Below are 56602 nucleotides of genomic sequence, written 5' to 3' on the forward strand. Positions count from 1 at the left end.
CAGGGCGGTGAATACGCCTTCAACGGCAAGCGCACTCAGATCGGCCTGTGGAACGCTGAACTCAAGGACATCTACAGCCAGCAATACGTCAACTTGATCCACACCCAACCGCTGGGCGACTGGACATTCGGCGCCAATTTGGGGTTCTTCTACGGCAAGGATGACGGCAGCGCCCGGGCTGGTGAACTGGACAATAAGACCTGGTCGGGCCTGTTCTCGGCCAAATATGGCGGCAACACCTTCTACGTCGGCCTGCAAAAACTCACAGGCAGAAGCGCCTGGATGCGGGTCAACGGCACCAGCGGCGGCACCCTGGCCAATGACAGCTACAACGCCAGCTATGACAACGCGAAGGAAAAATCCTGGCAACTGCGCCACGACTACAACTTCGCCGCCCTTGGCGTACCAGGCCTGAGCCTGATGAACCGCTACATCAGCGGCGACAACGTACACACCGCAACCACCAGCGACGGCAAGGAATGGGGCCGCGAAAGCGAACTGGGCTACACCGTGCAGAGCGGCACGCTCAAAGACCTCAACCTCAAATGGCGCAACTCGACCATCCGCCGCGACTTCAGCAACAACGAGTTCGACGAGAACCGTTTGATCATCAGCTATCCGATCAGCCTGCTGTAAACACAGACCAAATGTGGGAGCGGGCTTGCTCGCTCCCACAAGGGGTTGTGGTGGACAGTTATTCCCGCGATTCAACCCCCAACTCATCCCACACCGATTCAGCCAGATGGAACGTCGCGTTGGCCGCAGGGATGCCGCAGTAGATCGCGCTCTGCATGATCACTTCCTTGATCTCGCCACGGGTCACGCCGTTGTTGGCGGCGGCGCGCAGGTGCAGTTTGAGTTCTTCGTTGCGGTTCATGCCGATCAGCATGGCGATGGTGATCAGGCTGCGGGTATGGCGCGGCAAGCCCGGGCGGGTCCAGATGTCGCCCCAGGCGTGGCGGGTGATCATCTCCTGGAACTCCGAGTTGAACTCGGTCAGCGCGTTCAGGCTGCGGTCGACATGGGCGTCGCCAAGTACCGCACGACGGACGTTCAGGCCCTCGTCGTAACGTTGTTTCTCGTCCACAAAAATCCCCTCAATGAGCTGACAAAAACGCCAGTACCCGGTCGCTGAACGCAGCGCCGGCCTGGACGTTGGACAGGTGCGCGGCGTAGAACTCGGCGTACTCGGCGCCACGCACTTGCTCCTGAATGAAATGCCCGCCGGACGGCGGAGTCACCGCGTCCTCGGTGCCGGCGATCACCAGCAGCGGCACCTGAATCGAGGACAACTGATCGCGGAAATCGGCGTCACGCACCGCCGCGCAATTGGCCGCGTAACCTTCAGGCGAAGTCGCCGCGAGCATGTCGGTGATCCGCTTCACCACTTCCGGATTAGCCTCGGAAAAATCTGCGGTAAACCAGCGCGCTATCGACGCATCGCGCAGGGCAACCATTGCCTCTGTGCCGTCACGCAGCACAGTTTCGATCCGTGGATTCCACACCGACGGATCGCCGATTTTCGCCGCGGTGTTGCATACGATCAGTTTATTCAAACGCTGACCGGCATTGATCCCCAGCCACTGACCGATCAACCCGCCCATGGACAGACCACAGAAATGCGCGCGCTCGATGTGCAAGGCATCCAGCAGCGCCAGCACGTCACGGCCCAGTTGCTCGATGCTGTACGGCCCCGGCGTCACCAACGACTGGCCGTGACCACGGGTGTCGAAACGCAGCACGCGAAAATGCTCGGTGAACGCCGGGATCTGCGCGTCCCACATGTGCAGGTCGGTACCCAGTGAGTTGGACAGCACCAGCACCGGCGCCTCGACAGGGCCATCGAGTTGCGGCCCTTGAATTTGGTAGTGCAGTTCGCCCTCGGCGAGTTGTACGAATGCCACAGCAGTCTCCTTCAAGAGGTCAACGCAAAATGTTCAGCCACCGCTCGCTCGACCCAGGTATGGGCCTGACCGAGGTAATGGGCGGGGTCCAGCAGACGATCGAGCTCAGCATCCGACAGCTCGGCGGTCACTTGCGGCTCGTCGCCGAGTACCGCGCGCAGATGTCGTTGCTCAGCCACTGCGCGCTTGCAGCATTGCTCCAGCAGATGGTGCGCGGTGTCGCGACCGACCCGTTGCGCCAGCACGATGCTCACGGCTTCGGCCAGCACCAGGCCCTGGGTCAGGTCGAGGTTGCGCGTCATTCGGTCGGCATCCACTTCCAGTCCGTCGGCCACCAACAGCGCTTGCTGCAAACTGCCTGACACCAAACAGCAGATCTCCGGCAGGGTTTCCCATTCGGCATGCCACAGGCCCAGGCTGCGTTCGTGCTCCTGCGGCATCGCACTGAACAAGGTCGAGAGCAAACCCGGCACTCGCGTCGCCGCGCCGATCAGCACCGCTGCGCCCACCGGGTTGCGTTTGTGCGGCATGGTCGAGGAACCGCCCTTGCCCGGCGCCGACGGCTCGAACACTTCGCCGGCCTCGGTCTGCATCAACAGGCTGATATCGCGGCCGAGTTTGCCGAGGCTGCCGGCGATCAATCCAAGCACCGCGCCGAACTCCACCAGACGATCACGCTGGGTGTGCCAGGGTTGATCCGGCAAGGTCAGTTGCAGTTCTACGGCCAAGGCTTCGGCAATCGGCATCGCCTGTTCGCCGAGGGCCGCGAGGGTGCCGGATGCGCCACCGAATTGCAGCACCAGCAGGCGCGGTTTGAGTTCCAGCAGACGCTGACGGCTGCGCGTCACCGCCCCCAACCAACCGGCGATCTTCATGCCGAGGGTGACGGGCGTCGCGTGTTGCAACCAGGTGCGCCCGGCCAACGGCGTGGCGACGTAACGCCAGGCCTGGGTAGCGAGGGTTTCCCCCAGCTGCATCAGATCAGCTTCGATCAATTCCAGCGCGCGGCGCAGTTGCAGCACCAGGCCGGTGTCCATTGCATCCTGGCTGGTCGCGCCCAGATGCACGTAACGCTCGGCTTCGGCATTGCTCTTGGCGATCTGCTTGCCCAATGCCTTGACCAGCGGAATCGCCGAGTTCCCTGCCGTGGCAATGGCCTCACCAAGCGCGGCGAAGTCGTAATGCTCGGCCCGACATGCCGCTTCGATAGACGCAACAGCCGTCTGCGGAATCAGGCCAACCCGCGCCTCGGCCCGGGCCAGTGCCGCTTCGAAATCAAGCATGGCCTGAACCCGGCCCTGATCGCAGAACACCTCACGCATGTCGCGTGCAGTGAAGTAGGCATCGAACAATTGATTGCCCGGTCGCTGGTTCATAAACAGTCCTTGCAGGCGAGGGCCGGTCAGGCCCCCGCGTAAAGATCAAAGGTCGTTTTGCAAATACTTCGCCTGTTTCGGCAGACGCAGGCTGAACAGGAACGCGACCGCCATCATCACCGTCACGTACCAATAGAACGAGTTTTCCATGCCCCCGGCTTTAAGGCTCAGCGCCACATACTCCGCCGAACCGCCGAAGATTGCATTGGCCACCGCATACGCCAGGCCGACGCCCAAGGCGCGTACCTCTGGCGGGAACATTTCGGCTTTCACCAGACCGCTGATCGAGGTGTAGAAACTCACGATCGCCAGCGCCAGGGTAATCAGGACAAAGGCCAGGAACGGACTGCTGACACTTTTCAGGCTCAACAGGATCGGTACGGTGAACAACGTCCCGAGGGCGCCGAACCAAAGCATCGAATTGCGCCGGCCGATCTTGTCGGCGAGCATGCCGAAGAACGGTTGCATGCACATATAAAGGAACAGCGCGCCGGTCATGATGTAGCTCGCGGTCTTGGCGTGCATGCCGGCGGTATTCACCAGGTACTTCTGCATGTATGTGGTGAATGTGTAGAAAATCAGCGAACCGCCGGCGGTGTAACCCAGCACGGTGATGAACGCAGCCTTGTGATCGCGGAACAGCGCACGGATGCTGCCGGCGTCCTTGTTTTCGCGCATTTCCTTGCTGGTGGTTTCCTTGAGCGCACGACGCAGGAACAACGAAATCAATGCCGCAGCCGCACCGACCACGAACGGAATTCGCCAGCCATAGGCACGCAATTCATCTTCGCTGAGGAACTGCTGCAGGACCACCACCAGCGACACCGCCAGCAGTTGCCCGCCAATCAGCGTGACGTACTGGAATGAGGCAAAGAAACCGCGCTGGCCTTTGAGCGCGACTTCACTCATGTAGGTCGCGGTGGTGCCGTACTCGCCGCCCACCGACAAGCCCTGCAGCAGGCGCGCGAACAACAGCATGATCGGCGCCCAGACCCCGATGCTGTCGTAGGTCGGCAGGCAGGCGATGAGCAACGAACCGAAGCACATCATCAGAATCGAGATCAACATCGAATTCTTGCGCCCGTGTTTGTCCGCCACCCGACCGAAGATCCACCCGCCAATTGGCCGCATCAGAAACCCGGCAGCGAATACGCCCGCCGTGTTCACCAGCTGCACCGTGGGGTTGTCGGAGGGGAAAAACGCCGGGGCGAAATAGATTGCGCAGAAGGCGTAGACGTAAAAGTCGAACCATTCAACCAGATTGCCGGACGAGGCGCCGACAATCGCAAAGATCCTTTTGTTGCGTTCTTCACTGGTGTAGAGAGCTGTGAGAGTTGTCATCGTTCTTCACTATTTTGGGGACCGTGAGAGTCTAGACACACTTTGCAACAATCCCGTTCCGCAAATGCATTAGCGACGCGAATCCCTGTGGGAGCGGGCTTGCTCGCGAAGAGGACGGCACAGTCAACATTGATGTCGCCTGACACACCGCTTTCGCGAGCAAGCCCGCTCCCACAGGTTTTGCGGCGCTCAATCAATAATCAAAAAACACCGTCTCCGCATCCGTCCCCTGCAAAATCACATTCCACTGATAAACACCCGCAGCATCCTGCTTCGCCAGCAAGGTACCGCGGCGTTCAGCAGGCACGCACTCCAGCAGCGGGTCCGCCACGTTGGCCGGTTCGCCGTCGAAGTAAATCCGCGTCAGCAAGTGCTTCACCAACCCGCGAGCAAACACCAGCACCACCAAATGGGGCGCCTGGGTCGTACCCTTCAAGCCTTCCACTGTGCCCGGTTTGATCGTGGTAAAGCGGAAGCGCCCTTCTGCATCCACCGGCACCCGGCCAAACCCTTCGAAGTTCGGGTCCAGGGGTTTGTCTTGATCGTCTTCGGGATGGTCGTACTTGCCTGCGGCGTTGGCCTGCCAGACTTCCAGCATCGCATCGTTGACGAAGTCGCCGTTGCCATCGACGACTTGCCCGGTGATCGCCACGCGCTCACCGAGAGTCTGTGCAACGGTCAGGTCTTCGCGGTTCAGCCAGGTCAGGCCGATGTGGTAATACGGCCCGACGGTGTGGGACGTGGTCGCGTTCAGCGTCATCTTATTTCTCCATCGGCGTGGCTTCGCGCCCGCGCAAGACGATGTCCCAGCGATAACCGAGGGCGTAGGAAGGGATGGTTTTTTCCAGGTCGAAACTGGCGATCAGGCGCTCTTTGGCACTCGTATCAGGCACGCAGTTGTAGATCGGGTCGTAAGCCAGCAACGGGTCGCCCGGGAAATACATCTGGGTCACCAGGCGCGTGAGAATACTCGGCCCGAACAGTGAGAAATGGATGTGCGCCGGGCGCCAGGCGTTGTGATGGTTACCCCATGGATAGGCGCCGGGCTTGATGGTCTGGAACTGATACCAGCCATCGGCGTCGGTCACGGTGCGACCGGTGCCGGTGAAGTTCGGGTCCAGCGGCGCGTCGTGCAGGTCGCGGGCATGGGCGTAGCGGCCGGCCGCGTTGGCCTGCCAGATCTCCACCAGAATTCCCGGCACCGGCAGACCGTTTTCATCCAGCACACGGCCGTGAATGATGATCCGTTCACCCAATGGCTCGCCCGAGTGCTGGGCGGTCAGGTCGTTGTCCTGCTCCTCGATGCGATCGGCGCCAATGGTCGGGCCGGTGATTTCCGACAGCGAATGAGGCAAAAACACCAACGGCTTGGACGGCGAGCGAAGGTTGGTGGATTGATAAGGAGGGTGCAGGTATTCCGGCTGAGTGCCCGCCTGTGGGCGACGGTAACCAGGTTTGTCAGTCATTGCGCTTTCCTCAGTTCTTATTAGTCGACGCTTTTAATTCACAGCCAGCGTGTCAGACCCGTTCGATCGCCAAGGCCAGCCCCTGGCCGACACCGACGCACATGGTCGCCAGACCTTTCTTGCCACCGGTTTTTTCCAGTTGATGCAGCGCGGTCAGTACCAAGCGTGCACCGCTCATGCCCAGCGGATGGCCCAAGGCAATGGCGCCACCGTTCGGGTTGACCTGGGCCGCGTCATCCGCCAGTCCCAGTTCACGCAGCACGGCCAAGCCCTGGCTGGCGAAGGCTTCGTTGAGTTCAATCACGTCGAAATCTCTGACCGCCAAGCCCAGGCGTTCGGTCAATTTGCGCACCGCTGGCACCGGGCCGATGCCCATCACCCTGGGTGCGACACCGGCACTCGACATGCCCAACACGCGAGCGCGGGCAGTCAGGCCATGTTTCTTCACCGCGTCGCCGGAGGCCAGAATCAACGCCGCCGCACCGTCGTTCACCCCGGAAGCATTGCCGGCGGTAACGGTTTTGTCCGGGCCATTGACCGGTTTGAGTTTGGCCAGGGTTTCCAATGTCGTGTCAGCGCGGGGATGTTCATCCTGCGTGATGACGCTTTCCCCCTTCTTGTGGGCAATGCGCACTTCGACGATTTCTTCGGCAAAAAAACCTGCAGCTTGCGCGGCCGCTGTGCGTTGCTGACTGCGCAGGGCGAAAGCATCCTGATCGGCGCGGGAAACCTGGTAATCATCGGCCACGTTATCGGCGGTCTGCGGCATCGCGTCCACGCCGTACTGGGCTTTCATCAACGGATTGATGAAACGCCAGCCGATGGTGGTGTCTTCCAGTTTCATGTTGCGCGAGAACGCCGCATCGGCCTTGCCCATCACGAACGGTGCGCGAGACATCGACTCGACGCCGCCGGCAATCGCCAACTCCATCTCGCCACTGGCGATGGCCCGGAACGCCGTGCCGATCGCATCCATGCCCGAAGCGCAAAGACGATTGAGGGTAACGCCGGGAATGGTTTCTGGCAGACCCGCCAGCAGCAACGCCATGCGTGCCACGTTGCGGTTGTCTTCGCCGGCCTGGTTGGCGCAACCGAGGAACACTTCGTCTACCGCGTTCCAGTCTACCGACGGGTTGCGCGCCATCAGCGCTTTGATCGGCACGGCGGCCAGATCATCGGCGCGAACCGCCGACAGGCCGCCGCCGAAACGGCCGATGGGGGTGCGGATGGCGTCACAGATATATACGTCACGCATCAGGCTTCTCCGGGTGCTTGGCCGTGGGCTGCAGCGGTGCGGGCTTCCAGATCGCGCAGCGCGGTCAGCTCGACATCGGTTGGCTCGGCGGTGTTTTCCACCTGATCGGCAAAACGAATCGACCAGCCGGTGGCCGCAATCACTTGCTCGCGGGTCACGCCAGGGTGCAGCGCGGTGACCACGAATTCATGAGTATCCGCTTCGGGTTCCATGATGCACAGGTCGGTAACAATGCCGACCGGACCGGCGCCTGGCAGACCCAGACGCTTGCGCGAATCACCGCCCTCGCCATGACCGACCGAGGTGATGAAGTCGAGTTTGTCGACAAAGGAGCGCGCCGACTGCTTGAGGATGATCAGCACGCTCTTGGCGGAACCGGCGATCTCCGGCGCGCCACCGGCGCCCGGCAGGCGAACTTTCGGCTGATGGTAATCGCCCACCACCGTGGTGTTGATGTTGCCGAAACGGTCGACTTGCGCGGCGCCGAGAAAACCGACGTCAATGCGTCCGCCCTGCAACCAGTAGCGAAAAATCTCACCGGTCGGGACGACGGTGTCGGCGGTCTCCGCCAGTTCACCGTCGCCGATCGACAGCGGCAATACACTCGGCTTGGCACCGATCGGACCCGATTCATAGATCAGGACGACGTCTGGCGAGGAAGTCAGACGTGCCAGGTTGGCGGCTTTCGACGGCAGGCCGATGCCGACGAAGCATACCGAACCGTTTTTCAGACGGCGGGCAGCGGCGACGGTCATCATTTCATTGGTGGTGTAAGTCATTACTTGGCCTCCGAAGCAGCGGCCAGCTTGGCCTGGAACTCACTGAAGTCAGCGCAACCATGGATGTACTCGTTGATCCACGCGGTGAAGGTTTCACGGTCGCGGGCAATCGGGTCCCAGGCCTGGTAGAAGCGGTTATCGCGCTCGGTGTAACCGTGGGCGTAGGACGGATGCGCACCACCCGGTACATGGCAGACCGCGCTCAAGGCCCAGGTCGGCAGCACGCAAGCGTTCATCGGTGCGTTGAGGTCGTCGACGATTTCTTCAACAGTGACGATGCAACGCTTGGCGGCCAGCGCCGCTTCTTTCTGCACGCCGAGAATGCCCCAGAGCAGCACATTGCCTTTGCGGTCGGCTTTCTGCGCGTGAATCACGGTGATGTCCGGGCGCACCGACGGCACCGCCGCCAGCACTTCGCCGGTGAACGGGCACGTGACGGTTTTGATCAGCGGGTTGACCTTTGGCAGGTCGGAGCCGGCGTAGGCACGCAGCACCGCGAACGGTAAGCCCGAAGCGCCCGCGACGTAGGCATTGGCCAGGTCGGCGTGGCTGTGCTCTTCGATTTCCAGCGCATGCGGCCACTGCCTTTCGACCGCGTCACGCAGACGGTGCAGCGAGCCCACGCCTGGGTTACCGCCCCAGGAGAAAATCAGCTTGCGAGCACAACCGGCACCGATCAACTGGTCGTAGATCAAGTCGGGCGTCATCCGCACCAGGGTCAGATCTTTCTTGCCCTGACGGATGATTTCGTGACCCGCCGCCGTAGGGATCAGGTGAGTAAAGCCTTCGAGCGCGACGGTATCGCCGTCGTTGACGAACTGCTTTACCGCGTCATGCAGCGAAAGGATTTCAGCCATGGGGCAGGCTCCCGTTTTGTTATGAACCGACAGTGGTAGAAAAAGGCGCGAGGTTCAGCACCGGAATGACTGAAGAGTAAGCCCCTGGAAAACGCCAAACAATCCGATAATCGACTGAGTGTTCGTTTATCGAACAGATTGTTGTCTCCCTACCGATCTCCTGCGCCGATCGTTCCCACGCTCCGCGTGGGAATGCAGCTCGGGACGCTCCGCGCCCCAGAAGCGGACGCGGAGCGTCCGTTGAGGCATTCCCACGCGGAGCGTGGGAACGATCACATCTCGGAAATTGCCCTCAGGTCGCATCCGCATGACTGACCATGCCCTTGATCACCACCGCCGTCGTCGCTAACGCGGCTGGAATTACCAGTGCCGTCAGCACCTGTTCGAAGTTCCAGCCCAGGCCCAGCAACGTTGCGCCCATCCACGCACCGAGGATCGCGCCGAAGCGGCCAATCCCGAGCATCCACGACACACCGGTCGCCCGCCCTTGAGTCGGATAAAACCGCGCCGCCAGCGACGGCATCGCCGATTGCGCGCCGTTGACGCACATCCCGGCCACCAGCACCAGGGTTGCCAGCAACGTGATGTTGCCCAGGCTCTGCCCTACCGCGTAGGCAAACACCCCGGCGAATAAGTAGAAAATGCCGATGACCTTGTGCGGATTGAACCGGTCCATCGCCCAGCCCACACCCACTGCGCTCAACACCCCACCGAACTGGAACAGCGCACCAATGAACGCCGCCTGTTCCATGCTCGCGCCGCTGTCACGCATCAGCGTCGGCAGCCAACTGGTCAGCAGGTAAACAATCACCAGCCCCATGAAGTACGTCAGCCACAGCAACAACGTACCGGTGCTGTACGTGCCGGAGAAGATCACGGCAAACACATTGCGCGCCTTCACGGTTTTCTGTTCCGGCACGCTGAAGCTCGAAGCCTGAGCCACCACCATTGGGTCGATCGGCGCCAAGGCCTTGCGCACTTTGTCCGTGCCACGGTTGCGCACCACCAGATAGCGCGCCGATTCCGGCAACCAGAACAGCAAGACGACGGCGAGGATCAACGGCAGAATTCCGCCGATCATCAACAGGCTGTGCCAGCCGAAGGCCGGGATCAGTTTGGCCGAGATGAACCCGCCACCGGCCATACCAAGGTTGAAGCCGCAGAACATGCTGGTCACCAGCAGGGATTTCTTGCGTTCCGGGGTGTATTCGGACAGCAGCGTGGTGGCGTTCGGCATGCCGGCGCCCAAGCCCAGACCGGTGAGGAAACGCAGCACCAGCAGTTGATCGACGTTGGTGCTATAGGCCGACGCCAGGCTGAAAGCGCCGAACAACAACACTGCGCCCACCAGCACGACTTTTCGCCCGAATCGGTCAGCCAACGGGCCGGAACCCAAAGCGCCGAAGACCATGCCGATCAACGCCGCACTCATCACCGGGCCGAGACTGGCGCGATCGATGCCCCAGTCCTGGGACAGTGCCGGCGCGATAAAACCCATGGCCGCAGTGTCGAGGCCATCGAGGAAAACAATCAGGAAACATAGAATCACCACCCGCCATTGGTAGCGCGAAATGGGTTGAGCATTGATGAAGGACTGCACGTCAAGGCAGTTTCCTACGGCAGACTGAGGCTGGTTCATTATTTTTATTCCACGCAAAGAACGCAGTCGAACAGGTGTCAGCCGGGGCTGACGCTGTCACTAGAAAAGGAGGTCGGGATCAGGCGATTCGGTTTCGGCAGCTAAACCGGTGGGAACAGCGACAGTCGGGAAACGTGCGCATGACAATGCCTCTTCTCATTGTTATTGGGGCGTGATCCGGCGGCTGAAGGCCAACTAGTGCCGGATGACGCTGCCGCGACATTAATGAGCCAAGGGAAAGAGCGTCAATTCGACAAACGCGACTCTGTGCGTTTATCGAACAGCTTAGGCAAAGAGTTGCGCGCTCAGATCACGACTGGCGCTTAGCAGGCCGGGCAGGAAACGCTGTTCCAGCTCACTGCGACTGACCCGGCCGGCGTGGGTGCTGACGTTTAACGCCGCCACCACTTGGCCGGAAGCGTCGTACACCGGAACGGCAATCGAGCGCAGGCCCTGCTCCAGTTCCTGATCGACGATGCACCAGCCTTGTTGCCGTACCTCTTGCAGGCATTCGAGCAACGCCTGGGGGGTATGCAACGTGCGGCTGGTTTTGGCTTGCAGCTCTGCATGGTCGAGGTATTCGCGCAGTGACGTGTCGTCCAGCGCGGCGAGAAGAATCCTGCCCATGGACGTGCAATAGGCCGGCAGCCGCCCGCCCACCGAGAGGTCGACGGAAATCAGCCGCTGGGTGGTCGCCGAGCGCGCAATGTACAAAATGTCATCGCCCTCCAGCGTGGCCATGTTGCAGGCCTCATGCAGTTGCTCGCTCATGCGGTCCAGATACGGCTGGGCAGAAACCGCCAATGGCGTCGACGACAAATAGGCATGGCCCAGGGTCAGTACTTTGGGCAGCAGCGAATAAGTACGCCCATCAGTGGTGGCGTAGCCGAGCTTGATCAGGGTATGCAGGCAACGTCGCACAGCGGCGCGGGGAATTTCCGTGCGATGGCTGATCTGCGCAATGGTCAGGTGCCGCTTGCGCTCCTGGAACGCTTGCACCACCGCCAAGCCACGGGCCAGGGAAGTCATGAAATCCGGGTCACCGGTCAGGGCCTGGATTCGCTTGGCGGGCGAGGCAACGATCGGCGGTGCCACTGAAGCGAAGGAATTGCGCATTTGATCGTTCATATCAGTTGTTTCCCACACGGATCAGCGACTATTACAAGCGGCTGCCGGTCTGACACACAAGCCATCGGCCACCAAGATTGGGCGATTATCGAACCACGGGCCGATAATCGCAATCAATGGCTGCTTACGATGAGCCATACTGCTTTCAGTCCCCCTGCAATACGATTGTTATTTTCGGTCACGATTTAAAGAAGCACCGGTGTAATAATTCGTTCGGCTTAATGGCGCCAGAAAGTCATCGCTGTAACTGGCATCACGGCGCCCTAGTTACCGGTAAAAGTTTGCGAGTAACAAAACAATCACACACGAGGAACTACTTTTAACTCTCAAGAGATAGTGTTCTTCGGATCGACCGCTATAATACATCTCAGTGGCGACCGGTTTTTTATGTGCCGATTCCGCCAACCGGCAGCGCAATATCCATTGCCGCTGTCCGCAGCAAGCGCCTGACGCTCATTTCATATGCACCGCCAACGCGCTCGCTGAAACAGGAGACTGATGCTACGTCAGCTGTTTTTCTCTGGTGCCGTGGCCGCCTGCAACAAGGACGAATTGATTGCTCCGAGGGAACGATGCCGTGTCAGGCATTGTCCCTTCAACGAGCGTGGTCAATAAATCGATGCAGCGCGTTTCACCAGAATTAATCTCAACTCAATCAGGTAGCACTGTGACGAAAGACGAACTGCGCGCGGAACTTGAGCGCCAGGAACAACGTTACAAGGAAGTTTACGGCGGGGAAGTCACCACCTACGCCGCTCAGCCCGAACCCGAACGCAAACCCTGGCGTAAACGCGCCACCGTTCAGGATCAGGCCTTCTCCCAGGAATTGCAGAAGATGGAAAAGGAACTCAAAGCCGAAGAGCCATGACCGCCTCGGCTTGAACCTTTCAAGAGCCTGCATCTACACCTGTTAAAAGCGGGTTGTATGGATGATGCTTTTCGTGCCCGCTACAAGCGGGCAGCGGTCTCCTCATCCATTGGATGAGGCAAATGGCTCCTGTCTGACCCTCTTCCAAGAAATTTCACACACACGTTCAAGCCTCTCGCTTCGCCGGGAGAAACCCTTGTGGCTACGGCCTTTACAAGTAAATTCAATGACTTGTAAAACCCCGAAAAAACCTGGGGCCTGGGGGATTGCCACAAATTAATTCGTTGAAGAATGTTACCGATGAGCAGCAAGTGCATCGATTAGCAGTCTTTTCTGGCATAATCGCGCCCCCTTACGACCGGGTCAGAAAACCTTCATGATCGATTTATTCAGCGGACTGGATGCTTGGGTGCTTGTGAGCCTCTTGCTCGCCCTGGCCTTTGTCCTCGCCTTCGAGTTCATCAACGGCTTTCATGACACCGCAAACGCGGTGGCCACTGTTATCTACACCAAAGCCATGCCGCCCCATCTGGCGGTGTTCTTTTCCGGTGTGTTCAACTTCCTCGGCGTGCTGCTGGGCGGTGTGGGCGTGGCGTATGCCATCGTCCATTTGCTGCCGGTAGAACTGCTGATCAATGTGAACACCGGTCACGGACTGGCCATGGTGTTCTCGTTGCTCGCCGCCGCCATCACCTGGAACCTGGGCACCTGGTACTTCGGTATCCCGGCCTCCAGTTCCCACACGCTGATCGGTTCGATCCTCGGTGTCGGCCTGGCCAACGCCCTGATCAACGACATTCCGTTGGCCGATGGCGTGAACTGGCAGAAGGCGATCGATATCGGTGCGTCCCTGGTATTCTCGCCAATGGCCGGTTTCCTGATCGCAGCCCTGGTGCTGATCGGTCTTAAATGGTGGCGTCCGCTGTCCAAGATGCACAAGACACCGGAACAGCGCCGCAAGATCGACGACAAGAAACACCCGCCGTTCTGGAACCGTCTGGTGCTGGTGATTTCGGCAATGGCAGTCAGCTTCGTGCACGGCTCGAACGATGGCCAGAAAGGTATCGGCCTGATCATGCTGGTGCTGATCGGTATCGTGCCGGCGCAGTTCGTTCTCGACCTGAACAGCACCACCTACCAGATCGAACGTACTCGCGATGCGACCCTGCACCTGAGCCAGTTCTACGAGCGCAACCGCGAATCCCTGGGTGAGTTCCTGGCACTGGGTAAAAGCGTGAAAGGCGATCTGCCGGAGAAATTCCGTTGCAACCCGCAACAGACCGAACCGACCATTTCAGCGCTGCTTGGCACCCTTAAAGGTGTAGCGGACTACCATTCGTTGCCGTCGGAAAGCCGCATCGAAGTACGTCGCTACCTGCTCTGCCTGGACGACACCGCGAAGAAAGTCGCCAAGCTGCCAGGCCTCGCTGCCCGTGAAAAGGCTGACCTGGACAAACTGCGCAAGGACCTGACCACCACCACCGAATACGCCCCGTTCTGGGTGATTCTGGCGGTCGCACTGGCCCTCGGCCTGGGTACCATGGTCGGTTGGAAACGCGTGGTACTGACCATTGGCGAAAAGATCGGCAAGCAAGGCATGACCTACGCCCAAGGCATGTCGGCGCAGATCACCACCGCGTGCATGATCGGCGCGGCGAACATCTTCAGCCTCCCGGTTTCCACCACTCACGTTCTGTCCTCAGGCGTGGCCGGCACCATGGTCGCGAACAAAAGCGGCCTGCAAGGCGGCACCGTCAGAACCATCCTGCTGGCCTGGGTCCTGACCCTGCCAGCCACCGTGGCCCTGTCGGCCGGCCTGTTCTGGCTGGCGTCCAAGGCACTGGGTAGCTGATACACCGCTACTGAAAAAGGCGCGTTCCGTGAGGTTCGCGCCTTTTTTATTGCTGCTTGGATACACCACCAATCAATTGTGGGAGCGGGCTTGCTCGCGAAGGCGGCTTAGCAGCCAACATAGATGTTGAATGTTATGGCCTCTTCGCGAGCAAGCCCGCTCCCACATTGGCTCTATGTACACCCTGATAGAAATTCGCAGACAAAAAAAAGGGCGACCGAAGTCGCCCAAAATGCCTTGCGTGCTCATTACTCCAGAAAGACCTACGGTTTGCGCTTATGCGAATCCTTCCAGATAAAAAATCCAAACCCTGCAAAAAACAGAACCATGAGGCCGACTGTCAGCACTCCGGCGATCACCACGTTGTCGAAAAACATGACTAGCCTCCTGCACTTGCCCTGTTGCGATGGGGCTAAGTTAACCAATCGGGCAGGAGAGAAAATTGACCGGGATCAATGCCGCCCGAGACAGGGCGTAAAGGAGGGGAAATAACTGACCTGCATCAACCGATGCAGGGTGTTTCAACGTTTTTTCGGTTTGTTCTTCGGCTTTTTCTTCGCTTTGCCCAACGGCATCGCCTGCTCGAACGCCTGGCGCACTTCGTTCAGGCGCTTTTCATTAAGGTCATGAACCCGCTTGGCGCGTTCAGTATTGAGGTCGATCAGCTTGTCATCTTGGCTCATGGCGTTCAGTGCATCGCTTGGAAATGAATTCAACTGCCGGTAGACGCGACAGGATTACGCCAATAATGCGGTCTGGCGCGGACGCTGACCAGTGATCCGGCACTTCAGATCTCGATATCGACCCACAACCCCTGACGTGGCTGATCCTCCATCAACGGCACCACTGGTACGGTGTTGTCGGCATTGAGCTCATTACCGGGGATCGCCAGGTGTTCTTCAGGATCTTCATCGGCCTCACGACGGCGCCGCTCTCGTTCCTGCTGCCGACGCTGTTCCTCGCGCAGTTGCAGGCCAGCCTCTTCCGGGTCGCGCTTTTGCAGGTCGATAGTGCTTTCGTTGGAGCTTTCCTGCACCGGCACCACGGGCGGAATATCCGGGCGCTGGCGGATCGGATCCTGCTGTGACGTGATCGGTACGGCGCTCAAGGGGAGCATCGGTGGCAGCATATTATTAGTCTCCTGTCAGCAGGCTGTCGGCTGCGGGAATCGCGACTTGAGCCATCGGTCGCAAACTTGTGATCCACCTGGCATCGTAGGATGCTGGTGCAGCCTGCGATCTTTTGATCTTCATCTCCCGAAAAGTTCGCATTCCTCCATCAGCGCACGCATGTAATCCTTTGGCCTGAAGGCTCATTCCGTTAAGATAGCCCGCTTTTTCAAGGTGGGAGTCAGGCAGCATGGCGCAGCAGTATCAACCGGGGCAACGCTGGATCAGTGACAGCGAAGCCGAGCTGGGTTTGGGCACCGTTCTGGCACAGGACGGCCGCTTGTTGACCGTGCTCTATCCGGCCACTGGCGACACTCGCCAGTACGCGCTACGGAATGCGCCCCTCACCCGCGTGCGGTTTTCGCCGGGTGACAGCATCACTCACTTCGAAGGCTGGAAACTGACCGTACAAGAAGTCGACGATGTCGACGGCCTGCTGGTCTACCACGGCCTCAACGCGCAGAACGAAGTGGTCACCCTGCCGGAAACCCAACTGTCGAACTTCATTCAGTTCCGTCTGGCCAGCGACCGTCTGTTCGCCGGCCAGATCGACCCGCTGGCCTGGTTCTCCCTGCGTTATCACACCCTGGAACACACCAGCCGCCAGTTGCAGTCCTCCCTTTGGGGCCTGGGTGGCGTGCGTGCGCAACCGATCGCGCACCAGTTGCACATTGCCCGTGAAGTCGCTGACCGCATCGCGCCGCGGGTTCTGCTGGCAGACGAAGTGGGCCTGGGCAAGACCATCGAAGCCGGCCTGGTGATCCATCGCCAACTGCTCTCGGGCCGCGCCAACCGCGTGTTGATCCTGGTGCCGGAAAACCTCCAGCACCAATGGCTGGTGGAGATGCGCCGCCGCTTCAACCTGCAAGTCGCGCTGTTCGACGAAGAACGCTTCATCGAAAGCGATGCCGCCAACCCGTTTGAAGACACCCAGCTCGCATTGGTTGCGCTGGAATGGCTGGTGGACGACGAGAAGGCCCAGGACGCACTGTTCGCGGCCGGCTGGGATTTGCTGGTGGTCGACGAAGCGCACCACCTGGTGTGGCACGAAGACCAGGTCAGCCCTCAGTACTCACTGGTGGAACAACTGGCCGAAGTCATCCCCGGCGTCTTGCTGCTGACCGCGACCCCGGAACAACTGGGTCAGGACAGCCATTTCGCCCGTCTGCGCCTGCTCGACCCGAACCGTTTCCATGACCTGCACGCCTTCCGCGCCGAGAGCGAAAACTATCGCCCGGTGGCCGAAGCCGTTCAGGAGCTGCTCGATAAGGGACGCCTGTCGCCTGAAGCGCACAAGACCATTCACGGCTTCCTCGGCAACGAAGGCGAAGCGCTGCTGAGCGCCGTCAACGATGGCGATATCGAAGCCAGCGCCCGTCTGGTCCGCGAACTGCTGGACCGTCACGGCACCGGCCGCGTGCTGTTTCGTAATACCCGCGCCGCCGTGCAGGGTTTCCCGGAGCGCAAACTGCACCCGTACCCGCTGCCGTGCCCGGCCGAATACCTCGAACTGCCACTGGGCGATCACGCCGAGTTGTACCCGGAAGTCAGCTTCCAGGCCCAGCCGGACGCCAATGAAGAAGAGCGCTGGTGGAAATTTGACCCGCGTGTCGAGTGGCTGATCGACACCCTGAAAATGCTCAAGCGCACCAAAGTGCTGGTGATCTGCGCCCACGCCGAAACCGCCATGGACCTGGAAGACGCCCTGCGCGTACGTTCCGGCATTCCGGCCACGGTCTTCCACGAAGGCATGAACATCCTCGAGCGTGACCGCGCCGCCGCCTACTTCGCCGACGAAGAATTTGGTGCTCAAGTGCTGATCTGCTCGGAAATCGGCAGTGAAGGTCGCAACTTCCAGTTCTCGCACCATCTGGTGCTGTTCGATCTGCCGTCGCACCCGGACCTGCTGGAGCAGCGTATCGGTCGTCTCGACCGGATCGGTCAGAAGCACATCATCGAACTGCACGTGCCGTACTTGGAAACCAGCCCGCAAGAGCGGCTGTACCAGTGGTATCACGAAGCGCTGAACGCGTTCCTCAATACCTGCCCGACCGGCAACGCCTTGCAGCATCAGTTCGGCCCGCGCCTGCTGCCGCTGCTGGAAAACGCCGATGACGGCGAGTGGCAAGCGCTGATCGACGAAGCCCGCGCCGAACGTGAGCGTCTGGAAGCCGAACTGCACACCGGTCGCGACCGCTTGCTGGAGCTCAACTCCGGTGGTGCTGGCGAAGGCGATGCGCTGGTCGAGGACATCCTCGAACAAGACGATCAGTTCGCCCTGCCGATCTACATGGAAACCCTGTTCGACGCCTTCGGCATCGACAGCGAAGACCATTCGGAAAACGCGCTGATCCTCAAGCCAAGCGAAAAAATGCTCGACGCCAGCTTCCCGCTGGGCGACGACGAAGGCGTGACCATCACCTACGACCGCAACCAGGCGTTGTCTCGCGAAGACATGCAATTCATCACCTGGGAACACCCGATGGTTCAAGGCGGCATGGACTTGGTCCTGTCCGGCTCGATGGGCAACACTGCCGTGGCGCTGATCAAGAACAAGGCGCTGAAACCAGGCACCGTGTTGCTGGAACTGCTCTACGTCAGCGAAGTGGTTGCTCCGCGCTCGCTGCAACTGGGCCGTTACCTGCCGCCGGCCGCCCTGCGCTGCCTGCTCGATGCCAACGGCAATGACCTGTCGACGCGAGTGTCGTTCGAAACCCTGAACGATCAACTGGAAAGCGTGCCCCGCGCCAGCGCCAACAAGTTCATCCAGGCCCAGCGCGACCAGCTGACGCCACGGATCAACGCCGGCGAAGAGAAAATCACCCCGCGTCACGCCGAGCGCGTCGCCGAGGCGCAACGTCGCCTGGCGGCGGATACCGACGAAGAACTGGCGCGCCTGACCGCGCTGCAAGCGGTCAACCCGACCGTGCGCGACAGCGAACTGGTTGCCCTGCGCAAGCAACGTGAGCAAGGCCTGGCCATGCTCGACAAAGCTGCGCTGCGACTGGAAGCGATTCGGGTGTTGGTGGCGGGTTAAACCCTGCCCTGCCCCGCAAAAAAAGAAGGCCCGCAGTGATGCGGGCTTTTTTTTGTCTGCTTGATTGTTGTGGTGTTGCTGATGGCCCCTTCGCGAGCAAGCCCGCTCCCACATTCGACCGTATTTCTCCTGAAAGGACTCGGTCAAATGTGGGAGCGGGCTTGCTCGCGAAGGCGATCATGCAGTCGCCGCAGAACCCACAGGCTCAACCACGGCCACCAACCCTTCCTTCATCCGCTTGGCATCCCTGACAAAACACCGCGAGGCCAAAAACAGAAACACCATGGTAAAGAACAGCGCCACCGGAATCAGATACATCGCGTCATGCAAACCGACAGCCTTAAACGCTTCAGTCATCTGCTCGGCGCCGGCCGAGAGCATCGCGGTGTGCGCAAAGTGATCCGACAAACCGCCGACCACCACCGGTCCCAATCCCCCACCCAGCAAATACAACCCGGCAAAGAACAGCGCCATCGCCGTGGCCCGCAGGCGCGGTTCGACCACGTCCTGGATCGCCGTGTACACGCAGGTATAGAAGTTGTAGGCGAATAACCAACCCAAGCTGAACACCGTGACAAATACCCCGATCTCAATGCGTCCGGCGTGCAGCGCCCAGGCGGTGCACACGGTCGAAATGATCAGGCTGAACGCCGCGAACAGCAGCCGCCCATTGGCCACGCGCTGGTGAATCTTGTCGGCAATCCAGCCGCCGAGCGTCAGGCCGAACAGCCCGGTCACCCCGACGATCACCCCGGTCGCCACCGCCGCGTCCTGCAATGGCATCAAGAAATAACGCTGCAGCATCGGTACCAGAAACGAGTTGCAGGCATAGGTCGCGAAGTTGAAGCAGAGCCCCGCCATTACCAGCCACAGGAAAGTCGGCACCGCCAGCACTCGACGGATTGGCCGGTCCACGCGTTCCTGAGACACTTGCACGCTTTCCGCCGCGCCGCGTTTCGGCTCCTTAATGAAGAACATGAACACCGCCAGGATCAGCCCCGGCACCGCCGCGATAAAGAACGGCGCGCGCCAGCTGTCGAACGCCTTGACCATCCAGCCGATGGTGAAGAACGCCAGCAGCAGGCCCAACGGCAAACCAAGCATGAAAATGCCCATGGCCCGAGCCCGACGATGAGCCGGGAACAAATCGCCTATCAGCGAGTTGGCGGCCGGTGCATAACTGGCTTCACCGATGCCGATGCCCATGCGCACGATCAGGAAACTCCAGAAACTGCCCACCAGCCCGTTGACTGCGGTCAGCCCGCTCCACGCCGCCAGACCCCAACCCATCAACTTGCTGCGCGAACCGGTATCGGCCAATCGCCCCAGGGGCAGGCCGGCAATGGCGTAAACGATGGTGAATGCGGTGCCGATGATCCCCAGTTGAAAGTCGCTGAGGTGCCACTCCATGCGGATCGGCTCGATGATGATGGCCGGGATGGTGCGATCGAAGAAGTTGAACAGGTTGGCCAGGAACAGCAGGAACAGAATGCGCCAGGCATTCGCCGCTTGGGTCGAGTTCTGCATGGGTCCGTCTCTTTATTGTTATTGGGGCTTCATTGCCAACGCATTCGAGCCCGGAACCGTCAATCTAGTCAGGCCCGCCAGCGATGTCTGTAATTATTCGTAATCCTGATACCCCTCCATGGCCACCCATGCGGGCCATGCAACAATTTATTTCCAATCGTTCTAAAAGCCATTCCAAAAACGTTGGCATTAATATGCCACCACCCCTTGCGCTCCATGCAAGGCCTCTATACTGCAAGCATTCGCCAGTGTACATGGCGCAGGATGATTCAGAGATGGGGCATGCTATGGAGTGGCTTGGTTTGCATTTCATGACCGGGCTACCGGAGGGCGGGCAGGTCATACTCGATTGCACCCATAACCCTTTTCTGGTGTTGCTGGCCTATCTGGTGGCTTGCGTGGCCGGCTTCGCCACGCTGGACATGACCGAGCGGGTCGGCCATGTGGAAAAATCCGCCTCCCAACGACTCTGGCGTTGGGTCGGTGCCGGGTGCCTGGCGGGTGGTATCTGGGCCATGCACTTCATCAGCATGCTGGCGTTCCAGGCGCCGATCGAAATTCATTACCACTTGCCCACTACCCTGCTCTCGCTGTTATTCGCCCTGACCGCCTCATGGCTGGCCATGCACACCCTCAGCCATCCTCAGTTGAATTTCTGGCAATACCTGCGGGCCGCGGTATGGATCGGCCTGGGCATCGCAACCATGCATTACGTGGGGATGGCCGCCCTGCGCTCGAATGCGATGGCCTACTACCAACCCGTGCTGTTCGTGCTTTCCATTGTGATCGCCATCGGTGCCAGCCTGGCCGCCCTGTTGATTTCCAGTCATCTGCGCGATGGCGCCGGCGTGTTTCATCAATTGCTCAAATACACCGCCAGCCTGGTGCTCGGCGCCGGCATCGTGAGCATGCATTTCACCAGCATGGCGGCGTTCAGCCTGGTGCTGCCCGCTGGCAGCCTTGAGCCCCTGCCCAGCGACAACAATCACCTGCAATTGGGGCTGACGGTAGCGGTCATGACGCTGCTGATCATCGGCAGCGGCATCAGCGCTGCATGGGCGGACAAGAAACTGCAACACAAAGAGCATGACCTGCAGCGGGTCAACGCCCTGCTCAGTCAACTGGATCAGGCACGCATGTCGCTGCAACAGGTGGCGCATTACGACCCCTTGACCAACCTGATTAACCGACGAGGCTTCAACCAGATTTTCGCCGAGAAACTCATCGAGAAAACCAACGAAGGCGGCATGCTGGCGGTGATGTTCCTCGACATCGACCACTTCAAGCGGATCAATGACAGCCTCGGCCATGACGCCGGCGACGAATTGCTCAAAGTCCTGGCCGGCCACATCAAGGCCTCGGTGCGCAGTCACGAAGACGTGGTGGCGCGCTTTGGAGGCGACGAATTCTGCATCCTCATCACTCTGTACGACCTTGAAGAAGCGCGGCAAATGGCTCAACGCATCATGCTGAAAATGAAGGAGCCCATCGAGTTGTCCGGACGGCGTATGGTCATGACCACCAGCATCGGCATCAGCCTGTTTCCGGAAGACGGCAAGACCTGTGAAGAATTGCTGAAAAACGCCGACCTGGCGCTGTATCAGTCCAAGGACTGCGGTCGTAACGCCCTGCACTTTTTCAGTTCAAACCTGAAAACCCGCGCCACCCTGGAGTTACAACTCGAAGAGGAGCTGCGTCACGCCCTGCGCGAAAACATCGGGTTGATGCTGTATTACCAGCCGATCTATGACCTGAGAATCGGCCAGGTCACCAAACTTGAAGCGCTGATTCGCTGGCAGCACCCGGTTCACGGATTGCTCACGCCAGATCGGTTCATCGCCATTGCCGAAGCCAATGGCCTGATCGCCGATCTGGACAACTGGGTGCTGCGCAAGGCCTGCGAAGACTTGGGCGAGCTGTCCCGGCACGATTGCGAAGAACTTCGAATTGCGGTGAATTGCTCGCCCCTGAACCTGGCGCGAGAAGAATTGGCCGATGAAATCGAACACGCCTTGCACGCCTTCGGGGTGGCGCCACACCGACTGGAACTGGAAGTGACCGAAAATGCGCTGATGGGCAATATCAGCAACACCCTGGTGTTGCTGCGGCAGATTCGCGCCCTCGGGGTCTCGTTGTCGATCGATGACTTCGGCACCGGCTATTCATCCCTGGCCTACCTCAGGCGCCTGCCATTAAATACGTTGAAGATCGACCGCTCGTTCATTCAGGACATCCCCAAGGCCACCCAGGACATGGAGATCGTCCAGGCCATTATCGTCATGGCCCATACCCTGCATTTGCAGGTCGTCACCGAAGGCGTCGAAACCTTCGAGCAATTCGATTTTCTTGAACGCCATGGCTGCGATTTCGTTCAGGGCTACCTGCTCAGCCGTCCGGTGCCGCTGGCCGAGTTGCGTCCGGTGCTGGCCGAAATCAACCAGCGCAAACACACGCACACCATCAATCCTTTGAGTCTGGCTCGCGGTATAACTGCACTAGCGTCGACGGATCCTTTTCCAGAAACCCCTGCCCCCCATGGAGGCGCATCAGTTGTGCGGCCAATCCGCTGATCGGTGTGGCCGAGCCTTGTTCGCGGGAGAATTTCACGGCGGTGTCCAAATCCTTGAGCAGCGTGCGCACGTGCCATTTCACGGGTTCGAAACGGCTTTCGGCCATTTGCGGCGCAAGAATCTGCAACGGTTTTGAATCGGCGAAACCACCGGCCAGCGCCTCGGCGATCAGGCGGGCGTCGACCCCGGAACGCTCGGCCAGAGCCACTACTTCGGCAATGACCAAGGCATTGCAGGCAACGATCATCTGATTGCAGGCCTTGGTCACCTGCCCCGCACCGACGGCGCCCATGTGAGTCACGCGCTGGCCAAGGGTCAACAACACCGGCCGCACGCGCGCAAGGTCCGCCGCTTCGCCACCGACCATGATCGCCAGGCTGCCGGCTTCGGCTCCGACCACCCCACCGGACACCGGCGCATCCAGCCAACTCATACCGGTTTTACTCGCTAATGCGCTCGCCATTTCCCGCGTCGCGGTGGGTTCCAGGCTGGAAAAATCCACCAGCAACTGTCCGCTTTTCGCACCCTTGGCAACGCCCGCCGCGCCAAACACCACCTCACGTACAACAGCCGTGTCAGCCAGACATAGCATCACCAGGTCCGCGTGCTGACACAGTTCAGCCGGTGTCGCCACTTGCCGCGCGCCGGCCTCGACCAGCGCTGCGCACTTGGCCGGGTTGCGGTTCCACACCGTCAGCGGATAACCCGCCGCCAACAGGCGTCGGCACATCGGCATGCCCATCAGACCGATTCCGGCAAACCCCAGCGCAGGTAACGTTGCCATCATTTAGCCTCCTTTTGATTAAAGATCATCGAATATTGGCCGATTCATCATGATTAAGGAAAGGATTCCCCCGAGCGACTCTCAGGCCCAGGCCCTGACGCTTGGGCCACATTCGCGCTGCGAAAAGACGCGAGATCCCATTCCGTGATGACTCGATGACACTTGTCGCCGAGTCAACCAGTCCAGGTATATGGCGCACAATGACTTCTAAAAACAATCCGGCCACCGCGGTATCCGACCTGACCCTGAGCCCCGCGGCGAACAGCCCTTCATCGTCGAAGCCATTGACCCCGTCGCGTCCGCTGGCGACTCAGCAATACTTGTACTTCACCGAAACCAATACCGACCGCATCCTCGACAACCTCGACGGCCTGCGCGATATGGTGTTCCCGCGCCCGCCCCACCTGGAAGGCGACAACGAACAGCACAGCGATCAGGAATTCCCGTCGGTGTGCCTGATCGGCCTCGGCCGTTGTGGTTCGAACATCGCGCTGGACGTGGCGGAGTTGGTGTACAACGCCCGCAAGTTCTACCTCAACGAATTCAACAACGAAGACCGTCTGTCGCCGGATAAACGCTACGCCGAAAAGGGCTACAGCCCGGCGCAATGGATTCGCAATAACCTGCGCCTGGGGCCGAACAAGGCCAGCAAACCGGTGTTCCTGGTCGAACCGCTGGTGATGCTCGGCGACTTGGACAAAGACATCGCCGGTCGCATCCGCTTCTCGCGCAAGGGCGAAAAAAGCGGCTTTTTGCGCGACTACAGCAAAATGAAAATCATGGACTTGTCGGAAGTCCACGCCGGTGGCGCCGGTAACGCGCCGATCCTCGGCCAGTACCTGGCCAAGATCATCCTGAACAAGGACACCCAGCGGTTTTCCAGTCCTGACTGGAAGATGATTCACTCGTACCTGATCGACAGCTGCGGGATCAAGGCCAACCAGTCGCGCCTGTATTTCTCGATCTTCAGTGCCGGCGGCGGTACCGGTTCGGGCATGGCCTCGGAGTTCGGCCTGGCCCAGCAGCACTCGTACATGAACAAGACGTTCGACACCAAGCCGATGGACGAGCACGACAGCAAGAGCGGTCATTCCTTCGTCTTCGAGCCGATCTTCACCAGCGGTATTTGCGTACTGCCGAACATTTCCGATCACCGCAGCGAAATGTCCGAGGCGCTGCACATCAACGCCGGTCGCCTGCTGTGTAAATACCTGTCGGAAGAGTGGGACTTCTCCTACAACTTCGCCAACGAAGACAGCAGCGAAGCCAGCGTCATGGGCCGTATCCGTCCATGGAACGCGATGATGCTGATCTCCAACGACATCATGCGTTATGCCGAAGAAAGCGATGACGGCAACATCCAGAACATTGATGTCAATGCCATGGAAAAGCACGCCAACCAGTACATCTCACAGCAGATCTTCAACATTCTGACGGCGCAGGCGGTCACCACCGACTACGACCAGAACTATTTCCGTCGCGCCGGCATCGACATTGGCGAAACCATTCGCCTGGACGCCAATGACCTGTTCATGAGCCTGGCCGGCCCAGTGGCGATTGCCTATGCCGAGTCCGTGGTGCCGGAAACCCCGCCGCCAAGCAGCGACAAGTTCAAGGTGTTCGAGAAAGAGCCGCAGCGCCTGAACATCGACGACCTGTTCTTCCGTTCCATCGACCTGCCGCACTTCAACAAGGTCACCCAGGCGATCGAAGGCATCAGCCTGTTGCCGATCGAGTCCAAGCGCTATCGCGCCTCGCTTGAGCAGTACAAGAATTCGGGCTATGACGCGGCCGCGTTGCACGACCTGCACTTCTTCAAGAATTGCTCGTCGGTGGTGTCGATTGTTTCGCTGCCCAAGGACTACAAGTTGTCCTACATGGACCTGAACCGGTTGAAAACTCACCTCAACAGCCTGTTCCCCAACACCACGCTCAAGCGTTATGCGCTGGTGATCGGCGCGTCGGCCAACTTGTCGCTGACCACTTTGATCGCCAAGAGCCCGTGCCTGTCGGACGACTTTCTGACGCTGATCGTGGCCTTCATCAAGCGCTGCTTTGCGAAAAACCCGTACCGCTTCGACGAGACGCTGGACAACTCGATCCTGGACTTCATCATCAATGAAGACTTCGACGAAGACCGCATCGACGAACTGCTCAACGAATTCGAAAACCCGGCGAAGATCCTCGACACCAATTGGTACGCGATCAAACCGATGTATGAGAAGAAGTACCGCGAGCTAATCAACGACAAGGACAAGTTTGTCTCGATCAATGACATTCGTTTGTCCCGGGATTGCGTGAAGAAGGCGATCAAGTATCTGCGCGAGATTTACCGTCACCGGATTGGCAAGACCAAGGTTATTTCGCTTAATAATCATACGGGCAAGACCGCTTAGTTAGCGGCGCGCCCATTCGCGAGCAAGCCCGCTCCCACATTTAACCGGGTTCCTCCAGAAGGAATGCGATCAAATAATGTGGGAGCGGGCTTGCTCGCGAAAGCGGTCTGACATTCGCCGCATCAGCCGCCGATTTACCAACATCCAGAAACAATTAAGCAGCCCATCGGCTGCTCAATAAACTGTTCCCGTTACGTTTACGTCACCCTCGCCAAGACCCTTCTGTGGCCTTTCTCCACGGCAACATGCCATCACGCTACTCGGCTACACACTTTTAACCGGCAAAGCCGCGCACCAATTAAGTGCAAGCACTCAGCTCGTCGCCCTTTCCTGGATCAGAATCCATGGCGAAACCACCACGGCCCAAAGCTCGGGATCACGTTCAAAAAGATCCAGCGCCCGCGTTTCAGACAGCTTGGCGACCTTGTCGGCGGCCAGCCAGGCAGCGACTTTCTCGCCTTCATCGGTTGCCACTGCTTCTGCCGCAGCGATCAAATCCAGGCCTGGGTCGACCCACAATAGGGCACCCCTGGCGAAGAACGGCTCCAACTCTTTCCAGGTAATAGATGCGGTCTCACCAAGCAGTTTGGCATAGAGGGTGCTAGGTTCTTGAGTCATGGGTTTCTGTCCGCAAAGAAAATCGACGTGAATAATAACGTCGGTATTGCGCCAGAAAAACCCGGATGCAATTGCGTTACCGATTGAAAAACGCAGGAAAGCCAAGGAATGCTGCTGAATTCAAGTATTAGCCAGCTAACATCCCGCCGCGATTCTGTCTTTTTCTTTCAATAAAGCGACACCCTCAGGTTTTGCCCCCTGGCGCCAGCTTCCCAGGCTAACAATCGGCGCTCTACACTGTACCGGTACAGTTGCCGGGGGCATTTTCCGGAGGATATCAACGATATCTGACCCGGTTCTGCTGCTACGGCGCCAGGACTATAAAAACTACAACAGTAAGAGTGGAGCACTATGACTAAGGCTACTAAGCAGATTTCAAAACTGTTTGCCGCTATGGTTCTGGCCGGGGTTGCCAGCCATTCGTTCGCCGCTGACACCATCAAGATCGGTATCGCCGGCCCTAAAACCGGCCCTGTAGCCCAATACGGCGACATGCAGTTCAGTGGCTCCAAAATGGCCATCGAACAAATCAACGCCAAGGGCGGCGTCGACGGCAAGAAACTCGAAGCCGTTGAATACGACGATGCCTGCGATCCAAAACAAGCGGTTGCTGTAGCGAACAAAGTCGTCAACGACGGCGTCAAGTTCGTGGTTGGTCACCTGTGCTCCAGCTCCACTCAACCGGCTTCGGACATTTACGAAGACGAAGGCGTGATCATGATCACTCCGGCTGCCACCAGCCCGGACATCACCACTCGCGGCTACAAAATGATCTTCCGCACCATCGGTCTGGACAGCGCCCAGGGCCCTGCCGCCGGTAACTACATTGCCGACTTCGTAAAACCGAAAATCGTTGCTGTGCTGCACGACAAACAGCAATACGGTGAAGGCATCGCCAGCGCCGTGAAGAAAACCCTCGAAGCCAAAGGCGTGAAGGTTGCCGTGTTCGAAGGCATCAACGCCGGCGACAAAGACTTCTCTTCGATGGTCTCCAAGCTCAAGCAAGCCAACGTCGACTTCGTCTACTACGGCGGCTACCACCCGGAGCTGGGTCTGCTCCTGCGTCAATCCCAGGAAAAAGGCCTGAAAGCCAAGTTCATGGGTCCGGAAGGCGTGGGTAACGACTCCATTTCGCAGATCGCCAAGGAAGCTTCCGAAGGCCTGCTGGTGACCCTGCCGAAATCCTTCGACCAGGATCCGGCCAACATCGCCCTGGCTGACGCGTTCAAAGCCAAGAAAGAAGACCCGAGCGGTCCGTTCGTGTTCCCGTCCTACTCGGCTGTGCAAGTCATCGCAGAAGGCATCAAGGCGGCCAAGAGCGAAGACACTGCCAAAGTCGCTGAAGCTATCCACAAAGGCACGTTCAAAACCCCGACCGGCGATCTGTCTTTCGACGAAAAGGGCGACCTGAAGGACTTCAAATTCGTGGTTTACCAGTGGCACTTCGGCAAACCTAAAACTGAAGTTTCGCCTCAGTAAGGCCTTGGCCTGACTGACTGCCAATAAAGCCCACGGCGTGCCGTGGGCTTTGTTTTACGAACGTATTGGGCCGCGCTGGCGTGATCCGCCAGTCTCCCCACCTGAAAATCTCAAAACCGTCATCAGCGGTTCGCTGGCAAACCTCGAATTCGAAGTGGATGCAGATCCACGGGGCTCGAGCGGGAAAATGACTCCACCAGTGAAATGCGTATCAGGTTTTTAGGAGCGCTGTAATGCCTGACATCTATCACTTCTTCCAACAGCTGGTTAATGGTCTGACCATTGGCAGCACGTATGCCCTGATCGCCATCGGCTATACGATGGTTTACGGCATCATTGGAATGATCAACTTCGCCCACGGCGAGGTGTACATGATCGGCTCTTACGTGGCGTTCATCGCCATCGCCGGGCTGGCCATGCTGGGACTCGACAGTGTCCCGCTCTTGATGACCGCGGCTTTCATCGCGACCATCGTCGTTACCAGTGCCTACGGTTACAGCATCGAACGGATCGCCTACCGCCCCTTGCGCGGCAGCAACCGTCTGATCCCGCTGATTTCCGCCATTGGCATGTCGATCTTCCTGCAGAACACGGTTCTGCTGGCGCAAGACTCCAAGGACAAATCCATCTCCAACCTGATCCCTGGCAACTTCGCCATCGGGCCAGGTGGCGCACATGAAGTGCTGATTTCCTACATGCAAATCGTGGTGTTCGTGGTGACCCTGGTCGCCATGCTCGGCCTGACGCTGTTCATCTCCCGCTCTCGCCTGGGTCGCGCCTGCCGCGCCTGTGCCGAAGACATCAAGATGGCCAACCTCTTGGGTATCAACACCAACAACATCATCGCCCTGACCTTCGTCATCGGTGCCGCACTGGCGGCCATCGCGGCCGTGCTGCTGAGCATGCAATACGGCGTGATCAACCCGAACGCCGGTTTCCTGGTCGGCCTCAAGGCCTTCACCGCCGCAGTATTGGGCGGTATCGGCAGCATTCCCGGCGCGATGCTCGGCGGGCTGGTGCTTGGGGTGGCGGAAGCCTTTGGTGCCGATATCTTCGGCGACCAGTACAAGGACGTCGTGGCGTTCGGTCTATTGGTTCTGGTGTTGTTGTTCCGGCCAACCGGCCTGTTGGGCCGTCCGGAGGTTGAGAAAGTATGACTAGGAATCTTAAACAGGCGTTGTTCAGCGCCTTGCTGGTGTGGGCTGTTGCCTACCCGGTACTCGGTCTGAAACTGACCATTGTCGGCATCAACCTCGAAGTCCATGGCACCAGCACTGCAACGCTGATCACCATCGCCGTGTGCTCGGTGCTGATGTTTCTGCGGGTTCTGTTCGACCAGCAGATCAGTTCGGCCTGGAAAGCCTCGCCCAACCTGCCGGTGATGCCGGCCAAGGCCAGTACCTTCCTGACCCTGCCGACCACCCAGCGCTGGATCATCATCGCGTTGATCATCGGTTCTCTGGTCTGGCCGTTCTTCGGCTCCCGCGGAGCGGTGGACATCGCCACTCTGGTGCTGATCTACGTGATGCTCGGCCTGGGCTTGAACATCGTGGTCGGCCTGGCTGGCCTGCTTGACCTCGGTTACGTCGGCTTCTACGCCGTGGGCGCCTACAGCTACGCGCTGCTGTCGCACTACTACGGCCTGAGCTTCTGGATCTGCCTGCCGATCGCCGGGATGATGGCAGCCACCTTCGGCTTCCTGCTCGGTTTCCCGGTGTTGCGTTTGCGCGGTGACTATCTGGCAATCGTGACCTTGGGCTTCGGTGAAATCATCCGTCTGTTCCTGCGTAACCTGACCGACCTCACCGGCGGCCCGAACGGCATCAGCAACATTCCCAAGCCAACGCTTTTCGGACTGACCTTCGATAGAACTGCCGCAGACGGACTGCAGACCTTCCACGAGTACTTCGGCCTGACCTACAACCCGGTAAACAAGGTGATCTTCCTTTACCTGATCGCGGTGTTGTTGTCGCTGTTCGCCCTGTTCGTCATCAACCGTCTGCTGCGCATGCCCTTGGGCCGTGCCTGGGAAGCGTTGCGTGAAGACGAAATCGCCTGCCGTGCATTGGGTCTCAATCCTACGGTCATCAAGCTGTCGGCCTTCACCCTCGGTGCTGCGTTCGCCGGTTTCGCCGGTAGCTTCTTCGCCGCGCGCCAAGGCCTGGTGACACCGGAGTCCTTCACCTTCATCGAATCGGCGACCATCCTCGCCATCGTGGTGCTGGGTGGCATGGGCTCGCAACTGGGCGTCGTACTCGCCGCCACGGTGATGATCCTGTTGCCGGAAATGATGCGTGAGTTCAGTGAATACCGCATGTTGATGTTCGGCGCCTTGATGGTGCTGATGATGATCTGGCGTCCTCAAGGTCTGCTGCCGATGCAACGCCCCCACATGGAGCTGCGCAAATGAGCCGTGAGATCCTGAATGTAAGCGGCCTGAGCATGCGCTTCGGCGGCCTGTTGGCGGTCAACAGCGTGGCCTTGACCGTCAAAGAGAAACAAGTGGTATCGATGATCGGCCCCAACGGCGCCGGCAAGACCACCGTGTTCAACTGCCTGACCGGTTTCTACCAGCCAACCGCTGGCAGCATCGTGCTGGACGGCGAGCCGATCCAGGGCCTGCCGGGCCACAAGATCGCCCTCAAAGGCGTAGTGCGCACCTTCCAGAACGTGCGGCTATTCAAGGACATGACGGCAGTCGAGAACCTCTTGATCGCGCAACACCGTCACCTGAACACCAACTTCCTGGCCGGCCTGTTCAAGACCCCGGCGTTCCGCAGAAGCGAACGCGAGGCGATGGAATACGCCGAGTACTGGTTGGAAAAGGTCAACCTCAAGGAGTTCGCCAACCGTCCGGCCGGCACCCTGGCCTACGGTCAGCAACGTCGTCTGGAAATCGCTCGCTGCATGATGACCCGTCCGCGGATTCTCATGCTCGACGAACCGGCCGCTGGCCTCAACCCGCGGGAAACCGAAGACCTCAAGACACTGATCGGCACCCTGCGTGAAGAGCATGATGTGACCGTGCTGCTGATCGAACACGACATGAAACTGGTCATGAGCATTTCCGACCACATCTTCGTGATCAACCAGGGCACGCCCCTGGCCGACGGTACGCCGGAACAGATCCGCGACAATCCTGAAGTGATCAAAGCCTACCTGGGGGAAGCGTAAATGCTGCAGTTCGAAAACGTTTCCACCTTCTACGGCAAGATCCAGGCGCTGCACAGCGTCAACGTCGAAGTCCGCCAGGGCGAGATCGTGACCCTGATCGGCGCCAACGGTGCCGGCAAGTCGACCCTGCTGATGACCCTCTGCGGTTCGCCGCAAGCCCACAGCGGCAGCATCCGCTACATGGGCGAAGAGCTCGTCGGCCAGGACTCGTCGCAGATCATGCGTAAAAGCATCGCAGTGGTCCCGGAAGGCCGTCGGGTGTTTGCCCGTCTGACCGTGGAAGAGAACCTCGCCATGGGCGGATTCTTCACCGACAAGGGCGATTATCAGGAGCAGATGGACAAGGTCCTCGGACTTTTCCCACGCCTGAAAGAACGCTTTGCCCAACGCGGCGGCACCATGTCTGGTGGCGAACAGCAAATGCTCGCCATCGGTCGTGCGCTGATGAGCAAGCCCAAGCTGTTGCTGCTCGACGAGCCATCGCTGGGCCTGGCACCGATCATCATCCAGCAGATTTTCGACATCATCGAACAACTGCGCAAGGACGGTGTAACGGTGTTTCTGGTTGAGCAGAACGCCAACCAGGCCCTGAAAATCGCTGACCGTGCCTACGTGCTGGAAAACGGCCGTGTAGTGATGACAGGGACAGGTGAAGCGCTGTTGACCGACCCGAAAGTGCGCGAAGCGTATCTTGGTGGTTGAGCCTTGGCGGTAAACAAAAAACGGCTTTCGGGCCGTTTTTTTATGCCTGCCACCAACTTCACAACAACAAAGATCCAATGTGGGAGCGGGCTTGCTCGCGAAAGCGGTGGGTCAGTCCCCCCTATGTTGAATGTCAGATTGCATTCGCGAGCAAGCCCGCTCCCACAGGGAATTCGTGCGTTTCGAGAATTTCTGAAAAAGTTTTGGCGTGAGCTGTAACGCATCGCCCTGTCGTTTCTCTAGAGCAGTAAGCAAGCACAAACGCTTGCCAATCCAAGCTCAATTTCGGAGAAACATCATGACTGCTACCACCCGCACCCTGTCCGCCACCGCCCTGGTTCTGGCCCTCGGTTCTGCCCTGAGCATCGCCGCTGTCTCCACTGCTCATGCCGCTGACGACAACATGGAAAAATGCTTCGGCGTGGCCATGAAAGGCAAAAACGATTGCGCCGCAGGCGCTGGCACCACTTGCGCCGGCACTGCAAAAACCGACTACCAGGCCAATGCCTGGAAACTCGTCCCTAAGGGCACCTGCACCACCACGATGAGCAAAACCTCGCCAACTGGTTTCGGCCAGCTGGAAGCCTACAAAGCCAAGTCGTAATCAGCACCCAGCCTGAGTGTCGACCATGAATCCTTTATCTTCCGGGCTCCCGCCCCGCTCCGGGCTGGGGCTCAAGACCGAGCACTTTCGTGAAGTGCTCGGTGCACAACCGGACATCGGTTTCTTCGAAGTCCACGCCGAAAACTACATGGTGGCCGGCGGCCCGTTTCATCATTTTCTGGGGTTGATCCGCGAGCAATATCCGTTGTCGTTGCACGGCGTTGGCCTGTCCATTGGTGCCGAAGGTCCGCTGGATAATCAGCACCTGCAAAGGCTTGCCGCGCTGATCGAACGCTATCAACCCCAATCCTTTTCCGAACACCTGGCCTGGTCCAGCCATGGCCCGGTGTTTCTCAATGACCTGCTGCCCCTGGCCTACGATGCGCCGACGCTGAACCGCGTCTGCGAGCATATCGATCAGGTGCAGAGCACCCTCAAACGCCCGATGCTGCTGGAGAACCCGGCGACGTATCTGGCGTTCCAGCGCTCGACAATCGATGAAGCCGACTTCATCAGCGAAGTCATTCGCCGCACTGGCTGCGGGCTGCTACTGGACGTCAACAATATCTACGTCTCTTGCATCAATCACCAAAGAGATCCGCTGGCCTACATCGACGCGCTGCCGCTGCATGCAGTGGGAGAGATTCATCTGGCCGGGTTTGCCGAAGACACCGACAGCCTCGGCGACCGTCTGCTGATCGACGATCACGGTGCGCCCATCGATAACGCGGTATGGACGCTGTACAGGCAGGTGCTGGAACGGGTTGGCCCGATCGCCACGTTGATCGAGCGCGATAACCAATTACCAGCCTTCAGCGTGCTGCATGCCGAAGCCCGTCAGGCCGATGAGTTGCTGCATTGCGCGGGGGGCCGGTCATGAGCACCCAAGCCGCGTTTGCCACCGCCCTGCTCGATCCGCAACGGCCCTGCCCCGAGGGTTTGTTCAGCGCCAATGGTGCCGATCCCGCCAGCCGTTTCGCTGTGTATCGCAACAATGTGCAGAACTCGCTGATCAATGCCCTGGCCGACAGTTACCCCGTGGTTTCGCAGTTGGTGGGCGATGAGTTCTTCCGCGCGATGGCGGGGCTGTATGTACAGCGTTGCCCACCTCAAGGCCCACTCATCAACGATTACGGCAAGGACTTCGCCGAGTTCATTGACCGCTTTGAACCGGCAGCCAGCGTGCCTTATCTGGCCGACATGGCGCGGCTGGAGCGGTTGCGCGTTCAGGCCTATCACGCCGCCGACGCCCAGCCGTTGCGCCATGAACAGATTGCTGCCGCACTGTCGGACCCGCAGGCGCTGAGCGAACTGACGGTCGGGTTTCATCCCTCCCTGAATCTGCTGACTTCAGCTTTTGCCGTGATCTCGATCTGGGCGGCGCATCAACAGGACGCGACGCTGGCCGGGATCGAACTCGACCACGGGCAAAACGCGCTGGTGTTGCGCAATGGTCTGGAGGTTGAGGTTTTCGCCATCGACCACGGCGCCGGCACCTTCATTCAGAACCTGCAAAACGGCCAGTCCCTGACCCAAGCGTTAGAGACAGCGCCCGCCTTCGACCTCAGCCAAACCCTGGCGCTGCTGATCAGCCACAACGTCATTACCCATTTACACCACAATCAGGTATCGCCATGAACACCCATCGGAACCCCATCGCCCGCGTCATCGCGCTGCTGGAAAAAATCCCCCACAGCCTGATCGCCTTTATCGCGCGCTTTTCCATTGCCGCGGTGTTCTGGAAGTCCGGGCAAACCAAGGTAGAAGGCCTGGCCATCGACTTGATCGACGGCACGTTTCAACTCGGCGTACCAAGGCTGGCGGACTCGACTATTCCGTTGTTCCAGAGCGAATATCACCTGCCGCTGCTCTCCCCGGAACTGGCGGCGCACCTGGCGGCCTTCGCCGAGCATTTCTTTCCGGTGCTGATTCTGATTGGTTTCGCCACACGTTTTTCGGCGCTGGCACTGCTGGGCATGACGCTGACTATTCAGCTGTTTGTATATCCCGATGCCTATCCGACTCACGGCACCTGGGCGGCGGTGTTGCTGTACTTGATGGCTACCGGGCCGGGCAAGTTGTCGATTGATCATCTGATTGCCAAGCGTTACGCCCGCTGATCCCTACTCAGAACTCCAGACGATGTAGAACCAATGTGGGAGCGGGCTTGCTCGCGAAAGCGGTATCACATTCAACAGATATGTTGGCTGACACACCGCTTTCGCGAGCAAGCCCGCTCCCACAGAGGTTGCGTGGTGAGACGTCATCGTTGAAGTCGATCCAACGCCTCCCCACTGCGCTTGAACCAACCGATCAAATAATCCGCCAGCACTTGAGTGCGTTTCGGCAAACCGCCTTGATACGGGTGCACCAGGTACATCGGCATGCTGCGGGTCTGATAATCGCGCAGGAGCCAGCGCAAACGCCCGTCAGCCAATTCCTCTTGCAGCAAGTACGACGGCAAACGCGCAATGCCCGCATCCGCCAGCGCCGCCTTCTTCAAGAGGTTGTAGTGATTGCTGGCGAACGGCCCCGACACTCGCACCCGCAGTAACTCGTGCTGTTGGTGATAGAGCCATTCTTCCCGGCCGCTGTAATGGCTGTTGAGCAGGCAGCGGTGTTCCGCCAGTGCCTGAGGCGTCAGCGGTTCACCGAATCGCTCAAGGTACGCAGGGCTGGCGCAGGTCATCTCGTGCCAGGCCAGCAACGGTCGGGCGACCAGGCGTTCGTCGTTGGCCACTTCCGAGCGGATCGCCAGGTCGAAACCGTCCCGGGACAGGTCACGGTAGTTATTGTTGAGCTCCAGTTCGATCTGCACCTCGGGGTACTGCCGGGAAAACTCCAGCAGCGCGCCGTCAAAGAAGGTCTCCCCCAGTGAAACCGGAACCGTCATCCGCACCGGGCCGGCCATGTCGTCTTTCAATCGCGCCAAGGCCTGACGCGCTCGCTCGACTTGAATCACCAGTTCCTGGGCTTGCGGCAACAACGCCGCGCCCGCCGCCGTCAGGCTCAAGCGGCGCGTGGTGCGTTGCAGCAACACCACGGCAAACCGCGTTTCCAGCAGGCTGATGCGTTTGGAGAGTTGTCCTTTGCTACAACCCAGTTGCTGGGCGGCCAAGGTGAAACTGCCCGCCTCGATCAACACCGCGAACGCTGCCAGGTCGTCCATTTCGCTCATTGGATTGTTTCCATTTGAAAACCAAAGGTTGCCTATTAGCCCGCTTATCAATGGAAAAAACCACTCTAAACTTGAAATTCAATCCAACCCATTCAGGTACAGCACGATGAAAATTCTTTTGATTGGCGCCTCTGGCACCGTCGGTTCGGCGATTGACCATGAGCTGTCCCAACGCCACGAAATCATCCGTATCGGCCGTAAAAGCGGTGAGTTCCAGGTCGACATCAGTGACAGCGCCTCGATCCGCAAATTGTTCCAACAGACCGGCAACTTTGATGCCCTGATCTGCGCCGCTGGCAGCGTCAACTTCGTGCCGCTGGCGACTATGACCGAACAAGACTTCGAGCTCGGCTTGCGGGATAAGCTGATGGGCCAGGTCAACCTGCTGCTGATCGGCCGGGAATTCGCCAATGACGGTGCGTCATTCACCTTTACCACCGGCATCCTCAGCCACGATCCGATTCGTACCGGCAGCTCGGCCTCCATGGTCAACGGCGCCCTGGACAGCTTCGTCCGTGCAGCGGCGATCGAACTGCCGCGCGGCCTGCGCATCAACTCGGTCAGCCCGAATGTGCTGGTCGAAGCCATGGGCAGCTACGCCCCGTACTTCCGTGGTTTCAAACCAGTTCCCGCCGCCGAAGTGGCACTGGCCTACGCAAAAAGCGTGGAAGGCTTACAGACCGGCCAGACTTACCGCGTCGGCTAAACCAAACACGCCCTGTAGGAAAGCGAGGACATTGCAGGGTTGTGATGAGCGGTCAGGCTAAGTAACGTGGCGACACTTGTCAGGAGACTCAAAGATGCGTGTTGCCCGTTCCTTAGTGCTTGTTGCCCTGCTTCCGCTGTTCGCCGCCTGCCAGTTGCTTGATGGCCCGCGCGAAAGTGCTTCCCATGTGGGCCAGACCCGCATGCAGGGCCAGTTGACGGCGGCCGATGGCAAGTTGCTGTTCCAACCGTGCAACGAGCAGCGCAGTTATGTGGTCAACGACACCGGCGGCACCAGCGTCCTGCAAGAGGCCGCAACCCTGGCCGACGACCAGGGCAAATTGTTTGCCGACGTGCGCGGTCGGATCGTTGCCAGTGGTGCCGATAGCCGACTCGATCTGGAGCAGCTGTACCGCGTCGAGCGCTCCGGCACGGCGTGCGACGATCCCAATTTCAAACAGCTGATTCTGCGCGCCGCCGGCCACGGTCCTGAATGGAACGTCAAAGTCAGCGGCAAGGGCATGGTCATCGACCGCGCCGGTCAGCCGCCCTTGGCCCTGCCGTATGTTGAAGAGCAACTGGGCGATGGCCGCTTCAACCTCAGCACCGAAGCCAATAATCAGCGCATCGAGCTCTGGGTCGCGCCGCAACGCTGCGTCGACAGCAGCACCGGCAGCGTGCAGCACATGAGCGCCGAGCTGCGCATCGATGGCCAGGTGCAACGCGGCTGTGGGTATTTCGGCGGATCGCGTAACGACTGATCGTTTTAGCCTCACGGGAATCATCCTTTGAGGCTTATAATCGCGGGCCTCAAACGCCTTGGCGCAGTTGTGCGCCCCGCGAACCGGATCCCGTCATGTTACGAATCACCGAACTCAAGCTGCCGATCGACCATCCCGAAGAAGACCTGCGCCCTGCCATCGTGCAGCGTCTGGGCATCGCCAGTGATGACCTGCTCGACTTCACCTTGTTCAAGCGCAGCTACGATGCGCGCAAAAAGTCCTCCGAACTGTGCTTCATCTACACCATCGACCTCAACGTTCGCGATGAGGCGTCGGTGCTGCACACATTCGCCGATGACCGTAACGTCAACGTGGCGCCGGATGTCAGCTACAAAGTGGTCGGCCAGGCGCCAGCTGATCTTGAGCAACGTCCTGTCGTCGTGGGTTTCGGCCCGTGCGGGATCTTCGCCGGGCTGCTGCTGGCGCAAATGGGCTTCAAGCCGATCATCCTCGAACGTGGCACCGAAGTGCGTCAGCGCACCAAGGACACTTGGGGGCTGTGGCGTAAAAGCGTGCTCAACCCCGAATCCAACGTACAGTTCGGTGAAGGCGGCGCGGGTACGTTCTCCGACGGCAAGCTCTACAGCCAGATCAAGGACCCGAAATTCATCGGTCGCAAAGTCTTGCACGAGTTCGTCAAGGCCGGTGCACCGGAAGAAATCCTCTACGTCAGCAAACCGCACATCGGTACATTCCGTCTCACCGGTGTAGTGGAAAACATGCGTGAGCAGATTCGCGCCATGGGCGGCGAAGTGCGCTTCCAGCAGCGTGTCACCGATGTGTTGATCGAGGACGGCCAACTGGTCGGCGTCGAGCTCAATGGCGGCGAGCAGATCCATTCGAAACACGTGATTCTGGCCCTCGGCCACAGCGCCCGGGACACCTTCCGCATGCTCCACGGCCGTGGCGTGTACATGGAAGCCAAGCCTTTCTCGGTGGGCTTCCGCATCGAGCACCCGCAGTCGCTGATCGACCGCGCGCGCCTGGGCAAATACGCCGGGCACCCGAAACTCGGCGCTGCCGACTACAAGCTGGTGCACCACGCCAGCAACGGACGCTCGGTCTACAGCTTCTGCATGTGCCCGGGCGGCACCGTGGTGGCGGCGACCTCCGAGCCGAATCGCGTGGTCACCAACGGCATGAGCCAGTACTCGCGTAACGAGCGCAACGCCAACTCCGGGATCGTCGTCGGGATCACCCCAGAAGTCGATTATCCAGGTGGTCCGCTGGCTGGCATCGAGTTGCAGGAACGCCTGGAATCCCACGCCTTTGTGCTGGGCGGCAGCAATTACGAAGCGCCGGCGCAACTGGTTGGCGACTTCATTGCCGGCAAACCGTCGACTGAGTTGGGCAGCGTCGAGCCGTCCTACAAGCCGGGTGTTGCCTTGGGCGATTTGGCCCTGGCTTTGCCGGCGTTCGCCATCGAAGCGATTCGCGAAGCTTTGCCGGCGTTCGAGAAGCAGATTCGTGGCTACTCGTTGCACGACGCCGTGTTGACCGGGATCGAGACGCGCACGTCATCGCCGCTGCGGATTACCCGTAACGAGTCGATGCAGAGCCTGAACGTGAAAGGCTTGTTCCCGGCCGGTGAAGGCGCGGGTTATGCGGGCGGGATTCTGTCGGCGGGCGTCGACGGTATTCGGATAGCCGAAGCGGTGGCCCGCGACATCCTTGGCCTCGAGGCCTGACCCAATTTAAATGTGGGAGCGGGCTTGCTCGCGAAAGCGGTGGATCAGCCAACATCTCTGTTGAATGTGAAACCGTATTCGCGAGCAAGCCCGCTCCCACATTTGGTCTTCGGTGTGTCAGATGTTGGCGCGTAGTACCGTCGATGGCAGTGGTTCGCCGCGCTCGACACTCGCCGCCACGGCATCCATCAAACCACTCAACTCATACCCCTGGGCCTTGAGCCAGGCCTGATCGTAATAGGTGGTGGCATAGCGCTCGCCGCCATCGCACAAAATCGCCACGATCGACCCCGACTCCCCCGCCGCCACCATCTGCTGGGCTGCCATCAAGGCGCCGATCAGGTTGGTCCCGCTCGATCCGCCGACCCGTCGCCCCAAACGCTGCGCCAGGTAATGCATGGCCGCCAGCGACAACGCGTCCGGTACTTTGACCATCGCATCGATCACCTTGGGCAGGAACGACGCTTCCACCCGCGGCCGACCAATGCCTTCAATCCGTGACCCGCAATCCAGGCGCAGGCTGGCATCACCGGTCTGGTAATAATCGAAGAACACCGAACGCTCGGCATCGGCGCACAGCACGCGGGTGCAATGCTGGCTATAGCGCACATAACGGCCGAGCGTCGCGGTGGTGCCGCCGGTGCCGGGGCTGGAAATCAGCCAGCTCGGTTCCGGGTGCTGCTCGAAACGCATCTGCTGGAAGATCGATTCAGCGATGTTGTTGTTCGCCCGCCAGTCGGTGGCGCGCTCGGCGTAGGTGAACTGGTCGATGAAGTGCCCATCGTGTTCGCGAGCCAGGCGTTCGGACTCGGCGTAAATCTGCGTCGGATCGTCCACCAAATGGCTCTTGCCACCATAAAAAGCGATCTGCGCGATCTTCTCCTTGGACGTGGTCGCGGGCATCACCGCAATGAACGGCAACCCCAGCAACCGGGCGAAGTACGCCTCGGAAATCGCCGTCGAACCGCTGGAGGCTTCGATCACTGGCGCACCGGGTTTGAGCCAGCCGTTACACAGGGCGTAGAGGAACAACGAGCGCGCCAGCCGATGTTTCAGGCTGCCGGTGGGATGGCTCGACTCATCCTTGAAATACAACTCGATGCCCGGCAACCCCGGCAGCGGCAAGGGGATCAGGTGGGTATCGGCGCTACGCTGGAAGTCGGCTTCGATGATCCGGATGGCTTCGCGGGCCCACTGTCGATTGTCGCTCATGATGGTTTTCTCGTTGAATCAGGCAAAGAATCGGCCTTGTCGCAAGCCTCAGCCCACAAGCTTAGGAAAGAACCTACATCATGCACAGATACAGCTGAGGTCCAATACGTTCGGCAACTGCTAGGCTCTGGCCTTTCCTGACTGCCGACGTTGTAACGCTATATAACAAAAAAGAATATAACTTTTGTTTTAACAACTAACGGTACGGGTTAGGGTGTGCCACCTTTTGAATTCATCGATGGAGAGCGACCTTGCCTCTGCGTAGCACGTTCACGCGTTTCTTTCAGTTGGAAGCTGCCAGCGGTCTGTTATTGATCGCCGCGGCCGCTCTCGCCTTGATCATCAACAACTCATCGCTGTCGTGGCTCTATAGCGGCTTGCTGGACACCCCCGTGGTGGCTCAGATCGGCGCGCTGAAGATCGCCAAGCCGCTGCTGCTGTGGATCAACGATGGCCTGATGGCCCTGTTCTTCCTGCTGATCGGCCTGGAAGTGAAACGTGAGGTTCTCGACGGCCAACTGTCGAAACCATCGCAAATCGTGTTGCCCGGCGCGGCGGCGATTGGCGGCATGGTCGTGCCGGCGCTGATCTACTGGTTCCTCAACCGTGACAATCCGTCCGCCTTGGGTGGCTGGGCCATTCCGACCGCCACCGACATTGCCTTCGCCCTCGGCGTACTGGCCCTGCTGGGTAAACGCGTGCCGGTGTCGCTGAAACTGTTCCTGATGACCTTGGCAATCATCGACGACCTGGGCGCGATCATCATCATCGCGATCTTCTATTCCGGCACACTGTCGACCTTATCCCTGGCGTTGGCTGGGGCCTGCATCGCAACCTTGATCGGGATGAACCGACTCGGCGTGGTCAAGCTCGGGCCGTACATGATTATCGGGCTGATCCTCTGGGTCTGCGTGCTCAAGAGCGGCGTGCACGCCACGCTGGCCGGTGTGACCCTGGCCTTCTGCATTCCACTGCGCACAAAAAACGCCGAGCCTTCGCCGCTGCTGACCCTGGAACATGCCCTGCATCCGTGGGTGGCCTACGGCATTCTGCCGCTGTTTGCCTTCGCCAACGCCGGCCTGTCCCTGAGCGGCGTGACCGTCGAAAGCTTCACCCACGACGTGCCGATGGGCATCGCCGTCGGCCTGCTGCTGGGCAAGACCATCGGTGTCTACGGCCTGACCTGGCTGGCGGTAAAAATCGGCATCGCCACCCTGCCCCAAGGCGCCAACTGGGGCCAGGTGCTGGGTGTGGCGATCCTCTGCGGCATCGGTTTCACCATGAGCCTGTTCGTCGGCTCCCTGGCCTTCGTGCCCGGCAGCAGTGAATACGCCGGGATGGATCGAATGGGGATTCTGACCGGCTCGATACTGGCGGCATTGATCGGTTATGCGGTGACAGCGGCGGCGAGTCGCAAAAGCACTGCGCTGCAGTCCTGAACGATAGAGAACACTCTTAGTGACATTCAGGATTCGTCCTACAGCCACGATTAGCCACGTTCGTTAACGTCGTGCAGCCCCTCTTTCGGGGGTTGCCGATGGACGAGCGAAAGGACAATCAGTGGCTGGCAACAAGGACATTCCCCGGGTTCAAAACCCACCATCAGGCGACGGGCATCACGTCACCCACCGCTACATGACTGCCACTGAATTGGCCGAGCGGGACGCCAGGCAAAACGCCTACGACGCCATGCTCGCCAGGCAGCAGATCTTCGAAGACAGCCTTCAAGTCACTGCGAAAAAGGACGACGTTGCCCGCGCGGGATGCGTATTCGCCAAGTCCTGCAAGCTGCCCGACGCAATCATCGACTACACGAACCCCTCCGGCGTTGTTCCGACTGACAGCCTGAAAGACTACGGCGAGCTGGTTCTGCTCGGTGCTCGCGAGGCCGATGAAAGCGGTGTCGTGCCGCTCAAGAAAATCAGTGGCACTGCGATTCCAGCCGGTTTCGGCAGCTTTGCTTTGGCCGGCTCGGCGTTTGCCGCACTGCCCGCTGTCGCCGCCAGCACCGCTGCGGCCACCTTGGCAGGCTTGGTGGCCCTGGTCATACCGTCGAGCCTTGGCGACAGCTCGCTCTACACCGAAGACCAATTGCGCGCCCTTAATCAGGCCCGCACCCGCGTGCGCCTGCGGGTCGAGCAACAGGCTGACGGCAGTCTCAAGGGATACGGGTTCTACACCGGCAAAAACCGTGACTGGGAAATGGTCGATGTCGCGCAATTCACCTTGCGCGGCAGTCAGCAGGTGGCTGATCTTGGGGATGGCGTTGAGCTGATCTGATCTGGACACCGGCCGAGGACGGTTCAAACATCCTCGGCATCCCCGCGCTGGAAGCCGCACCGCAAGCACCGCACATCTGGGTTTACCCGCCGACGAAGGCGGCTGACAGCATCATCGTGAACCCGGTGTACCCGCCTGAGTACAAGGATTTCATTCTGGTGTTTCCAGCGGATTCGGGGGTGGTGCCGGTTTATATTGTGGTGAGTGTTGCTGGAAGACGAATTCCTAACCCCGATCACGACTATCACTCTGCACCTGAAACAGAGGAAATCACTGGCTTCTCGGGTTTGAAAGTAGCAAAAAAGAAAACCCCACGACAAGGGGGTGGTGGACTTCGAGAGCGTTGGATTGATGCCAAAGGTCGAACAATTTATGAATGGGACTCTTTGCACGGGGAGCTGGAAGCTTATCGTGCAAGCGATGGAAGCCATCTAGGCTCGTTCGACCATACAACAGGCGAGCAAATAGATCCGCCCAAGAAAAACCGCAGCATTAAAAAGTACTTGTGAGGATGGCATGGGACTGAAAGTCAGATTGGATTGGTATGACAAGGAAACGGAAATAGCGGAAGGAAAGGAGTACTCCGCAGACCTTGGCGACGATGGTTCAATCATCGAAGCATTAGGCTTGATGGCGGAAAGCGAAATCTACGACGGTGGATTTGATGTTTTATCGGCGTGGGTGCCAGAGCTTCAGCCTCTGTTCAAGCATAAGATTAATACTGCCGCTTTTGATTACCAGGTTGCGTTCCGATATCGGCAAGTATGGTAATTCCCCAACTTCCCCGAAGGCTTGGAATATTTCATCGGTACCGGCGCGGCCCCTGAACAATCACTCAACGCCCCCAACCAAGCGACAGCACAAGAATGATATTTATCGTAATCACCGGTTTCTTCGACGAACCAAACCCGGACGATTCATTGCAGTACGAAAAAGATGTGCCGCGGGCCTTAGAGCGGGCGGTGCTTAACGTTATGGACCGGCCAACCTTGTGGGATGTCCCCATGGGCGAGCACAAATTATCCCCACCTCAAGTCAGCACGATTATGGAACTGGTTGGCGACTCTTTCAGAGACGACTTGGTGTACTACATGGGACTTTGCCAAAACTAACGATATTGAATCTGACGTCACTGAAAGCAGCAGACACAAAAAACCCCGACCAGTCACCTGATCGGGGTTTTGTGTTACCCGTTCCGCTTAGTGCGCAACGCGGCTCGTACCATCAACAGTGGCGATCCGCACCCGCTCACCCACACGGAACACTTCGTTTGGCTGAACTTCCTGCACGTAGGCGCGCATGCTGCCATCGTCTTCGCGCACGGTGATTTCAACACCTTGCGTACGGGTCAGGCCTTCTTCGGCAGCCGAGCCCATCAGGCCGCCGGCGACAGCGCCGATGACCGCTGCGACGATACTGCCGCGACCACCGCCGATGGCGCTACCGCCGACACCACCCACGACTGCACCAGCGGCGCTACCGATTGGGGTTTTGGTGCCTTCGATTTTCACCGGACGCAGAGCTTCGATGGTACCCATGCGAATCGTCTGCACACGACGCGCTTCGTCACGGGAGTAGGAGTCACCGGTCAAGCTCGATTGGCAGCCAGTGAGCAACATCGCCATCGTGGAAAAGGAAGCAACCAGCAGAACAGACTTACGCATAGCATCAAACTCCATAGGACAGGTATCCATTAAACTCCGCAGCTTGACGCCTGTCACGACTTCACCCGGATAAAATTGGTTTCATTCAGGCCCGATACAGGCGCTTTTTCGAACTCACCACACAGTAGCGTCAAATTACAAAATCTGCGCCGCTGACCCAAGGATTTTCATGGATTACTTCATCATTGTCGTCACGACCGTCGCCGGCTTGTACTTCCATTGGTGGCTGTACGTGCGGATCAAACGCTGGATGGACCGCGATCTGGCGTTGTCACTGGCGGGTAAAGACCAACAGAAAAGAGCCTTTATGCTCCAGCAACTGGCGAACGCTCAAACGCAGAAGATCAAGCGGCGGGACCTGCCTCAGTGGCTGGAGGCCGCTGCGGCAGGGTATCCCGATCGGTAGACTATTTACGGCGCCAGGCGTTCCCGAACCCAGTCGGCGCCTTGCAAGCGGTAGTTGAGGCGATCGTGCAGACGGCTCGGACGGCCCTGCCAGAATTCGATGCGCTCGGGTAGCAAGCGATAACCGCCCCAATGCTCGGGGCAGTGAGGCTGAGTATCGCTGAAACGTTGCTCGGTGTTCTTGAGCAGCGCTTCCAGTTCGCCGCGATCGGCGATCACCCGGCTCTGGGGCGAGGCCCAGGCACCGAGACGACTGCCCAGAGGACGAACCTGATAATAAGCGTCGGACTCTTCAGGCGTGACCTTCACCACCCGCCCTTCGATGCGCACCTGGCGCTCCAGGGCCGGCCAGAAGAACGTCATGGCCGCAAATGGATTGGCTGCCAGTTGCTGACCCTTGTCGCTTTCGTAGTTGGTGAAGAAGGTGAAGCCCTGCTCGTCCAGGCCCTTGAGCAGCAGAATACGGCAATGCGGCCGACCGTCCTGATCGACGGTGGCCAGCGTCATGGCATTCGCCTCCACCGGCACCTGCTCGGTTTTCACCGCATCGGCAAACCACTGATGGAACAACGCGAACGGCTCGGCCGGGGCTTGCGCCTCGGTCAGGCCATCTCGGGTGTAGTCGCGACGCATATCTGCCAAGGGCCGGGTCATGGCGCATTCCTTTTGGTTAACGAATCACTTCTTTGTGTCATCGGCGACAGCGACTTTCTTGGTATCGACAGCGGCTTTAGCGGGCGCAGTCTTTTTCACCACTGCTTTTTTGGCTGGAGCCTTGGCGGCTGCTTTCTTGGCCGGTGCCTTTTTCGTCGCCGGGACAGCCGCTTTCTTCGCAGCAGGCGCCGGGGTCACAGGCTTGGCCACTGGCTTGATGTCTTGCGCAGCGATCATGGTTTTCACCGGTGCAGGAGCCGGCATGTTGTACTTGCTCAGCAACGCGACCATGGTATTTGCCGGGGTCACCAACAGCTCGACGCGACGGTTCAAGGCACGACCTTCAGAACTGTCGTTGGCGGCACGCGGAGCCTCACCACCCATGCCGCGCAGCATCAGGCGATCACGCTGCAGACCGCTGAGACGGAAGATCGCCGCTACTGACTGGGCGCGCTCCTGGCTGAGCTTCACGTTAGCCGGTGCGGCGCCCGACGTATCACTGTGACCGAGTACCAGCACAGCAGTCTTTGGATCGACTTCGAGGATTTTCGCGACACGGGTGAACGGGCCGAGGGTCACCGGCAGCAGCATGGACGGACGGTCAGGGTTGAACGAGCCTTCTACCGGTGCCGTGACGACCAGCACGTTCTCGCGGCGCTCAAGTTTCAGGTTGCTGTCCTTGATCGCTTCGCGCAGGCGCGGTTCGTAGTCGTCGAGCCAGGCCTGGGTGACTTTCGGGTCGGGCATCGGCACGGCCTTAGCGGTGCTCTGCTCCTTGCCGCCGAACGGCCACCACCAATTGCCACCGGCATCAGCTTCAGCCTTGGCTGCAACGGCCGGCTTGGCTTCAGGTTTAATTTCCGGTTTCACGTCCAGTTTGGCCACTTTGTCGGCAGCGTCATCGGAACCGAACGGCCAGTACCAAGGGGATGCGCTGTCAGCCTTGGCGACGGGTGCTGTTGCAGCAGGTTTCAGCGGGGCTGGGGCTGGGTCTTTGGTCGCAACCTTGTCGGAAGAGCCGAACGGCCACCAGCTGCCGCCGTCTGCGTCATTTTGTGGGGTTTGTGCGCAACCGGTGATAGCGAAGCACAGGGCCAGGGCGAGAGTTTTATTGAATGACATTGGATATCCACAAAATGAAGTAATGAAGAATCAGACCGGGTTAGCCCGGATAAACAGCGCTTTGAAACCACAAAGGCTTTCGGGTTCCGGCCCTGGCCCCCTTAAGCGTGACTTACAGACAAGTGGCCAGTACTCGCACAAGCTTTTGGGCTCGTGGATCCATCAAGACGTACGGCCCCAGGGTATTTGTCACAAAGCCGAAGGCCACATCGTATTCTGGGTCAGCAAAACCGATGGAGCCGCCGGCGCCGGGGTGACCGAACGCCCGTGGGCCGAGGCCGTAGGTGGCGTTGGGTACGTCCGGTTGATCGAGCATGCAACCCAGGCCGAAGCGGGTCCTGGTCAATAAAGTCTTGTCTTCGCCGACGCTGTGTTCGCGGGTCAGCTCGTCGAGCATTTCGCTTTCCAGCAGGCTGCCATCGAGCAGACCGGCGTAGAACCCGGCCAGGCTGCGGGCATTGCCATGGCCATTGGCGGCCGGCTGCTGCATGCGCCGCCATTCCGGTTTGTTGGTGCTGGTCATTATAGACGGTGGGTTGGTGAAGGCCCGGGTGCTCATGGCCGTCGGCTCGCGCATGGTCACTTGCAGCAAGCGCTGGGCCGCGGCATCGCCGAGGTTGCCCTTGCTACGGGCAATATGTGCCACGCGATGGAACTCTTTGTCGGCGAGGCCGACGTGGAAGTCCAGCCCCAAAGGCTTCGCGACCCGTGCCACGATGGACTCACCCGGCCCACGACCATCGGCGCGACGCAGCAACTCACCGACCAGCCAGCCATAGGTGATCGCCGCATAACCGTGACCTTCACCTGGCGTCCACCACGGCGCTTCGGCGGCCAGGGCATCGACCATGGTCTGCCAGTCGTAAAGTGCCTCAGGGGCCAGCAACTCGCGCAAAGCAGGCAGGCCGGCCTGATGGCAGAGCAAGTGGCGCAGGGTCACGGATTCTTTGCCGGCGGCAGCGAACTCGGGCCAGTAGCGAGCGACTGGAGCATCCAGTTGCAGCTTGCCTTCGGCCACCAGTTGCAGCGCGGTCACGGCGGTGAAGGTCTTGGTGCAGGAAAACAGGTTGGCTATGGTGTCGCTGTGCCAGGCTTCGGTGCCGTCCTTGTCGGAGGTACCGCCCCAGAGGTCGAGAACGGTTTCCCCGCCAATCCGGATGCACAACGCCGCGCCACGCTCCTGAGGATCGTCGAACAGCGCCGCAAAAGCTTCGCGCACCGCTTCGAACTTAAGCTCGTAATGACCCTGAATCTGCACCCGCAACTCTCCCGGATAAACGCTCTACAAAGTGGCCCGCATTGTTCCAGCCCTTGAGGGTTTTGGGAACAGGGTTGGGCCGGGCGGTCGCCCGGCCTTGAGAATGCCTCAGACATCGATGGTGCGATCCCTGTGGTGTATCAGACTCAATGACCATTGCCCGAATGCCCACCCGCATGGCCGGCGCCCTGCTCCGCCCCCTTGTCGGCAGCACCTTGCTTGCCGCCCTCGCCCTCATGGTTCTCGGTGGCTTCTTCCGCCTCGGCCCTGGCCTTCTCGGCCTCTTTGCCGAGCTGATCGACAGCCTGCAAATTGCTTTTGCGCACAGTGTCGACAAAGCCCTGGAACGGCAGATCGGTAATGCCCACCAGACCGAAGTGACCGTTCTCGCCGTCCAGCAGGCGACCGGTCACCGGTTGATCGAGGTACTGGAACCAGTGCACCCCGACAATCGACGGTTCGCTCATCGCTTGTTTGAGGAAGTTGGCGTAAGCCGGGCCGCGATCTTCTTCTTTCGCCAGTTGCGTCACGCCCCCCCAGAACGGGCCGCGATCCTTTGATCCGAAGTTGAACTCGGTAATCAGCACCGGTTTGTCCAGGCTGCGCAGTCTGGCGAAGTCATAACCGTCCTGAGGTTGCAGGGTGTACATATTGAAGCTCAACACGTCGCAGTATTGCGCGCAGGACTCGACGGCTTCCGGGGTGCTGACGGCAAAACGGCCACCCAGTAATAACTGGTTCGGCGCATGCCACTTGAGCGAATCGGAGACGGTTTTGAAGTACGTGTCGGCGAAGACTTTCTGGAAGTATTTGAAGTCGGCTTCGATTTCCGGGTATTCGGCGCTCGGCTGCGGCGGCACGAAACCCGGGTCTTCCATCAATTCCCAGGCCGGCAGATCAATGCCCCATGCTTTGGAAAGGCCCGCCTGGTTGCGGTACTTGTCACGCAGTTGTTTGAGGAAGGCACGTTTGGCCGGTACATCGGTGGTCATTTTCAAAGTGCCATAGGCCAACGCATAACGGGCCTTCGGGTCAGCGCCGGGACCTGCCCAAGCCAGTTCGTTATCGGCGAAGTAACCGATCAGCCACGGATCGTCGCGATGGTCGCGGGCGGCGATGGCCACGGCGCGTTCGGTGGCCATGGCGAAACGCGGATCGAACGGGTCAGGCATGCCGCCCCACCAATCGGTACCGGTGCTGATGCTGGCGTAATCGCCGACGATCGACAGCGGCAAGGTGTATGGCACTCGGTCCGCGTTGCCAAACCCCGGGGCGCTCCAGTTGCCAAGGGTGTTGAAACCCCAGGCTTGCAGGCGATCGAGGGTATGACTGGCCCAGCGTTGTTCGTCGAAAACCACTTTGCAGGGCTCGGCGGCCGTTTGCTCGGCCGCTTTTTCGACTGACGCTTCAACGGCGCCGGTCTTGGCCGCGTCGGCAACGCCAGCCGCGGATTCGGTCGCCGCAGGAGCGGCTGATTGCTCGGCAGCCTTATCGGTCGCCGCCTCGACCGCATCGGCCTTGGCTGCTTCAGCGACACCGGCCTTGGTCTCGCTGCCCGGTGCGCAAGGTTTGCCATACAGACGCTGCAGGTTAGCGCCATAGAAATCGTACCAGCGCCCGACATTGTAGGCTCGTCCCTGATCGGCGCCATTACCGCCACGGTTGTCGCCTTCACCATAATAACTGGCAAGAGGCTCGTCGGGTTTGGGCAAGGACTCGAACATCCACTCGCGACCGGCGACGTAGGTCTGGTTGACGCTCGGGTTCACGCTGTTGACGCCGAGGGAATAGAACGGATGCCCTTCCGGGGTCACCAGGTACCAGCGGCCGTCACGCTTTTCGGTGCGGAAAAAGCCGCTGGCCTTGAACGCCGGGCCTTTGGTCCAGCCGCCGAACTTGTCCAGGGACTGCTTCTCGCGCTCGGCCAGCCAGGTTTTCAGTTGTTGCTGTTCTTTGGCCGCCGCGGACTTCAGTTGCTCGTCGCTGCTGACCTTCTCCGGCCACTTGGCCCGGGTCGATTGGCCGTAAGCATCCACCAAAGCGCCATAAGCGGCCTTGGTGACCGCCTCGCCATCCTGCACGCCGAAGCGCTCGAGCAGGATGCTTTGGGCGACTTTCGGCTGATCCATCGACAAGGTCACCGACACTACTTGGCTGCGGTCCAGCTCACCGGTGCTGCTGGCCAGCAATACACGCTGGCCTTCGAAGGTGATCGGCATCGGCGGGCCGGCTTTCATGCCCTGGCTCAAAGGTGAACTCGGTTGCAGTGGTACCAGCAGGGTTTGCGCAGGGCCGGCCGGCAGATCGACACGGCTGAGCAAGGTCTTGCCGTCGTTGCTCTGGATTTTCACGTACAAGGTCACGGCCCAGTTCATCGCGCTCTGGATCCGCAGGCTCATGACGCCCGACTGCGACCAGTCCCAGGCACCGGTCTGCGGCGTCAGGCGCAAGGTCGGCTGGGCGACCGGATTAAAAGTCACGCGACGCAGCACTTCGCCTTCGGCCGTTTGCTCCGCGTTCGATTGCGGCAGGCTGGCGTCCTGCGTCGCCACCTGAACCACGTCGGCGGGACGCACAAAGTTGAACAACGTTTGCTGGCCGGCAGGGGCTGCCAGCAAAGGGGCTGCGAACATCAAGGCAAAAACAGCAGGCAACGAACGGCGAATCATAGGAACGTGGATCTCCCAAGCGACCATCAATGGGCCAGTGGAAAAGCGGTGGCAGTGAGGTAGACAACGCGGCGGGCCTATTTGCCCACCGGTGCATCAGGAAATTTCACGACGGAATGGCGGCAATGCATTGAGAATAGCTTTGCCGTAGCGCTGCGTGACCAGACGGCGGTCGAGCAAGGTGATGGTGCCGCGGTCTTCTTCGGTCCGCAGCAAGCGACCGCAGGCCTGGACCAGTTTCAGCGAAGCGTCCGGCACGGAGATTTCCATGAACGGATTGCCACCGCGAGCCTCGATCCATTCCGCCAGGGCCGCTTCGACAGGATCGTCGGGCACCGAGAACGGAATCTTGGCGATCACCACGTGCTCGCAGTAGGCACCGGGCAAATCCACACCTTCGGCGAAACTCGCCAGACCGAACAGCACGCTCGAATCCCCGCCATCAACTCGCGCCTTGTGCTTGTTCAGGGTTTCCTGCTTCGACAGGTTGCCTTGAATGAACACTTGCTTGCGCCAGTCGCGATCCAGACCGTCGAACACGTCCTGCATCTGCTTGCGAGAGGAGAACAGCACCAGGGTGCCACGGGAGCCTTCTACCAGTTGCGGCAAGTCGCGAATGATCGCCGCGGTGTGGGCCGGCGCGTCACGCGGGTCGGCTTTCAGGTCCGGCACCCGCAGCACACCGGCGTCGGCGTGATGGAACGGGCTCGGGACCACCGCGGTGACGGCTGTTTTAGGCAGGCCGGCACGCATGCGGAAGCGGTCGAAAGTGCCGAGAGCGGTCAGGGTCGCCGATGTCACCAGCGCCCCGTAGGCCACGTTCCACAGGTTGCGCCGGAGCATGTCCGCCGCGAGGATCGGGCTGGCATTGACCTCGATATCGAACAGCGAACCGCTTTCGGCCAGGGTCAGCCAACGGGCCATGGGCGGGTTGTCTTCCGGGTCTTCGACAGTGAAAGCGGTCCACAACTCCCAATTGCCCGAAGAACGCGACAACAGGCTGCCGAACAGCGGATACCACTCTTCGGCCTGGTTGCTGGCGATGCCGATATTGACCTCGCCGTCCATGCCTTCCTTGAGCAGTTCGGTGAGCCGGGTGAACAGGTCGGTCAGGCGGGCAAAGCCCTTCTTCAGCTCGATGCCCATTTCGCGCATGTGCTCGGGAATCACCCCGCCGACGAAACGGTGACGTGGGCGCTCACGGCCTTCGACGTCTTCGCCGGGCTTGAAGTCGGCTGCTTGCTCACAGGCGCTGAACATGAACTGCTGCTGGGTCTTGATCTCCCGGGCCAGTTCCGGCACTTGCTCGATCAACTTGCCCAGATCGCCCGGCAGCGGGTGTTGGGCCAGCAGTTTGGTGAGGTTCTTGGCCGTGGTTTCCAGCCAGTCGGCGGTGGAACGCAGACGCGTGTAGTGGGCGAAGTGACCGATAGCCTTGTCCGGCAGGTGATGGCCTTCGTCGAATACGTAGATGGTGTCCCGCGGATCGGGCAGAACCGCGCCGCCGCCCAGAGCCAGGTCGGCCAGGACCATGTCGTGGTTGGTAACAATCACGTCGACTTTGCCCATACCTTCGCGGGCCTTGTAGAAGGCGCACTGGCCGAAGTTAGGGCAATGACGGTTGGTGCACTGGCTGTGATCGGTGGTCAGGCGCGCCCAGTCGGCGTCTTCCAGCGCCGTCGACCAACTGTCGCGGTCGCCGTCCCACTTATTGCCGGCGAGCTTCTCGATCATGCTGGTGAACAGCTTCTGGCTGGCCTCATCGACCTCGATCTTGAAGCCTTCTTCTTCGAACAGCTGCGCGGTGGCAGTCTGCGCATGACCTTCCTGGAGCAACATGTCGAGTTTGGACAGGCACATGTAGCGCCCGCGGCCCTTGGCCAGGGCGAAGCTGAAATTCAGCCCGCTGTTGCGCATCAGGTCGGGCAAATCCTTGTAGACGATCTGCTCTTGCAGGGCCACGGTGGCCGTGGCGATCACCAGACGCTTGCCGGCGGCCTTCGCGGTGGGGATGGCCGCCAGGCTGTAGGCCACGGTTTTGCCGGTACCGGTGCCGGCTTCCACCGCGACAATCGCGGGGTCGCCACTGCGCCGGCCTTCATCGTCGGTGTCGATGGCACCGAGGACCTTGGCAATTTCGGCGATCATCAGGCGTTGGCCGTAGCGCGGCTTGAGGCTCTTGGCTTCGAGAAAACGCGAGTAGGCGCCCTGGATCGTGGTTTTGAGTTCGGTGCTGATCATGGATTGTCGGGCGCAAAAAACGCTGGATAAATTTTCAGTGGTTCGGATCGGCCGCTATCATACCCCGCTAATTAATCCCGCGCAGAACGGAGTACCTCAATGACACCTTTTGGCATCGTTTATACCCTGCATGTCCTGGCCGCCCTGGTGTGGGTCGGCGGCATGTTTTTCGCCTGGATGGTCTTGCGCCCCGCGGCGATGAAGGCGCTGGAAGGCCCTGCCCGATTGAAGCTGTGGGTGGAAGTGTTTCAAGGTTTTTTCCGCTGGGTCTGGATCGCGGTGGTGCTTTTGCCGATCAGCGGCGTGGGCATGATTCATCTGCAGTTCTCCGGATTTGAAGCCGCGCCGCGGTATGTGCAGGTGATGATGGGATTGTATGTGGTGATGACGGCGCTGTTTATCCGGATTCAGGCGTTGCTGCTGCCAGAGTTGCGCACAGCGGTAACGGCTCAGGATTGGCCGACGGGCGCAGCGGTGCTGGGCAGGATTCGTCGGTTGGTGGGGATTAACCTGGTGGTCGGGTTGGCGCTGGTGGCGATTGCTGCGGCTCGGCCGATGTTCTGAGGAATATGTAGTTTGGGGGAGCTTTTGTGCCCCCCGTTCGGCTGCGGAGCAGTCGTAAATCACCGCGTTCATTCTGAAAGAATGGGGTCGCTGGTTTTGGGGCCGCTTCGCGACCCAGCGGGAGCAAGCTCCCTCGCCACAGGAGGGCTTACATCCGCTGAATGCTCACCGAACCCGCCACTCCCGCAGGCCCTGGCTGGCCATCGGCACCGGGACGACCACTCTTGCCACCATCGGCTTTATAGACGACGCAGCCCTTGGCCTTGCCACCCGCTCCCGGTTTGCCACCAGGCCCTGCCGCGCCACCAACCCCGCCTGCAACCTCGACCTTGATCTGCTCCGTCGGGTAATCACGCGGCACTTCCAGCCGAACCAGCGCCCCTGGTGCGCCTGGCTGGCCGTCGCTGCCATCACTGCCATCGGCGCCGCGACCGGCCTGGCCCCAGGTACAACCCGGTGCTTGACCATTAGCCCCATCAAGGCCGACAAAACCTGGAGCACCCGCGCCACCGCGAGCGTCTACGGACAATTGTGGCGCGTTCAACGCTTTGATCTGCACATCCAGATTGCGCCCGGAGCGAGCGGCCTTGAGGTAAGTCCCCGGCGCGCCCCGCGCAGTGATCTGGCTGCCTTCGGCCAACTCGGCACGGCTGACCTTCAACGCCAGGGCTTGTTCGCTCGGCACAATGGCAATCCGCGCGTCGCGTCCCAGGCGCAGTTCGCCGACCGTCACTTCGGTCACGTTCGAGGGAATCAGCAAGGTGCCGTAATCGGCGACTTCCAGCCGTTCCAGTTGCAAGGTACTGGCGGTGTTGGGCAAACGCATCAGCGAGTTGGTTTCGACGCTCACCACCTGCGCGCAGGCCAATGGGCTGATAAGTGCAGCGAGCAGACAGAGTTTACGCATGGGAGGCCTTCGAAGCGGCCGGGGCCGGAATGGTTTGCAGGTGGAAAACGCCGAAAAAGACAATCTTCAGACGATCACGCCAAGGGTGGGCTCGACCTTTGAGGCTGCGGTTGCAGAACACCAACTCCAGAAGATGGAGCCCTGCCAACAGGCTGCCTGCAAAATTGATCAGCAGGTGAAAGGGATGGATAAACGGTATGAGCAGATTGACCAGCGCCACTAACCAGAACAGCAGGGTCAATAACTTTCCCAGCCCCCAAAACACCTTCATACGCGCCCCCGTTGAGATTTATTCTTTGCGCGCACAGTAACGGCTTACGCGCGGGATAAGCCAGAGGCCAACAAAAAATTCTTCCGGAAGGTCGCCACTTGGCCGCCGGAACAACCTGAATGGTCGTCCGACGGCTCTATCACAGGGCTCAGCGATTGATGTGCAACTCCACGCGACGGTTTTGCGCCCGCCCTTCTTCCGTGTCGTTATCGGCCACCGGCTGGCTTTCGCCCCGGCCTTCGCTGGTGAGTTTGTTCGGCGCCAGCCCCTGACTCAACAGGTAGGCCGCCACGCTGCTGGCACGACGTTCCGACAGTTTCTGGTTATAGGCGTCCGAACCCTGGCTGTCGGTATGACCGATGACTTTAACGCTCACCACATCGGCGTTCTGCAATTTAGCCATCAGCGAATCCAGCTCACTGCGCGCTTCGGGCATCAGGTTGGATTGGTTGTAAGCGAACAGCACGTTGCCATTCAGGGTGATGACTTCGGATACCGGTGGTTCGACAGGTTTCACGCTGGCCGGGTATTGCGGCAGCGGGCAACCGTGATGTTCGACAGGGGTATCGGCAGGTGTATCAGGGCAGCGATCGCGTCGATCGAAAACACCATCATCGTCTTCATCGCCATCCTGGGCGTAGCAGATCAGGCCACCGGTCAAGATTCCGAGCGCCGCTCCACCCGCGGCCCAGGCACTGCTTTCAATTGCGCCCAAACCGCCACCGACCAGTCCGCCAATGACGCTGCAGATCGGCCACGTACGTTGATTGAGGGGGGCAGTGCCATCGCTGTGAGTCGCACAACCGGTCAGAAGACTGCCAAGCAGCAGAACCGGGAAGACGGTCCTTGTGAGAACGCTCATTGTGAATGCTCCTGTGTCACCGGCCCATACCGGTCACACAGGAGTAAAGACCCGCATCCGCGACTGTACAAGCCGCGGAGCACAAGGGATCTAGCGGTTGATTTTGATTTCCGTGCGACGGTTCAACGCACGGCCGTCCGCAGTTTTGTTATCGGCCACCGGCTGGCTTTCACCGGCACCGGTCACAGTCACGAAACTGCTGCGTGGCACGCCTTGGGAAATCAGGTATTCCACCACCGAATGGGCGCGTCTATCCGACAGTTTCTGATTGTAGGCATCGCTGCCGACGCTATCGGTATGACCGGTCACGGTCAGTTGGGCGCTGGAGGATTCCTGTTTCAGGCGCGTGGCAATGGTGTTGAGTACGTCTTTATCGGCAGGGGTGAGCTTGGCCGAGTCGAACTGGAAGTGCACATCACGGATAACGATGACTTCTTCCTTGACCACCGCAGCCTCCTCGACCACCGGCGCAGGCGCTGGTGGAGGGCAGCCGTCGGCATCGACCCGCACGCCTTTAGGTGTACCCGGGCACTTGTCGCGACTGTCCGGCACGCCATCGCCGTCTTCGTCGCCATCGCCGTGCACCCAGCAATAGGCGGCTGCCGTGCCGCCGACCACCAGCGCGCCATACCCCGCCCATGCCGAGCTCTCGGTCGCGCCGAGCCCTGCACCAATGACACCACCGACCGCCGCACAGGACGGCCAGTCGGTTTTCTGCAAGCCTGCACAACCAGTCAACACACTGGTTAGCAGAACCAAGGGTAATGCTGTCCGAATTATGCTCATCTAGTTCTTCTCCTGAGGGATCGGCTTAAAACCGATTCTAGGGAGTAAAGACCCGACTTTTAATCTCCGCCAGCAATAGGCCATTGCTGTTTTTCCCCGTGTTCGCGGAAGATCGGCGCTTTTTAGCTAAACCCGCAAGAAAGGACACTAGGCCCGGACGTTGGGGCAGGCTAGTCTTGGCGCTCTGATTGAGGATCTTCGATGATTGCAGGTATTTCTTCGCGCACGCCCCAGCAGGCGTTGGCCGCTTTGCTTGATCGTTATGCCCCGGCGCGTCTGTTGCTGATTGGCGCTAGCGAATTCCCCGCGTTTGAGGCGTTCAAGCTCGCGCACCCGGACAGCATCGTCGCCTTTGCTGCACCCGGGACACTGCCCGCCGAGTTGGCAGCACAACGGTTTGATCTGGCGCTGGTGGTCGATTGTCTCGAACACTTGCCCAAGCGCGACGGCCTGAATCTGCTTGGCGGCATACGTAACCTTAATGCCAGTCGCATTGCGGTGCTGGCCGACTTGCCGGCATGCGGTTGGCAGGAGACGGACTTTTTCTCTCTGGCGCTGCAAGCCAGCGAACGCTTCCAGCGCGACGATCAAGTACTGACCCTGTTCACCTATGATCTGCTTGACTATAAACAGGTGCCCGACTGGCTGAACTCACGCTTCTGGGCCAATCCGGAAAATTTCGGGAAATATTGGTGGTAACTCAATGAGTACATCCATTTGCCCTTGCGGCAGCGGCACGCTGCTCGATGCCTGCTGCGGTCATTACCACGCCGGCCACCCCGCCCCCAGCGCCGAAGTCTTGATGCGTTCGCGCTACAGCGCCTATGTA

54 protein-coding genes and 1 pseudogene (2 of these 55 only partly in view) are annotated in these 56602 nt (G+C 59.7%); 26 read left to right on the forward strand and 29 right to left on the reverse strand.

All coding sequences use genetic code 11. The features are described from left to right. Positions 1-636, forward strand: the 3' portion of a protein-coding gene (locus KVG95_RS12370) for an OprD family porin (protein WP_217856660.1). It extends 621 nt beyond the left edge of the window; only the last 636 of its 1257 coding nucleotides appear in the window; its start codon lies beyond the left edge, outside the window; it ends in the stop codon at positions 634-636. Positions 637-694: 58 nt separating this feature from the next. Here KVG95_RS12370 and pcaC read toward each other — a convergent pair whose 3' ends face one another. The 11 genes from pcaC to pcaR all read right to left on the reverse strand — a co-directional run bounded on the left by pcaC (position 695) and on the right by pcaR (position 11745). Next, a complete protein-coding gene (gene pcaC / locus KVG95_RS12375) occupies positions 695-1087 on the reverse strand; it encodes a 4-carboxymuconolactone decarboxylase (protein ID WP_008005892.1) in 393 nt (130 codons plus the stop codon). A gap of 10 nt (positions 1088-1097) precedes the next feature. Next, positions 1098-1904 carry a 3-oxoadipate enol-lactonase gene (pcaD, locus tag KVG95_RS12380; RefSeq protein WP_217856661.1) on the reverse strand — a complete coding sequence of 269 codons (807 nt, stop codon included), beginning with the start codon at positions 1902-1904 and terminating at the stop codon, positions 1098-1100. Positions 1905-1915: 11 nt separating this feature from the next. After that, positions 1916-3280, reverse strand: a complete 1365-nt coding sequence (locus KVG95_RS12385; protein WP_048393949.1) for a 3-carboxy-cis,cis-muconate cycloisomerase — start codon at positions 3278-3280, stop codon at positions 1916-1918. A gap of 45 nt (positions 3281-3325) precedes the next feature. After that, positions 3326-4621 (reverse strand): MFS family transporter, encoded by a 1296-nt coding sequence (locus KVG95_RS12390; RefSeq protein ID WP_217856662.1) that lies wholly within the window; start codon positions 4619-4621, stop codon positions 3326-3328. A 193-nt stretch (positions 4622-4814) separates the two neighbouring features. Then, entirely contained in the window at positions 4815-5381 is a 567-nt protein-coding gene (gene pcaG, locus KVG95_RS12395; RefSeq protein ID WP_123719757.1) for a protocatechuate 3,4-dioxygenase subunit alpha, read from the reverse strand. A gap of 1 nt (position 5382) precedes the next feature. Then, the gene (gene pcaH, locus KVG95_RS12400) at positions 5383-6087 is read right to left on the reverse strand and encodes a protocatechuate 3,4-dioxygenase subunit beta (RefSeq protein WP_217856663.1); all 705 of its coding nucleotides are present in this window, start codon (positions 6085-6087) and stop codon (positions 5383-5385) included. Between the two features lie 52 nt (positions 6088-6139). After that, a complete protein-coding gene (gene pcaF / locus KVG95_RS12405; protein WP_217856801.1) occupies positions 6140-7345 on the reverse strand; it encodes a 3-oxoadipyl-CoA thiolase in 1206 nt (401 codons plus the stop codon). Continuing rightward, positions 7342-8121 carry a CoA-transferase subunit beta gene (locus KVG95_RS12410; protein ID WP_217856664.1) on the reverse strand — a complete coding sequence of 260 codons (780 nt, stop codon included), beginning with the start codon at positions 8119-8121 and terminating at the stop codon, positions 7342-7344. The genes pcaF and KVG95_RS12410 overlap by 4 nt, the downstream gene beginning before the upstream one ends. Continuing rightward, positions 8121-8978 (reverse strand): CoA transferase subunit A, encoded by an 858-nt coding sequence (locus KVG95_RS12415; protein ID WP_007903838.1) that lies wholly within the window; start codon positions 8976-8978, stop codon positions 8121-8123. Before KVG95_RS12415 ends, KVG95_RS12410 begins: the two co-directional genes overlap by 1 nt. A 292-nt stretch (positions 8979-9270) precedes the next feature. Next, complete coding sequence (gene pcaK, locus KVG95_RS12420; protein ID WP_217856665.1) at positions 9271-10617, reverse strand: 4-hydroxybenzoate transporter PcaK; 1347 nt, start codon at positions 10615-10617, stop codon at positions 9271-9273. A gap of 285 nt (positions 10618-10902) precedes the next feature. Beyond that, the gene (gene pcaR / locus KVG95_RS12425; RefSeq protein ID WP_052966935.1) at positions 10903-11745 is read right to left on the reverse strand and encodes a pca regulon transcriptional regulator PcaR; all 843 of its coding nucleotides are present in this window, start codon (positions 11743-11745) and stop codon (positions 10903-10905) included. A 667-nt stretch (positions 11746-12412) separates the two neighbouring features. Here pcaR and KVG95_RS12430 point away from each other — a divergent pair. Both KVG95_RS12430 and KVG95_RS12435 read left to right on the forward strand, forming a co-directional pair. Further along, a complete protein-coding gene (locus KVG95_RS12430; RefSeq protein WP_007903846.1) occupies positions 12413-12613 on the forward strand; it encodes a hypothetical protein in 201 nt (66 codons plus the stop codon). Between the two features lie 376 nt (positions 12614-12989). Further along, on the forward strand, positions 12990-14465 hold the full coding sequence (locus KVG95_RS12435; protein ID WP_007903847.1) for an inorganic phosphate transporter: 1476 nt from the start codon (positions 12990-12992) through the stop codon (positions 14463-14465). 263 nt (positions 14466-14728) lie between these two features. Here KVG95_RS12435 and ccoM read toward each other — a convergent pair whose 3' ends face one another. The 3 genes from ccoM to KVG95_RS12445 form a co-directional block, all read right to left on the reverse strand. Then, entirely contained in the window at positions 14729-14842 is a 114-nt protein-coding gene (gene ccoM, locus KVG95_RS30070) for a cytochrome c oxidase subunit CcoM (protein WP_010462558.1), read from the reverse strand. Between the two features lie 144 nt (positions 14843-14986). Continuing rightward, positions 14987-15148 (reverse strand): hypothetical protein, encoded by a 162-nt coding sequence (locus KVG95_RS12440; RefSeq protein WP_007906621.1) that lies wholly within the window; start codon positions 15146-15148, stop codon positions 14987-14989. A gap of 104 nt (positions 15149-15252) precedes the next feature. Next, a complete protein-coding gene (locus KVG95_RS12445; protein WP_052966937.1) occupies positions 15253-15594 on the reverse strand; it encodes a hypothetical protein in 342 nt (113 codons plus the stop codon). Positions 15595-15824: 230 nt separating this feature from the next. On the opposite strand from KVG95_RS12445, the gene rapA reads away from it, so the two are divergent. After that, positions 15825-18671, forward strand: a complete 2847-nt coding sequence (gene rapA, locus KVG95_RS12450; protein ID WP_052966938.1) for an RNA polymerase-associated protein RapA — start codon at positions 15825-15827, stop codon at positions 18669-18671. Between the two features lie 177 nt (positions 18672-18848). Here rapA and KVG95_RS12455 read toward each other — a convergent pair whose 3' ends face one another. Then, the gene (locus KVG95_RS12455) at positions 18849-20198 is read right to left on the reverse strand and encodes a spinster family MFS transporter (protein ID WP_217856666.1); all 1350 of its coding nucleotides are present in this window, start codon (positions 20196-20198) and stop codon (positions 18849-18851) included. 287 nt (positions 20199-20485) lie between these two features. On the opposite strand from KVG95_RS12455, the gene KVG95_RS12460 reads away from it, so the two are divergent. Then, a complete protein-coding gene (locus KVG95_RS12460) occupies positions 20486-22768 on the forward strand; it encodes a putative bifunctional diguanylate cyclase/phosphodiesterase (protein ID WP_217856802.1) in 2283 nt (760 codons plus the stop codon). On the opposite strand, the gene KVG95_RS12465 is transcribed toward KVG95_RS12460, so the two are convergent. Further along, positions 22659-23555: an NAD(P)-dependent oxidoreductase gene (locus KVG95_RS12465; RefSeq protein WP_217856667.1), complete on the reverse strand. Its 897-nt coding sequence runs from the start codon at positions 23553-23555 to the stop codon at positions 22659-22661. The two genes, KVG95_RS12460 and KVG95_RS12465, sit on opposite strands and share 110 nt — an antisense overlap. Before the next feature lie 197 nt (positions 23556-23752). Here KVG95_RS12465 and KVG95_RS12470 point away from each other — a divergent pair, with 197 nt between their 5' ends. After that, a complete protein-coding gene (locus KVG95_RS12470; protein ID WP_217856668.1) occupies positions 23753-25948 on the forward strand; it encodes a hypothetical protein in 2196 nt (731 codons plus the stop codon). A 312-nt stretch (positions 25949-26260) separates the two neighbouring features. On the opposite strand, the gene KVG95_RS12475 is transcribed toward KVG95_RS12470, so the two are convergent. Further along, positions 26261-26566, reverse strand: coding sequence for a DUF2288 domain-containing protein (locus KVG95_RS12475; RefSeq protein ID WP_007906642.1), 306 nt, complete (start codon positions 26564-26566; stop codon positions 26261-26263). Between the two features lie 351 nt (positions 26567-26917). On the opposite strand from KVG95_RS12475, the gene KVG95_RS12480 reads away from it, so the two are divergent. The 9 genes from KVG95_RS12480 (at position 26918) to KVG95_RS12520 (ending at position 34645) form a co-directional block, all read left to right on the forward strand. Then, positions 26918-28045 carry a branched-chain amino acid ABC transporter substrate-binding protein gene (locus KVG95_RS12480; RefSeq protein WP_217856669.1) on the forward strand — a complete coding sequence of 376 codons (1128 nt, stop codon included), beginning with the start codon at positions 26918-26920 and terminating at the stop codon, positions 28043-28045. A gap of 233 nt (positions 28046-28278) precedes the next feature. Further along, a complete protein-coding gene (gene livH / locus KVG95_RS12485; protein ID WP_217856670.1) occupies positions 28279-29202 on the forward strand; it encodes a high-affinity branched-chain amino acid ABC transporter permease LivH in 924 nt (307 codons plus the stop codon). Further along, on the forward strand, positions 29199-30455 hold the full coding sequence (locus KVG95_RS12490; protein WP_201059831.1) for a high-affinity branched-chain amino acid ABC transporter permease LivM: 1257 nt from the start codon (positions 29199-29201) through the stop codon (positions 30453-30455). Before livH ends, KVG95_RS12490 begins: the two co-directional genes overlap by 4 nt. Beyond that, entirely contained in the window at positions 30452-31219 is a 768-nt protein-coding gene (gene livG / locus KVG95_RS12495) for a high-affinity branched-chain amino acid ABC transporter ATP-binding protein LivG (RefSeq protein WP_217856671.1), read from the forward strand. The genes KVG95_RS12490 and livG overlap by 4 nt, the downstream gene beginning before the upstream one ends. Continuing rightward, a complete protein-coding gene (locus KVG95_RS12500; protein ID WP_030128348.1) occupies positions 31220-31921 on the forward strand; it encodes an ABC transporter ATP-binding protein in 702 nt (233 codons plus the stop codon). It begins immediately after the preceding gene. Between the two features lie 298 nt (positions 31922-32219). Further along, a complete protein-coding gene (locus KVG95_RS12505; protein ID WP_217856672.1) occupies positions 32220-32525 on the forward strand; it encodes a BufA1 family periplasmic bufferin-type metallophore in 306 nt (101 codons plus the stop codon). Positions 32526-32550: 25 nt separating this feature from the next. Then, on the forward strand, positions 32551-33405 hold the full coding sequence (bufB, locus tag KVG95_RS12510) for an MNIO family bufferin maturase (RefSeq protein ID WP_217856673.1): 855 nt from the start codon (positions 32551-32553) through the stop codon (positions 33403-33405). Further along, positions 33402-34163, forward strand: coding sequence for an HvfC/BufC N-terminal domain-containing protein (locus KVG95_RS12515; RefSeq protein ID WP_217856674.1), 762 nt, complete (start codon positions 33402-33404; stop codon positions 34161-34163). The genes bufB and KVG95_RS12515 overlap by 4 nt, the downstream gene beginning before the upstream one ends. After that, complete coding sequence (locus tag KVG95_RS12520; RefSeq protein ID WP_217856675.1) at positions 34160-34645, forward strand: DoxX family protein; 486 nt, start codon at positions 34160-34162, stop codon at positions 34643-34645. Before KVG95_RS12515 ends, KVG95_RS12520 begins: the two co-directional genes overlap by 4 nt. Before the next feature lie 143 nt (positions 34646-34788). Here the strand turns inward: KVG95_RS12520 and KVG95_RS12525 are convergent, their stop codons facing one another. Then, positions 34789-35703, reverse strand: coding sequence for a LysR family transcriptional regulator (locus KVG95_RS12525; protein WP_217856676.1), 915 nt, complete (start codon positions 35701-35703; stop codon positions 34789-34791). A gap of 106 nt (positions 35704-35809) precedes the next feature. Here KVG95_RS12525 and KVG95_RS12530 point away from each other — a divergent pair, with 106 nt between their 5' ends. The 3 genes from KVG95_RS12530 (at position 35810) to KVG95_RS12540 (ending at position 38878) form a co-directional block, all read left to right on the forward strand. Next, positions 35810-36409 carry a short chain dehydrogenase gene (locus tag KVG95_RS12530; protein WP_038979242.1) on the forward strand — a complete coding sequence of 200 codons (600 nt, stop codon included), beginning with the start codon at positions 35810-35812 and terminating at the stop codon, positions 36407-36409. 94 nt (positions 36410-36503) lie between these two features. Next, on the forward strand, positions 36504-37169 hold the full coding sequence (locus KVG95_RS12535) for a COG3650 family protein (RefSeq protein WP_217856677.1): 666 nt from the start codon (positions 36504-36506) through the stop codon (positions 37167-37169). Positions 37170-37264: 95 nt separating this feature from the next. Next, the gene (locus KVG95_RS12540; RefSeq protein WP_052966952.1) at positions 37265-38878 is read left to right on the forward strand and encodes an NAD(P)/FAD-dependent oxidoreductase; all 1614 of its coding nucleotides are present in this window, start codon (positions 37265-37267) and stop codon (positions 38876-38878) included. Positions 38879-38995: 117 nt separating this feature from the next. Here the strand turns inward: KVG95_RS12540 and KVG95_RS12545 are convergent, their stop codons facing one another. Beyond that, positions 38996-40093, reverse strand: a complete 1098-nt coding sequence (locus KVG95_RS12545; protein WP_217856803.1) for a PLP-dependent cysteine synthase family protein — start codon at positions 40091-40093, stop codon at positions 38996-38998. A 248-nt stretch (positions 40094-40341) separates the two neighbouring features. Here KVG95_RS12545 and nhaA point away from each other — a divergent pair, with 248 nt between their 5' ends. The 4 genes and pseudogenes from nhaA to KVG95_RS30150 all read left to right on the forward strand — a co-directional run bounded on the left by nhaA (position 40342) and on the right by KVG95_RS30150 (position 43482). Continuing rightward, entirely contained in the window at positions 40342-41529 is a 1188-nt protein-coding gene (gene nhaA / locus KVG95_RS12550) for a Na+/H+ antiporter NhaA (RefSeq protein ID WP_217856678.1), read from the forward strand. Positions 41530-41650: 121 nt separating this feature from the next. Then, positions 41651-42879, forward strand: a pseudogene (locus KVG95_RS12555) (colicin E3/pyocin S6 family cytotoxin). A gap of 7 nt (positions 42880-42886) precedes the next feature. Beyond that, entirely contained in the window at positions 42887-43141 is a 255-nt protein-coding gene (locus KVG95_RS12560) for a colicin E3-like toxin immunity protein (RefSeq protein ID WP_217856679.1), read from the forward strand. Positions 43142-43236: 95 nt separating this feature from the next. After that, on the forward strand, positions 43237-43482 hold the full coding sequence (locus tag KVG95_RS30150; protein WP_367616753.1) for a pyocin S6 family toxin immunity protein: 246 nt from the start codon (positions 43237-43239) through the stop codon (positions 43480-43482). Between the two features lie 87 nt (positions 43483-43569). On the opposite strand, the gene KVG95_RS12565 is transcribed toward KVG95_RS30150, so the two are convergent. Continuing rightward, positions 43570-44034 carry an outer membrane lipoprotein gene (locus tag KVG95_RS12565; RefSeq protein ID WP_095054089.1) on the reverse strand — a complete coding sequence of 155 codons (465 nt, stop codon included), beginning with the start codon at positions 44032-44034 and terminating at the stop codon, positions 43570-43572. 169 nt (positions 44035-44203) lie between these two features. Here KVG95_RS12565 and KVG95_RS12570 point away from each other — a divergent pair, with 169 nt between their 5' ends. Beyond that, entirely contained in the window at positions 44204-44440 is a 237-nt protein-coding gene (locus KVG95_RS12570; protein ID WP_052966960.1) for a hypothetical protein, read from the forward strand. Between the two features lie 5 nt (positions 44441-44445). Here KVG95_RS12570 and pdxH read toward each other — a convergent pair whose 3' ends face one another. The 5 genes from pdxH to dinG form a co-directional block, all read right to left on the reverse strand. Continuing rightward, on the reverse strand, positions 44446-45093 hold the full coding sequence (gene pdxH, locus KVG95_RS12575) for a pyridoxamine 5'-phosphate oxidase (protein WP_217856680.1): 648 nt from the start codon (positions 45091-45093) through the stop codon (positions 44446-44448). Positions 45094-45117: 24 nt separating this feature from the next. Further along, positions 45118-46215, reverse strand: coding sequence for an OmpA family protein (locus KVG95_RS12580; protein WP_217856681.1), 1098 nt, complete (start codon positions 46213-46215; stop codon positions 45118-45120). Positions 46216-46327: 112 nt separating this feature from the next. Then, on the reverse strand, positions 46328-47473 hold the full coding sequence (locus KVG95_RS12585; protein WP_217856682.1) for a serine hydrolase domain-containing protein: 1146 nt from the start codon (positions 47471-47473) through the stop codon (positions 46328-46330). A gap of 146 nt (positions 47474-47619) precedes the next feature. Beyond that, positions 47620-50142 carry a beta-galactosidase gene (locus KVG95_RS12590; RefSeq protein ID WP_217856683.1) on the reverse strand — a complete coding sequence of 841 codons (2523 nt, stop codon included), beginning with the start codon at positions 50140-50142 and terminating at the stop codon, positions 47620-47622. A gap of 96 nt (positions 50143-50238) precedes the next feature. Then, complete coding sequence (gene dinG / locus KVG95_RS12595; protein WP_008005800.1) at positions 50239-52383, reverse strand: ATP-dependent DNA helicase DinG; 2145 nt, start codon at positions 52381-52383, stop codon at positions 50239-50241. A 99-nt stretch (positions 52384-52482) separates the two neighbouring features. On the opposite strand from dinG, the gene KVG95_RS12600 reads away from it, so the two are divergent. Then, positions 52483-52947 carry a CopD family protein gene (locus tag KVG95_RS12600; RefSeq protein ID WP_217856684.1) on the forward strand — a complete coding sequence of 155 codons (465 nt, stop codon included), beginning with the start codon at positions 52483-52485 and terminating at the stop codon, positions 52945-52947. Positions 52948-53095: 148 nt separating this feature from the next. Here the strand turns inward: KVG95_RS12600 and KVG95_RS12605 are convergent, their stop codons facing one another. From KVG95_RS12605 to KVG95_RS12620, 4 genes are all read right to left on the reverse strand, one after another. After that, positions 53096-53854 carry a collagen-like triple helix repeat-containing protein gene (locus tag KVG95_RS12605; protein WP_217856685.1) on the reverse strand — a complete coding sequence of 253 codons (759 nt, stop codon included), beginning with the start codon at positions 53852-53854 and terminating at the stop codon, positions 53096-53098. Continuing rightward, positions 53847-54125: a DUF1145 domain-containing protein gene (locus KVG95_RS12610; protein ID WP_123719787.1), complete on the reverse strand. Its 279-nt coding sequence runs from the start codon at positions 54123-54125 to the stop codon at positions 53847-53849. Before KVG95_RS12610 ends, KVG95_RS12605 begins: the two co-directional genes overlap by 8 nt. Before the next feature lie 148 nt (positions 54126-54273). Next, positions 54274-54987 (reverse strand): PA1041 family peptidoglycan-binding anchor lipoprotein, encoded by a 714-nt coding sequence (locus KVG95_RS12615; RefSeq protein ID WP_217856686.1) that lies wholly within the window; start codon positions 54985-54987, stop codon positions 54274-54276. 90 nt (positions 54988-55077) lie between these two features. Further along, the gene (locus KVG95_RS12620; RefSeq protein ID WP_217856687.1) at positions 55078-55773 is read right to left on the reverse strand and encodes a PA1041 family peptidoglycan-binding anchor lipoprotein; all 696 of its coding nucleotides are present in this window, start codon (positions 55771-55773) and stop codon (positions 55078-55080) included. Between the two features lie 201 nt (positions 55774-55974). Here KVG95_RS12620 and KVG95_RS12625 point away from each other — a divergent pair, with 201 nt between their 5' ends. Then, on the forward strand, positions 55975-56472 hold the full coding sequence (locus tag KVG95_RS12625; protein WP_217856688.1) for a DUF6231 family protein: 498 nt from the start codon (positions 55975-55977) through the stop codon (positions 56470-56472). 4 nt (positions 56473-56476) lie between these two features. After that, on the forward strand, positions 56477-56602 hold the start of the coding sequence (locus KVG95_RS12630; RefSeq protein WP_123719790.1) for a YchJ family protein. 351 nt of this gene lie beyond the right edge of the window; 126 of the gene's 477 nt are visible here — the first part of the coding sequence; it begins with the start codon at positions 56477-56479; its stop codon lies off the right edge, out of view.

Source organism: Pseudomonas farris (genome assembly GCF_019145235.1).
Lineage (GTDB): Bacteria > Pseudomonadota > Gammaproteobacteria > Pseudomonadales > Pseudomonadaceae > Aquipseudomonas > Aquipseudomonas farris.

Bases quoted from the DNA above. Each gene is read 5' to 3' on its own strand.
- KVG95_RS12385 (WP_048393949.1), bottom strand. From the start codon at position 3,280: ATGAACCAGCGACCGGGCAATCAATTGTTCGATGCCTACTTCACTGCA.
- KVG95_RS12390 (WP_217856662.1), bottom strand. From the start codon at position 4,621: ATGACAACTCTCACAGCTCTCTACACCAGTGAAGAACGCAACAAAAGG.
- pcaG (WP_123719757.1), bottom strand. From the start codon at position 5,381: ATGACGCTGAACGCGACCACGTCCCACACCGTCGGGCCGTATTACCAC.
- pcaH (WP_217856663.1), bottom strand. From the start codon at position 6,087: ATGACTGACAAACCTGGTTACCGTCGCCCACAGGCGGGCACTCAGCCG.
- KVG95_RS12410 (WP_217856664.1), bottom strand. From the start codon at position 8,121: ATGACTTACACCACCAATGAAATGATGACCGTCGCCGCTGCCCGCCGT.
- KVG95_RS12415 (WP_007903838.1), bottom strand. From the start codon at position 8,978: ATGGCTGAAATCCTTTCGCTGCATGACGCGGTAAAGCAGTTCGTCAAC.
- pcaK (WP_217856665.1), bottom strand. From the start codon at position 10,617: ATGAACCAGCCTCAGTCTGCCGTAGGAAACTGCCTTGACGTGCAGTCC.
- pcaR (WP_052966935.1), bottom strand. From the start codon at position 11,745: ATGAACGATCAAATGCGCAATTCCTTCGCTTCAGTGGCACCGCCGATC.
- KVG95_RS12435 (WP_007903847.1), top strand. From the start codon at position 12,990: ATGATCGATTTATTCAGCGGACTGGATGCTTGGGTGCTTGTGAGCCTC.
- ccoM (WP_010462558.1), bottom strand. From the start codon at position 14,842: ATGTTTTTCGACAACGTGGTGATCGCCGGAGTGCTGACAGTCGGCCTC.
- KVG95_RS12440 (WP_007906621.1), bottom strand. From the start codon at position 15,148: ATGAGCCAAGATGACAAGCTGATCGACCTCAATACTGAACGCGCCAAG.
- KVG95_RS12445 (WP_052966937.1), bottom strand. From the start codon at position 15,594: ATGCTGCCACCGATGCTCCCCTTGAGCGCCGTACCGATCACGTCACAG.
- rapA (WP_052966938.1), top strand. From the start codon at position 15,825: ATGGCGCAGCAGTATCAACCGGGGCAACGCTGGATCAGTGACAGCGAA.
- KVG95_RS12455 (WP_217856666.1), bottom strand. From the start codon at position 20,198: ATGCAGAACTCGACCCAAGCGGCGAATGCCTGGCGCATTCTGTTCCTG.
- KVG95_RS12460 (WP_217856802.1), top strand. From the start codon at position 20,486: ATGGAGTGGCTTGGTTTGCATTTCATGACCGGGCTACCGGAGGGCGGG.
- KVG95_RS12465 (WP_217856667.1), bottom strand. From the start codon at position 23,555: ATGATGGCAACGTTACCTGCGCTGGGGTTTGCCGGAATCGGTCTGATG.
- KVG95_RS12470 (WP_217856668.1), top strand. From the start codon at position 23,753: ATGACTTCTAAAAACAATCCGGCCACCGCGGTATCCGACCTGACCCTG.
- KVG95_RS12475 (WP_007906642.1), bottom strand. From the start codon at position 26,566: ATGACTCAAGAACCTAGCACCCTCTATGCCAAACTGCTTGGTGAGACC.
- KVG95_RS12480 (WP_217856669.1), top strand. From the start codon at position 26,918: ATGACTAAGGCTACTAAGCAGATTTCAAAACTGTTTGCCGCTATGGTT.
- livH (WP_217856670.1), top strand. From the start codon at position 28,279: ATGCCTGACATCTATCACTTCTTCCAACAGCTGGTTAATGGTCTGACC.
- KVG95_RS12490 (WP_201059831.1), top strand. From the start codon at position 29,199: ATGACTAGGAATCTTAAACAGGCGTTGTTCAGCGCCTTGCTGGTGTGG.
- livG (WP_217856671.1), top strand. From the start codon at position 30,452: ATGAGCCGTGAGATCCTGAATGTAAGCGGCCTGAGCATGCGCTTCGGC.
- KVG95_RS12500 (WP_030128348.1), top strand. From the start codon at position 31,220: ATGCTGCAGTTCGAAAACGTTTCCACCTTCTACGGCAAGATCCAGGCG.
- KVG95_RS12505 (WP_217856672.1), top strand. From the start codon at position 32,220: ATGACTGCTACCACCCGCACCCTGTCCGCCACCGCCCTGGTTCTGGCC.
- bufB (WP_217856673.1), top strand. From the start codon at position 32,551: ATGAATCCTTTATCTTCCGGGCTCCCGCCCCGCTCCGGGCTGGGGCTC.
- KVG95_RS12515 (WP_217856674.1), top strand. From the start codon at position 33,402: ATGAGCACCCAAGCCGCGTTTGCCACCGCCCTGCTCGATCCGCAACGG.
- KVG95_RS12520 (WP_217856675.1), top strand. From the start codon at position 34,160: ATGAACACCCATCGGAACCCCATCGCCCGCGTCATCGCGCTGCTGGAA.
- KVG95_RS12525 (WP_217856676.1), bottom strand. From the start codon at position 35,703: ATGAGCGAAATGGACGACCTGGCAGCGTTCGCGGTGTTGATCGAGGCG.
- KVG95_RS12530 (WP_038979242.1), top strand. From the start codon at position 35,810: ATGAAAATTCTTTTGATTGGCGCCTCTGGCACCGTCGGTTCGGCGATT.
- KVG95_RS12535 (WP_217856677.1), top strand. From the start codon at position 36,504: ATGCGTGTTGCCCGTTCCTTAGTGCTTGTTGCCCTGCTTCCGCTGTTC.
- KVG95_RS12540 (WP_052966952.1), top strand. From the start codon at position 37,265: ATGTTACGAATCACCGAACTCAAGCTGCCGATCGACCATCCCGAAGAA.
- KVG95_RS12560 (WP_217856679.1), top strand. From the start codon at position 42,887: ATGGGACTGAAAGTCAGATTGGATTGGTATGACAAGGAAACGGAAATA.
- KVG95_RS30150 (WP_367616753.1), top strand. From the start codon at position 43,237: ATGATATTTATCGTAATCACCGGTTTCTTCGACGAACCAAACCCGGAC.
- KVG95_RS12565 (WP_095054089.1), bottom strand. From the start codon at position 44,034: ATGCGTAAGTCTGTTCTGCTGGTTGCTTCCTTTTCCACGATGGCGATG.
- KVG95_RS12570 (WP_052966960.1), top strand. From the start codon at position 44,204: ATGGATTACTTCATCATTGTCGTCACGACCGTCGCCGGCTTGTACTTC.
- pdxH (WP_217856680.1), bottom strand. From the start codon at position 45,093: ATGACCCGGCCCTTGGCAGATATGCGTCGCGACTACACCCGAGATGGC.
- KVG95_RS12580 (WP_217856681.1), bottom strand. From the start codon at position 46,215: ATGTCATTCAATAAAACTCTCGCCCTGGCCCTGTGCTTCGCTATCACC.
- KVG95_RS12590 (WP_217856683.1), bottom strand. From the start codon at position 50,142: ATGATTCGCCGTTCGTTGCCTGCTGTTTTTGCCTTGATGTTCGCAGCC.
- dinG (WP_008005800.1), bottom strand. From the start codon at position 52,383: ATGATCAGCACCGAACTCAAAACCACGATCCAGGGCGCCTACTCGCGT.
- KVG95_RS12600 (WP_217856684.1), top strand. From the start codon at position 52,483: ATGACACCTTTTGGCATCGTTTATACCCTGCATGTCCTGGCCGCCCTG.
- KVG95_RS12605 (WP_217856685.1), bottom strand. From the start codon at position 53,854: ATGCGTAAACTCTGTCTGCTCGCTGCACTTATCAGCCCATTGGCCTGC.
- KVG95_RS12610 (WP_123719787.1), bottom strand. From the start codon at position 54,125: ATGAAGGTGTTTTGGGGGCTGGGAAAGTTATTGACCCTGCTGTTCTGG.
- KVG95_RS12615 (WP_217856686.1), bottom strand. From the start codon at position 54,987: ATGAGCGTTCTCACAAGGACCGTCTTCCCGGTTCTGCTGCTTGGCAGT.
- KVG95_RS12620 (WP_217856687.1), bottom strand. From the start codon at position 55,773: ATGAGCATAATTCGGACAGCATTACCCTTGGTTCTGCTAACCAGTGTG.
- KVG95_RS12625 (WP_217856688.1), top strand. From the start codon at position 55,975: ATGATTGCAGGTATTTCTTCGCGCACGCCCCAGCAGGCGTTGGCCGCT.